Genomic DNA, 57671 nt, shown 5'->3' on the forward strand with positions numbered 1-57671 from the left:
TCATTGCGAATGCCGAAGGCGCCATGCATAAACAAGCGGAAGATTTGGCCGCCGTTTACTGCTTGATTCAAAACTTAAAGCTGCTCGGGATGGACAACGGCATAGGCATTGAGGTTTGCATCGAGGGCTGGATCTATGACGAGACGGTACGCCAAAGATTGGGGATACGGGATCATGAGCGAATAGCGGCAATTCTGAATATAGGGTACGCGGATATTGGAAGCCTATCCCAAAAAGATCAACCCACCCGTCTCCGTATTCGTGAATGTTAATGACGGAACCACGATCTTGACCTGAGCTCGGGACTAGATCGTGGTTCCATTCTTTAAAGAGACAATCGCTATTTTTAGCGACTTTGCATCGTCTGTTTCTTTGTCCACGATAATATGCATCAGCTGCTTCCTCAGCATACCGGAACTATTCACCTTGTTTTTTTCGACAAACACTGATGATGGAAGAAGACGAAGGCGTGAAGGGTGTTTTATCCCAGTCCGAATACTGGCTTTCGATATGAAAGCCGTGACGGGTCAACAGATGCTTAAGCGTATCATTATCCGTAAAACGACATGCAATTCGCGAAGTTGTTTTCCTGAATCCCCAATCGCGGAAAGTGACCCAGTGCATGATTTGGTTCCTTGCATCATAGGATTGCGTTCCGGATACCTTGACTTTAATTCCATCCTGATCCGTAAATTCTCCCCAGATTGTTTCCTCTTCATCAGAAAGATCGGTCCCCACGGGGTTCCGTGTTTCAAAAACGAATCTTCCGTTCGGCTCCAAGTGTTTGTAAACTGTTCGGAGCAAGGCTATTTGGTCCTCATTGCTCAAAAATGCTTGAAATGCATTTCCGGTTAAATAAATCAAAGAAAAGCGCTTATCGGAATCGAAGGTAAGAGCATCCGCTTCAATAAACTCCACAGGCAAGCCTTGAGCCTTAAACCGCGCATACTCAAGCATCGCTGCAGAAATATCAACGCCGGTTATATGAATCCCCGATTTTGCTAAATGAATGGTTGCCAATCCTGTACCGCACGCAAGCTCTAACACTTCGCCCGGGCTCGATCTGGCAGCTTCAAGATAGAAATTGTATTTTGTTGTATCCCCGCCGAATTCAAGATCATAATTGATCGGGTCTCGATACTCTTCAAGATTATTGTGGTTGATCAACATGAATCCGTATCCCTTCTCCCCTTTGATCCCTGTCATTACAGAGATCCAACTTATGCATAACGTCAGTTTTTTGCTGAATAATACAGATTCGCGCCGATCGAGGACAGACAATGAACGACGAATATACCCGTAATGATAAAGAACGATAGAGAGACTCCTTCCATAACCATGGCGACAATCCAAGCAACGGCAAGCGTGACTGTTGTAGCATTCCATGAAAAAGCCTTTGATTTGGTAATACAATACATGTACCTTTCATCGAGTTCGTACCGCTTTTTGAGCCTGCTCCGGGATACGATGACCGTGATTATGGCTGCAAGCATCCCTGCTATGATTCCTCCGACGCCTACAATCTGGTTCATGACTTCAGGATTCAATGTTTTCGTCCCCCTCGAAAATGAATAATTCCTCAATGCTGCACCTAAAGGTTTGGGCTATCTTGTGTGCCAACACAAGCGAAGGTTTATACTTCCCTGCTTCCAGGGAAACGACCGTTTGCCTGGACACTTTGAGCAGACGAGACAATTCTTCCTGTGTCAATGACGCATCCATGCGCTTAGTGCGGATATGGTTTTGCACGTTAGTCCTCCAAAAACCAAAATGTAAAGTCAGCTTTACATAGCCCACTATACTTTACGTGTAATAATATGTCAATTATGGTTTTTTAACTCTAACCTCCTGCTCTTCGCTGCAGACTCTGAATCAACTGTTTTTTCTGCATTTTTGCCTTGATTTATTATGAAACGGTTCGATGAAGCCAATAATAAGAAATTGATTCGAATGAAATACTTCGGGGAGTGATTGCATGCATGCTGAGTAATTTTATAATCGCTTTTGTAATTCCCGTGATCATTGGCGGATGGATTCTGCGCAGAAACCTCAGCATCCTAGTTGTTTTTTATCCGCTGGGAGTGGCCGCCTCCAGCTGCGTCAACAATGTGGGTTTTAATTTTTTTTGGAATATCCTCCCGAACACCAACAATCAATCGTATGCAGCCCTCCCTATGGATTTAGGTTTATATCCGATGTTCGGATGTCTTATGATGTATGCCATTCTTGAAAAAGGGATGAAGCCTTGGCCGACAATACTGGCATCATCCTTCATTTTAACGATTCTGGAGTGGATCGCTAAACAAATGGGCAAGGTGATCTATTTCAATGATTGGAACATTTACTGGACGTTTTTGTCCTACTTTCTGCCTTTCGTTTTAGCTTACGGGTATAGCCTTGTTTTCAGAAAAATGTTTAAAGATTCTAAGTAAAATCGCACATTATGAGGTGCCGCCAAGGGGGAATATAGAAAACCCCGTATAGCGACAAGGGCAAAATAGCTTTTTAGTCTCATACGGGTGGCTAACAACGGCTGCCCCCTCAAACCCTTGCTCAGGTTCAATTAAAGAACGACTCTGCATGGCTCACTTACCCTGCAGAGATTGTTAAACGGCATGGTCATGCCGTACAGGATCAGGATGTAATGATCCGTGCTTTTCAAAGAAAACGCTTTAATTTGGGTACTGCCTGTCATGCTATAATTTGGCTAAACGTGACCAACGAAGGAGGATATCCGTGGCTACCAACGAAAATGGGGCGTTCCATACGGGAGCATACAGGAATTTGTTCCTGGAACTGGGCTATGACGAGAACGAAATTGAGGCAAAACTGGAGCAGACATGGAACGAGCTGTTCTATGGAGACGAGAATACACGAATTTATTACCCGATGGGTGAGGACAAAGGGTACTTCCTCGACACCGGTAACCACGATGTACGCTCGGAAGGCATGTCTTACGGCATGATGATGGCCGTGCAAATGGATAAGAAAGAAGAATTTGATCGACTCTGGAATTTTTCCCGTACGTATATGCAGCATACCGAAGGCAGATACAAGGATTATTTTGCTTGGCATTGCAAGCCTGACGGTACCCGCCTGTCTCAAGGTCCTGCCCCTGACGGCGAGGAGTTTTTCGCCATGGCCCTGTTCTTTGCCTCCAACCGCTGGGGTGATGGTGCTGCGCCTTACGATTACAAGGAACAAGCCCGAAAAATCCTCCGCGCCTGCATCCATCAAGGTGAAAATGGCGAGGGAGATCCGATGTGGGACCCGGATACCCGGCTGATCAAGTTTGTTCCGGAATCACCATTCAGCGATCCATCCTACCATCTCCCCCACTTCTACGAACTGTTCGCAATATATGCGGATGAGGGGGATCAAGCCTTCTGGAAGGAAGCAGCAGCGGCAAGTCGGGCTTATCTGCATACCGCCTGTCATCCTGTAACCGGGCTTTCGCCTGAATATGCGAATTACGACGGCTCACCCGCTCCGGTTCAGCCGCATGGTGATTTTAGACATTTTTACAGCGATGCTTACCGGGTTGCGGCAAATATTGCTCTGGATTGGGAATGGTTCCGCAAAGATCCGTGGCAGGTCGAACAATCCAATCGGATTCAGTCCTTCTTCAGCGGCATTGACGTATCCGAATATCGTCGATATACCATCGAAGGTGAACCCTTCGACGAACCTTCCCTGCATCCTGTAGGCTTGCTCGCCACGAACGCGATGGCTTCGCTTGCTGCGGACGGTCCGGTTGTCGAACCATTCGTTCGCCGGTTCTGGAACACGCCGCTGCGACAAGGAGAACGCCGATACTACGACAATTGCCTATATTTCTTCAGTCTGCTGGCTTTAAGCGGCAGATATCGCATATATTGATTATCCGACAATGATCATCCAACCATGAATCATCGCAAATGGAAATCACACGCATCACATTGCACCACGCAGGCCGAAATTTCAACGAAAAGAGGGCCTTTCAGGCATTACGGCCGGAAAGGTCCTCTTTTACATGGATGTTAATTGCTGACGGCAACAAATTTCCATTGTTGATGGAGCCCGCCGGTATAATCGTTTTGCTGCAGCTTTGCTCCGTCTGACGACGAAGCATTCGCCACTTCGATCGCTTTGTTGCTGTTTACGTTGATGATACTCCAGTACCCATTGCCCAGATCGTTAATTTTGAAATGCTGCGCGGTCGTGTTCAGATTGCTCATAAGCTGCACCGCTTCGCCGTTTGTGAGGGTACCGTTGCGAATATCAATCACTTTATCGGGAGAGTTCACGCTGGTCAGCGTGTAGCTTCCGCCACCGATCGAAGTCAGAACCCATTTCTGCGGATTGCCGCCCAGATCGCTCCATTGCTGGAGCTGCAGATTGTTCTGGTTTTGCCCGCCGGGAACATCGATGACCTTATTCGAATGTCTGGCTACAATTTTGTACGTTGCGCCTGATACAAGCCCGGTTGTCGGTCCACCACCATTTCCGCCGCCGGGATACGTTTGTGCACGTTCATGATACCAGTTGAACAGGAAACGGCCCATCGCGCTCCGCGAAGCATCCCCATCCCATTTCAGTCCTGCCGTAGGGTCGGCAAAAGAACTGCGTTGACCCGGCTCCAGAATGAAGCCGTTCATATGGGCAGCGATGCTGACATTACCTGCCGCATTGAAGATCGTTTTCGTATTGGTGCCGAAACCTTCGTTGCTGCCATTAAACAAGTTCCAGTATGCTGAGTCGCCGGGTTTATTCTTAAACCAGGTTACTTCGGTAATGTTGATCGGATATTTGTCTGCGGCCGCCTTGACGTTCGTATTCCATTGATCCTGCAAGATCGAAAAGTTATCATATGCGCCGTAACCAGGATACCAGTGCACGGCATATCCGTAGTTGTTCAGCGGGTCGGTCAAAGGATGGCTTGCCGTCAGACTATAGAATTGGTTGTAGCCCAGACCTGCCGCCCAGATCACATTATCCGCGCCTTGGCTGCGAATCGTCGAGATGATGGAGTTCTGAAAGTTACGCAAGTCGTTCCAGTGATCGACAAAGTCGTTTTCCCCGTTGTAGCCGCCCCAATGTCCATTGGCGTATGACTTCACCGGCTCGTTAATCAGCTCGAAGTGAACGTTGTCCGCACTTTTAATCTCTGGACGGGAAGCGAGATAACCCCAGATTTGATTGAACTTTTGCAGATTGGCAGCGGTCGTTGCCTGATCATCCTTCAACGTGAAGTCAAGACCCAGGACAACGTATACACCTTTTGTCTTGGCATACTGAATATACGGAATAATGACGTTCTGCGTAACGGTCTGCACACCAGCAAAATTGTATGTACCCGCCGCCACATCACCCATGTCCTGACGATCAATGAACAGACGAACCTGATTCATATTCCAGCCATGATTGCTGCCGTATTTCGGACTTGTGTCCGCAAACGTATCGGTAATGTCCTTCAGGTAGGCCAGTGTAGCCGCATGACGGTTGTTGCCGTGCAGATTAAGATAGTAATTGCTGTCCTGATACGTCCAGTAGGCACCTGACGGTTGATGCCAGCCGTTCAGAAGCACAGGCTGATTGTTGCTGTTCACCAGATGTTTGCCGCTGACGTGAAGCTTGCCCATAGGCATGCCCACCCATGCCTCGGCACGGCCGCCTCCCCATGGAGCAATCGTGATCAGTAAAGCCATAACGAGTAAAAGTTTACAAGACATCCACATCTTCTTCACTTTGGATCCTCCTCTCATGATCGATGGCTTTCCCTTATTCGATATGTGTTGAATTCAAGCACAGCTTTCACGAGCCGTTCATATCCGTTGGTGCCCGCTCCCGCACCCCGTTCCATCCGTGCAGCTGCATGAATTTCCCTCCTTCCACGGTTTATTTTTAAGTCTCCGGTTTTACTGTACCGGCCAAACGTTAGCCAACGATCCCCGTACGTTCCACACTTTCCACGAAATAACGCTGCACGAACAGATAGATGACGATCAAAGGCAGAATGGCAAGCAATATCCCCGTATCCTGGATCATGCTGAGATAGAAAGGGTCTGCCTTGGAGGCGCCATCACTCACTTGCTGCGCCAGATTGTATGGAAGCGATGACAGTTGGGTCGACATGACTTTGCTTGATGTCAGATACGTGGTCGTGTAGAAACTGTCATTCCACTGCCATACAAAGGAAAACAGCATGACGGTCACCATGGACGGAATCGCATTCGGCAGCATGATTCGGGCAAAGGTTCTCCCGATGCCTGCACCGTCCACGTAGGCAGCCTCCTCCACTTCCTTCGGGATGCCGCGGAAGAACTGCCGGAAGATGAAAATATACAATCCGGCTTTAAGCGAATTGGCCGTAATGGCGGTCAGAATGAACGGCCAGTAGGTGTTCAGCAGATTCACCGGTTTGCCGGCAATAAGTGTCATCAGGCCCATCAGGTCAAAGCTTTTCAGATTCAGATACACCGGAATCAGGATGGTCGTTGGCGGAACGAGAATCGTGAGAATGACGCCCGCGAACAGCAAGTTGCTCCCCTTGAACTTCAATCGTGCGAAACCATATCCGGCAAGAGCACAGGACGCTGTCGTCAAGAGCGTTGTCGAGGCTGACAGCGCGAAGGTATTAAACAGCGTCGCCCAGTAATCCATCACCCGAATGGCCTGCTGGAAGTTATCCAGCGAGAAATTTTGGGGTATCCATACCACCACCGCGGAATACAGATCACCCTTGTCTTTGATGGACGTTGAGATTTTCTGGAATATCGGAAAGAGGATAACAAAGGAAAGTCCGGTAATCAGTACAAATCGAACGACAGACCAGAGCCAGCCTTTCCAATGTTCCAGCGATAATAATCGTGAAGTGGTCACGCTGAACGTCCTCCTTTCTAATCTTGATAGAAGACTCGTTTCGAGAAAATGATGGATACAATCACGAGAATGATCGCAATGGCCAGGAAATACACCCATGCCATGGCAGAGCTTAGGCCGAAGTCGAACTTCACGAATCCGGTATCCCGGATCAGTTCAGTCATGGCGTTATTGGCAAACGAGTCGATAATCGTATAGATGGCGTTGACAAAGATCAGCGGGCTGACCATCGGGAACGTAATTTTCCAGAAGGCTTCGTATCCGGTGGCCCCCTCCATTTTGGATGCCTCGTAGAGCTGAGGCGAGATCGTCTGAATGCCTGCCAAAAAGATCAAAATTTGCACGCCTGACTGGCTGACGATCTGATAGATCCGATCGACGGCACTGCTCAGATACGTCACGATCCATTCGCTCACCCCGGCATCCAGCATCAGATATTCCAGCTCAAATGTACCCAGTGCGCTTCCACCGGTGCTGTTTTGATTAACGGCATCAATCAAGCTGGTGCTCTCCAGCGACATGATGACTCCCGAAGCCAGAATAACGGGCAGGAAAAAGATGGAGCGTGCCACGGCCCGGCCTCTGAACTTCTGGTTCAAGATGACGGCGAGAAACAGGCTGAATATGACGATGAGAGGCACATTGACGAGCACATCGGTAACGGACTCGATCAGCGCGCGGTTAAAGCTTGTATTGACGGTGAGTGCCTGAATATAGTTGGCGACACCAGTGAATTGAATGGCAATGCCTTCCGCATTCGCCTGAATCGCACTCATGCTGTAACGCAGAGACGCCAGCAGCGGGATAAAGAAAAACAAAACAAATCCGACCAGCCACGGAAGCACGTAGATGACGCCCCACATGGCTTTCTGTTGAGCATACGTACGACTTCCCCATTTCCATTTCAGGAGCGTCTTCAGAGCTGCTCACCACCAGTCATATAGCTTTGAGCTTCCACGGTTTGGTTCTCAACCTTTACAGGAAAGTCATTATAATTCACGATCACGAAGCCACCGCCGTCATAAGTTGTTCGATACACACCTTCCGCCAATGATTCATGCGATTTCATGGAACGCCCGGCAAATGGCTGATTGATCTGATTGACCTCGTTGTACATCTCGGCAGCCAGATCTACCCATTGCTCGTAGTTTGCCGCGTACAGATCGTCATAGTCGGTCTGTTTGACCACATGGTTCGGCGCATTAAACCAGGCGAAGTACGGGCTCGCACCATATTCAATCAGCTTCAATACATACTGTCTCGGGTTCGTATAGGTCGAGAGATTGTATGGAGAGCCGGTGTAACTGATATTTCCGTGAACGACCAATTGGAAGAACGGAACCTCTTCATCCTCCAGTTTGAATTGGCTGCTGCTCATCGGAGCATCCGTCAACCCAGTAACATAAGGCAGTGCGTAGCCATTGCCACCTTCGGCTAAAACGGAGCCTGCCTGCTGTTTGATCCGTTCCAGCGCTTCGGTGACCACGCCCAACGCTTCCGTTCGATCCAGCAGCTTCTTCGGGTTCATGTCGCTATTCAGCTGCTCAGCCAGATCTTTCAGGCTCAGTGATTGCGAGTGCTCCTCTTTTTGAATAGACTTCATCTCTTCCAGCATCTCTTCCGTCAGCTGATTCAGCTTGTTGGGCGAGAGTACATAGGATGGAGATCGGTCCCGATCCCGTTGCTGCAAAGCCTGGTTCATCGGATATACCACAGCCGGTTCTTGGGTTAACGTTCGAGATGCCTCTCTGGACGGTTTGAACCCTTTCTTGGATTGCACATTCAGCAGAGCCACATCCGGATAAAACCCGATTCGCGCTTCCCTTGCATAATCGCTAAAATCACGCATGCCCTTCTTCCCGCCAATCGCGCCGTCCACCGAGATGGAATCCGGCAGACGGTGATGCAGCCCATCGTTGAACCATCCGGCGTAGCGAACCTGAATGTTCGACACGTTCTTCTCCTTCAGCGTGGACAGGATCTGCTTGGCTTCCTCAAAGGTCGTAAGTGCCTCTGTAGAATCGTAAGGAATCCCCAGCATATGCTGCCGGGTTGTCATGCCTCCAATCAATTTCAGATAAAATGGAATGCCCGGCTGCTCTTCGCCTGCTTGCTGTTCGGGAAGTCCGCCGGTTTGCAGCAGATAATTCCGATACAATGCGGCGAGTCCCGAGTACGAAGCCTTCTCCGCACCAACGAAAGCGTATCTGACAACAAAGTCCGAGGCTGTCGGCCTCTTCTGAAATTTCGGAAGCGTACGCACCATATCGCTGGCCTGAAGCGTCACATCGCTCTTGTTCACGACATAGAAGCTGGGATAAACGTTGTTGTAGCTGTTCAGCTTGCCGCTGATATCCGCATTCACCACGGCCACAGCGTCACCTTCCTCGATGATTCCCAAAAAAGCTCCCTCTTCCCGAATCAGTCCAAAGACCGGCAATCTCGCTTTGGTTTCATTCGAGCCGGCTTCCCGGAGCTTCATCGTCAAGTCCTGACCGTAAATATCTTGCTGATAACCGGGATACTGGATTTTGCCATTATTAAAATGGATCAAGGCTCCCGAGCCGTCCGGTACAAATATGGAGCCTTTTTCATTCGTCCCTCCGGCTCCGAAATATTCCAGTACGGATATGGTGTTGATCGGGTATTCCTCCGGAAAATGAATGCCGGATGCAGGTACACGCACCAGCAGATTCTCGCCATCCAGTTCATATTCCAAAGTCATCATGAAGAGCCGCGGTCCGCTGCGCTCCTGATCAATCCCATGTTCGGCATTGTCCTGTGCCAGGTCTTCTTCCGTATAACCGGCCGCGTCAAAAGCCTTAAGGGCACGGGACAGCTGAAGTCCCTGCAGTGCCTTGTCGATTCGAACGTAGACACCTTCGTCCTTATCCTCCGTATAACCGATCTTCAAGGCGCGTTCCCCGGCCTTGTCGAGCTGTGCCAACAGCTTCTGCTCAAATCGTTCCTTGCTGATTTTGACCGGCAAGTCTTCAATCGAGCGCTCGGTGCTCCCGAACTGATAGTGAACCCGAACCCCGTTTGGCATCGCCTCATAGCTAACCTGCTTATGTCCGATGCTATCTGTAAACGAGTTCACCGTGCTGCTCTGGCCCTGGCTGTTGAAGAAGCTGAGCCTTGCTTGTGACGACAGGAGGTCTTTGTTGATGCCTGCCGCAACTCCGTCCTGCTCCCGGTCTGCAGGATTGCTGCGCCAGATTTGTCCGCTCTCTCTGTGCAGGACAGCAATCTCTGCAGTCTCTTCATTTATAAACAACCGTAAGGCTTCATTCCCGGCAATGCCAATCATGCCTTGAAGACGAGCATCGCTAAAGGAAGATTTCAGTTTTTCTCCGGGAGGCAGGGAGGGAAGATCGGTCTGTTCTACAGCGGCCGCCTCGCGAGCTTGCGGTGATGGCGAGAACTGGCAACCGCTTAGAAGCAGACTGCCAATGAGCAGCATTCCGGTTATTTTTTTCGCTACAGCATATTTCACTGGATGTCCTCCTTCCTTAGCCCCGAAGCACGAATTCCTGATAGATGGTGAAGACAAACGATACGATCTGCTGCACGAGACTGAAAAATAGCAGGCACAGAAAGGCCATAAAAGCCATGGCAGCCAGTGTAAGCAGCATCGTAAGCGCCGTCTTCGCCGGCGTGTACTGGTGAACGGTCATGTTGCCCACGAATAACAGATACACCGTCCAGGCAACGGCAAGCGCATTGGAGAAATAATAAAAGGCTGCTTCCTGCGCGGAAATGACGAGACTCAGCCAGATCCACGGAAAATGAATCAGGAGCAGCGGCACCAATGCAAAACACGTCGACATAAAAATTTCCGAAAACTTGCCTTCTCCGTCCATCAGGGTGGTTAACGACCAGTTGGCCACACACCAGAACAGGATCGGGATCACGACATACAACACTTCAAGCAGACTATTCAAATACTTGGGATTGTTAAAATTAATGAGAAAGCCGCTGTACTGGGCATGCAAAATTTTGGTAACCACCAGCAGCAGCATGATCATGCAGGCTATCAGCAATGTCGTTCGTTGATTGCGTTCATATTTCAGTTCCCAATATCCGTCGAAAGGGTGAAAGATGAGATGCAGCGGATACTGGTAAAGCTGCTTACTTGGCGCTTGCATTCGTTATCCTCCTTTTATGCCTGCGAACGATGACGACGGTGACAAACGCAGCTGCAGCCAGGAATAAACCGGACATCATCCACGAGAAATGCTCGCGCATCAGTTCTTTGCGGAACAGAAGAAATGCTTTCGAATACCCCTGCCGCTCCATGCTCCGTTTAAAATATTGCGCTGATTCGGCATACTCCTTCTGGCGAAGCAGCGATTTGCCAATGCCCGCATAGGCATACTCCAGATTCGCATTCATTTCGGCAGCCTTGGCGAAGAGCATCGAGGATTGGTCCTCGTCGCCGTTGTAATAACTGCGTACCGCTTCATGCAACGTGCGACCGTACTCCGTTGTCTGGAATACCGTAATCTCACCGAGCGCCTTATCCAGCACAAGCATCCGGTCTCCTGCACGTTCCAATGCGACCGGCGTGTTAAACTGTCCCAACCGATTGCCAATGCCGCCAAAAATATGGAGCAGGTATCCGTCGCCGTTATAAGTGAAAATTCGTCCTCTGCTGGAGTCGAGCACGGAATACATGTCGCTGTCTCCTACATCTACATCAACCAGGCGCGAAGGCCCTGCTTCGTTCGTGTACATCAGATCGCCTTGGGGGTAATGATACCCTTGTCTGCGCAAAATATCGGTGCCCTGGGCGTTCAGCTTCTTGATCGGATCTTTGCCGCGGTCGCCGCTTGTGGCGTAGATGAACCCCTCTTCATCCAGATCCAGGTTGGTGAATTCCGTCGGCGTGAACATCACCATCTGACTGCGCTGCTCGCGCGTGGCCAACCGTTTCCACAAATACTCCACCGGATCAACCTGAACCCTGTTCGCTCCGATAAAGGAGGAAAATGTGCCGTCCGCACTGAACTCCATGAATCCGTCGAATACACCCGCCGCCATGACGTAAATCCGTTCTCCCTGATCCATGACAACCCGCACGGGTTTGAATTGAAAATCCGCTTGTAACAGATCCGATTTTGGTTCAGCCACAATTTTGACCAGATGGCCTTGTTCATCCAGATGAACGACCCGGTGATTGTCGGTGTCCGCAACGAGGAGATCTCCTTTTTTACTGACATAGATCCCTTGCGGATTGTTGAACTGCTCCTCCTTGCCCGCCCGTTCAAAGGAATCAATCGTCCGCACCAGCTTCAGATCGCGATCCAGCTCCACGATGCGGCCATTGCCGGAATCCAGTACGAACACACGCTGATCCGCTGTGACATGCATGTCGCTCGGTTCTTTGAACGCACCGGTGTCCAGTTTATTGCCCGTGATGATGGACGTGGCCTCATACGCCGCCGGCGCCGGAACGGAATCGCCCCAGTAGGAGTATTGGTAAGCATCCTGCTTGCCGTCTGCACTTGCCGGTGCAGCCGCTTGGCTGAACAACAGGAGGCAGACCATGCCCATCATGATCCAGCTGCGCTTGTTCCATGTGCTTTTCCGCACCTCGCTGCCTCCTCTCTACTCTTTCATGCCCGATGTAGCCATCGTCTGCATAACGCTGCTCTGGGAGATGATGAACAGGGTGATCGGCACGATCATGAGCAGCAGCGCAACCGCAGCACCCACCCCTGCTCTCGCAATCCCTCCCTGAACAATCTGGCTGAGCGCATAATGCAATGTTTTGAGGTTTTCACTGTAAATAAAACTTCCGCCGTCCGTTCCCCAGAGGGCCGGAAACTGCAAAATCATCAGTGTGAGCCAGGCCGGCTTTACATTAGGCATCACGATGCTCCAAAATATCCGGTATTCATTGGCCCCGTCGATTTTGGCTGCCTCCAGCAGCGCATCGGGAATTTGCTCCATGAACTGCTTCATCAGGAAGAGCCCCAGCGAGAACGCAAGCGACGGCACGATAATGGAGGCATGCGTATTGATCCAGCCGAGCCAGGACATGACCATGTAGTTCGGGATCGCTGTGACATGGGGCGAGAACATGAGCGACAAAATGATAATGGTGAACAACACTCTGGAGCCGGGAAAGCGATATTTCGCCAGCGGATAAGCGGCCGCTGAGGCCAGAAGAATATGCCCTGCCGTTCCCAATATCGTAATAAGTAATGTATTGGCAATATAGCGGGATAACGGTACCCACGAATTGCCCATCAGATTGATCAGATCCGCGAAATTCTCCGTTGTCGGATTGTTCACCCAGAAGCGCGGCGGAAAAATAAACAGCTCATCCAATGGCTTGAATGCATTGTTAACGGCATAGATGAGCGGCAGCACCATAAATGATCCAAACACGGCCAGCAGTGCAAACAGCATCAGGCTGACGGCAAATGACCGATTCAGTCTTTTTGGCATGCCTAACGCGGCACGTACTTTGCTGGTCATCGTCATTCACCTATCCTTCTCAGCATTTTTTGCGTCAGAACGTTCGTGCCAAGCATCAGTGCAAACAGCACCGTTGCGATGGCCGAGGCATAACCCATCTCGAAGCGAATGGTGCCGAAGTCCATCAAGTGGGTAACGATCGTATGCGCCGCATAGTTGACGCTTGGGAAGCCGGCCAGGGCGATCGAAATTTCGGCTACGGCGAACGAAGCCGTAATCTGCATCACGGCACCGAACATGAGCTGGGGTCTCATCGATGGCAGCGTAATGTACCAGAGCTCCTGCCAGCGGTTTTTGATCCCGTCTACCGTGCCGGCTTCCACCAGAGATCGGTCAATCGTCTGCAGACCTGCGATAAACGCCAGAAAGCTGGTTCCCAGACTAAGCCACAGCTGAACAATAATGACGATGGCCAGCACGTATTTCTCGTTTGCGAGCCATTGCACGGGTTCCAGGATGACGCCCAGGCGCATCAGGAAACCATTCATGTACCCGTAGCTGTCACCGGAGAAGATGATCAGCCAGATGAAGAACACGTTGCCTGATATGGACGGTGCGTAGAAAACCAGCGTCATGACCGCCCGGATTTTGGGCGACAATTCGTTGATGATCCATGCAAACAAAAAACAGGCAATATAACTGACAGGGCCAGTGATAACGGCGAACAGCAGCGTATTTTTCAGCGCAATCAAAAAGACGTCGTCGCCCAGAAAAAGACGTGAATAGTTCTGCCAGCCGATAAAACGCGGCACCTCCAGCATATTGAAGTGGAAAAAGCTGAGGCCTAGCGAAATGCCGACTGGAATGACAGTGAACAGGAAAAAGATCAACATAAACGGCGCCATCAATACGTAATAGTGCCTGCTGAGGTACAGATCCCGTTTCAAAAGGGACCACCAGCCCGCCGGACGCGTATGGACGGCAGGAGCGGCTGCTGTCTTGGTTGTTTTGGCTTGCAACCGTTACCCTCCCTTCCTTCTACTTCAGATTGAATTCCTTGCGCTTCAACTCAATTTCATCATCGATATACAGGACATAGTCCGATAGGGCCTCACGCGGATTTTCGTTGGCGTTGACGACCTTGCGGAACGCATTATCCAGATGCCTGCCTGTGAAATAACCTCCCGGAAGCTGCGGGATACCTTGTACCCATTCCCATTGCTTCTCCAAATTCCGATAATCTTTCACAGGCCAAGGCAGCTGCTCCAGCGCCTTGATATTGGCTGTCGGGTAGCGGGCCGCCGCGCCCATGAGACCTTCCATTTCTCTTCCGTATTCCATCTGGGTCTGCTCATCGGTCCACCATTTCATAAACTTCCAGGCGGCTTCCTTGTTGGCCGCGTTTTCGAGCATCATCACAGCGCTGGTCGCACTGGCTACCTCATGCCTTACAGAGCCGTCGGGGAGCTGAGTGCCTGGTACAATGGTAAAATCCCACAGGTTGCGAATTTCCGGAGCCATGACCGTAAGCATGTTGTACGTAGTGTAATCGGCGATGCCGATCGGCATCTCCCCGGTGCGGAAACGGTTTGGAAAGTCGGCCTTGAGCGGAAATTTGTAATTGGTATAGAACTGGGTCCAGCGTTTGAACGCATCCATCGAAATTTCCGAATCCAGCGCGCTCTTCTTCTGATCTTCCGTATAGAAGGTGCCGTCATTCTGATACAACAGCATCGCAAAAGTCGAGTTCGGAACCAGATTGGCATTGTTCAGCGTATCCTCGATGGGCAGATAGAACTCCATGTTGTGCTTTTGCAGGACAGCGATAGCGTTATAGACGTCCTCCCACGTCTTCGGCGGTTCGAGACCCAGCTCGTTCAGAATATCTTTGCGGTAAAAAAGCATCGGAAAATGCTGCTGCTCCGGCAGCGCATAGACTCCTCCGTTATAACGGTAGGGCGTCAGCCCGCTTTCGCGGAATCTGCCCGAGATTTCCTCAAAATCCGGGAATTTGCTCAGATCGGCTGCCGCATTCCTCATCGCATAGTTCACGGGGATATCTTCGCCCATTTGCATCGCTACGTCCGGACCTTCCCCAGCGAGCGTGGCAGGCAGCAAAATATTAGGTGGAACGAGCCGCAATTGCACGGACACATCCGTATCCGGGGTAAACGAATCGTCGATCAAACCCTTAAGCACCTGGGCCTGATCCCGTCCGGTCGTAATCCAGACGGTAATCGCGTCCTTCTTTTGCTCCACATTGCCGATGCTGTCGTAATCTTCGGTATAGGATGCGACATATGCACCCAGTTCGTGCTTCACCTGCTGGATCGCCGTCGCTTCCGCCTTCGGCAATGGCTCGCCCGGCGGGGATACGAGAAGGTAATCCAGCGTAATCGGCTGTTCGCGTACGGACAAAATCCAGGTACCGAGGCCGCCTACGTTAATCTTGAACGTATCGAGCCGTTTCGGAACCGTCTCCGGTCTGGCTGCCATATCTTTAAGCTGGACCACCATCGCATTCAGAACGGCGACTTTATCGCTCTGCTCTCCGGTTGCTTGTTCCAGATACGCGGCTACAGAGCTAAGCGTTGCCGCCTGCCGTTCAAAGACCTCCGTCATCTCCGGAATGCGGCGTTCCAGCTGGTAATCCCGGAGCGGATCGGGCTTATTGGAGGTGATCATCAATATTTTGCGATACATTCCATTCAGTTCCAGTACGCTGGATTCCACGGTGCGCAGAAGCGGAGCGATGTCGCCGAGCGTGACCGTCATCCGTATGCGATGTGTTCCTTTTTCGAGATGGAATTGATAGGGCTGGTCTTCTCCGGCTCCCAGTACTTGCGTTTGCCAGGATGGACTGTAATTAAAACGAATGCGTTTCATTTCCTTGAACGGCACTTTGCCGTCAATCGTCAGACTGCGGGTCGCATAGATGCCGCGAAGTTGATCCTGCTTTACTTTTAGCGCGATTTGATACAATCCGTCCTCCGGCACGTCGATCTCCCATTCGATCCATTCACCGGGCAGCTTCCAGTTGATGCCGCCGATGGCGTTGATGCGAATTTTGGATACGTCATACGGCTCCAGCGAAGGGCTGGAACGATCCGAGATCGGTGCAAGCGTAGGCGAAGATTTGCTTGCAGCCTGTTCTGCCTGGACCTTCAGCATGACCGGACCGGCCGGTTTCAAGCCGCGCGTTTCATAACTCGCCCGCAAGTCTGCATAGGACGGAACATCCTCCTCCTGATACAGCTCGATATAATCGATCGCCATGCTCTCCCGGAGCGAAGTGAGCGATAGCTGCTGTTTGCCCTTTTCAAAATAAAACTGGAACGGTTCCTCGAAGTAACCTGCGCTGTCCCTGAAGGAAGCGAGCTGCCACTCCGGCTGTTCCACTTGCCTCGGTCTGAGATCGTTGCCGCGATCGTCCCGGCGAACGTTATCTTCGCGATTGCCCCACACCCTGTCGAACAGCAGGACGTCAGCACCCCTGAACGGAACCTGTCCGTTTATCTCCAGTCTGCGTTCGATGCCAGAACTCTTGCCCTCCACCGGATAATAATGGATGCGAACGTGGTACAAACCACTCCATTGAACGGGAACATCCCAGCGAATGGTTCCGGTTTCGGGTGTAATGACGGCACTGCCGTCCAATCCGGCATATCCCTGCACCACTTCAAACGTTCCACCCTCCGCCCGAACATAAGACTCGCCTTCAATCCGCACCACGTTATCCGGTTTGGGAGTGTTCTGATGACCCGCCAGATAATGTTCATAGCTGCTTTCATCGTCCGTGTTGGAGATCGCTTCAAAATCTTCAAGCGCATGAGCCGTGCCCGGAGTACGATCCCGCGATGGATAGATGGTCCATATCGAGAACACCAAGGCCAGGACAAGCACCAGGATTAGTCCCTTTTTCTTACGTGACCGCATGTCTGAATGTATCCCCTTTCCTCTAGGCGTAGCGACAATGGGACGATGGACTGATCCGGACAGACCGCGCCATGACTGGTGCGTTCTGCCCGTGATTTAGTAAAATGGTTTATTTATATACCTCATCAATCGCGGCCTGGAAAGGAGCCTTGTATTTCTCGATCAGAGTGGATACGGATACCCCTTCTTTGAGCTCCGCATCAAAATCCCAGTAAGGCAAGGACGGGAAGGTGTTATGGTCGAGAACAAGCATGCCCTCAGCGACCTTTCTGGCGTTGTTGATGTCTGCTTCGTTGGTCAGATGCGTCTCCAGCGTGGACTGACCCGGATACTCGTAGATCGAATCGATCTCGTTGATTTTTTCCCAGATGTACATCAGTTGTTCCGGATTCTCCACCGCTTTAGGGATGGTGATCGCTTGGTAACGCGATTCGCCGGAGTGATACGCCGATGCGCTTGGTCCTTTTGGAAACGGCACAAAACCGATATCATAATCCTTCATGTCTGTCATAATGCCTTCGACTTCGTACATCGCACCTGCATACATCAAGGTATTGCCTTGACGGAAGAAGGTGGAAGGTTCTGTCCAGTCGCCACCCTCAGTTGGTCTGCCAACCTTTTCTGTTGCCAGCTTGGACAGGAAGTTCAGTGCTTCTTTCGTCTTGGGATCCTCCAGGTTCTGCTTATCCTCTTTGGTCAGAGAAGCTTCGTTGGAGTACAGAATGGGTTCAAGCAGACCCGTTTGAGCGAGTCCCCACGTGTCCAGCTTGCCATCATTGTTACGATCCTTGTTCGCTTGTTTCGCAACGCTGAGGAACGTATCCCAGTTCCATTCATCGGCATCCACATATTCCTGCAGCGGCTTCAAACCAAGTTCCTGCATAAGCGTTCGGTTATAGAAAATCCCGTTGATAAAGGAGGATTGATCTTCGGTAAAACCGTAGCCTCTGCCTTCATATTGCATATACTCGTTGGTCGTTTTTTGATTGAACACCTTATCGTTCTTGGTATACTCATCCACCGGCCATAACAGATCCTGTTTGGTCAATGCCGGAATGGCATAGTTTTTGCCCAGCCTCACCAAATCGCCCAGCGGTTCCCCTGCCATCAGCGAAGCAACCACTTTTTCCTGGTATTCTCCGAAATCGATGGAGATGTATTCAATATTGAAGTTATGTTTTTTCTTCAGTGCTTCAAGGTTCTCCAGGCGCTGAATGTTATCCGGGTTGTTACCCTGGATCTCCATATCCCACCAAGCAACAACCTTGATGGTTCTGCCACCCATGTCAAAGTCCATCTCCGGCGTTGAATTTTCATTTTTGGGCTCGGTTTCCGCGGTGTTTTGTTCCTCCTGCGGTGCCGGCTTTTCCGGCTCCGGTTGTGCGGTCGGAGCAGAACTGCATGCAGCAATCATCAGCATGACCGCAAATACAAGGCTCAGCAGCATAAACTTGTTGTTTCTCATCGTCTTCCCCCCTGATTGTCGTTTGCTCCCACAGTGTATCCCTCATATGAAAACGCAAACAACCGGCCGAAATGCAGGTATTCACCCGGTCAAATTATAGAAAGGCATGCTATTGAAGGATTACGAACTCATTTCAATAGAAATTGGTAAAGAAATGCATTGTCTGCAAAAAAATGCACATTGTATGCGCTTTCTTTTATTCTCATAATGAAAGTAAGCCTTATGGATTGGAATCCGGACCGGAAATTCAGAAGAAGGTGAGGTTATGCTTTATGTACAACATATTACTTGTTGATTACAGCCGGCGTTTGTGCAAAGAACTTGGACCGTTGCTGAGTCGTTCTACCTCTCCATTTACAATTGGGGAATCGGCCTTCTCTTCCTCCGATGCACTGATCGCCCTGTCGAAACAGGAATTCGCGGTAGTGCTCATCCATACTGAGCGATGTGATACGGCCGGTTTATGGTTATGCCATCGCATTCGCCAAATAAGCGACATTCCGATTCTGCTGGTGGGTGGAAGAGACCATTTCAGACTTGTGCGCAAAGCGTTAACTTATCAAGTGAATGATTATCTGCCCTCTCCTGTCAGCGCTTCAGCTTTACTGCAAAGTTTGCAGGCACTTCAGACGCGACTGGGACCGGAACCTGTTAAAGAAAGATTGCCTGTGAAACCACTCGTTCAGCTCAATGGCAAAGCGATGGAGTCCAGTCATGTCATCCGAATTGTCAAAGCTTACGTGAGAGATCATCTAAGCGACGAAATTACGCTCCGGAAAATTTCCGACATGCTCCATTTTAACTGTGCATATCTTGGACAAAAATTTAAACTGGAGGAGAAAGTATCCTTCAACGATTACATGCTGCAGCAGCGAATGGAAAAAGCGAAGCATCTGCTGTTAACTACCGATATGAGGATATATGAAATCGCTTTGGAGGTAGGTTATAAAGACATCGATTGGTTTTACAAAAAATTCAAGGCCTATGCAGGCTCAAGTCCTAACGCCTATCGCAGACAAAAGAATCACTCTGCCTAGGCATGACTGATCAGCTGCCTCCTCGGCAGCCTTTCTGGCGGGTGATCAAACCATAAAACGCAGGCCAGCAGCGCCTGCGTTTTTACGTGTTATCCTTTTCCATTTACTTCTGATGAAGGTGTCCATAACAACGGTTCTAACGCACGAGCACAGATTCCCGATATTCCTGGGGCGTCATGCCCGTCAGCTTCTTGAACAGGCGGGTAAACGAATGTGCCGACTCATATCCGACTTGAAGCGCTACTTCTCGCACCATCAGATCGCTGTTGCTCAGCAGCTCCTTGGCTCTTCGGATACGGGTGTCGTCGATAAACTCCGACAAGTTGATCCCCGTCTCCTGCTTGAAGAAGCGGGATAGATAGGACGGGTTGAAATGATTCAACTCGGCGAGTCTGACCAGCGAAAGGTCCTTTTCCAGATTGTCCCTGATATAGCCGCATAGAGTATGGATGACCTGGTTCACACGTTCCTCTTCATTGGAACGCTTGAAATGAACCAGTTCATCCGCAGCGCGGTACAGGTGGTGCACTGCTTCCTTCATGCATGTAAAGTCACTCAGTTGAAGCAAACTTGGCTGATCAGGGACGTTCTGCCGGAGCCCCCAGCGATTACATGTGGAATACAGCATCAGAGCCAGATAATAGTAGGTTTCCATAGCCCGCTCCATGGTCAGGTCCTGCTGCTGCAGTTCCGTTACAAGCTCTTCAAAAACATCGTAAAAGGGCTGAAAGCGTCCGGTTTCCAAGAAACCAGACATCACGTCAATCCGGCTTGAGATCCGAACGGATTCCTTGGATGTTCCTCCTGCAGTGCCTTCGGTTTTATCCGTCAATACCATGGAGACCCCATCGCCAATTTTCATCCACTGTAACAACCGCAGCCGTTCATACTGCCTTGGAATTCGGGACCAAGGGCAACCGCGTCCGCTCAATGTAAAGGCAATGGACACGTCCAACGACGCCATGCAGGCTTCCTGAACCAGCTCCAATGTGCCTTCGATATAAGTGGAAAAGTGCTCTTCTGCATTGTTTTTCCCTGTTTTAGGCTGAAGCAGCCAGACCACATCGCCATAGTGATCTGTGACACTGATATATATCGCATGTTCACTCAATAGTGAAGATCCGATAATCCGGACCGACTCCTGCAAACGATTCGGTCCTTCTTCGATTCCAGGCGGCGTATTGAATCGTCCAAGGACCAGATACACCGGGGAGTCCGCTTGCAAGCCTATGTTTCTTGACACCAGTTCGGCTTGAAGCTCCATCGAAGAGGAGTGAGCGGACGGGCTATCCTGAAGAAGCTTGCGCACATATTCCTCCTGGTGCAGCGCAGCCAGCCGGGAAGTCATTTGGCGGGACTTTTCCAACACTTCATGCATGCTGTGACTTTGCCGAATCTCTTCCATGACCTGCTCAATGACCGTCATCACCTTGTCGTAACCTTCCGTTTTGAGCAAATAACGCACATTGGGCATCTGGAGGGCTCGGTATGCATAATCAAAATCACTGTGTCCCGTGAGAAAAATAACGCGGCATTGAGGCCAGCGTGTCTGGATCTCCTCGGTCAGTTCGAGACCACTTATGCCAGGCATGCGAATATCCGTCAGAACGATGTCAATTCTGGATCGCCGCATCCAGTCCAGGGCCTCTGCAGCGGAATAGGCTTTGCAAACATCAAGCCGGTCCGGCATATGTCCGGCAAACGTCTCATACAGGCTGTCCGTTATAATTTCCTCGTCATCCACAATCAGAAGTCGGTACATGCGCTCTCCCCTCTCTTCCATCGGATTCGAATCGCGACTTTCAATCCCTGCAGATCGCTCCGAGAGAGAGAAAGCCCGCTTCCTTCCCCATAGGTCAACACCAGACGTCGATGAATATTCATTAAACCGGTCACTTCATCCGTATCGGCATCATTGTGCAGACGTGCCTGAAGCATATCGATCTCCTCCGTCTGCAACCCCTCCCCATTGTCCTCCACCGTAATTTCAAGGTAGGCTGACTTCATATGGAATTGAACCCGCAGGAGTCCCGTACCCGTGTTCTTCTCCAGACTATGCTCATAAGCATTCTCTATGATCGGCTGAATGATCAATCTGGGGACCTGAAGCTGCTCCATTCCGGATGGCAGCTGCCCGAAGTCTACTTTGATCCGCCGTGAAAAGCGTAATTGCTGAATCTCCATATAGATTCGCGAATGCTCCACTTCGTCTTTCAAAGGCACATGATCCGTCCCGTTTCGGGTGATAAAACGAAAATATTCGCCGAGCATGTTCGTAAACTGTTCAATGCGCTCCGTTTCTCCAGTTCTGGCAAGCGAGTTCAGAATGAAAAAGCTATTATACAAAAAATGTGGATTAATCTGGGACTGAAGCTGCTTCAATTCAGCCCGCTGCATCATCATCGTCTGTTTGAAATCCCGATCGATCAGTTGCTGCAGATTTTCAATCATATGATTGAAGCGTGCATATAGAAAACCGAACTCGTCCTTGCGATGGTGTACGATCGGAATATCGAGCACGCCTCCCTCCATTTTTTTAAACCTTTTGACAAGCAGCAGCAGCGGAATATGGATCAGCTTGTAGCTGGAATAGAGATAGGCCGTAATGGCAATGAAAGACGTGATGGCAAATATCCAGGCCCATGTATAAAATTTGCTGAGCGGTTTGGTTACCATTTTCTCCGGCAGATACGTTGCAGCCGATAAGCCCAGAGCATCCATGTGCAGCTGATTGACGTGATAATTAACGCCCTCAATCTTGACCTGAAAGCTGTCATGCGGATTTTTCCGACGATGCTCGCGGTAACTGGACAGAATGACATCTCGCTGCTGGTGATCCGAGATTACATTCCCGGTCTTCTCTTCGATCAGGAGTGTGGCACTTTCAGGGTACAGGTTTAGCTGCGATAATTCATTCTGAAACTGAGCGTTATCCAGTTCTACCTGTACAACAAACAGAGGACCTTCCCCTTTTTTTCCCGTGAGCCGGACAGCGCTCAGGTTCAGCGTGTCTCCTTTTACAGTAAAACGGATATCCTTTCCTTCCATAGCTGAACTGAAATAGTCAAAGGACGCCTGATCATAATCATCGATGCCTTGCATTGCCGATATGCTCTTGTTGACTGCAGGGATATGTACATAAACGTTCTTGATATAAGCACTGCTGTTCTTAAAGGCGGCCAGTCGCTCAGATAAATAATTCAGCGTTTCACGCCTTTCCACCTGGTCCATGATGTTCCAGAGGATCGCAAGCCGATTCAGTTTGCGGTCCTCGGCAATATCAAACTGCTGCAGCTCCATCCATTCAATCTCCCTGTTCAGTTCCATCGCAAATTGGTTCAATCGCCTTTCCGTCGACAGGGAAATTTCCTGGCTTGCCGTGTCGTAACTCCAGTGATATAAATACACACCCAGAAGAATCAGAGGAATCACAAAGATCAGATAGGTCATGATTAGCCGTGCAAATATGCTGTTAAGCCAGGACTGCGCAGGAATCTTCAACAATGCATTCACCTCCCGTCTCCCTGGTTGAATCGGGACACCTGTGTTAATAGGATAAGGCGAACGATTGGTGACCCCGTGCGGCATTGGTTCTGAACCACGCATTCACCTCCGATGTGATCTCATCTCCACCCAATTTGCGCCAATTCTCGACGAACTGATCGAACTCTTCTATCGGCGATCCAAGAATGATATTCATGTATGCCTCGAGCTGAAGATCCCGAAGAATGATCTGCCGATCGATCATCGTTTCGGTGATGCCGCCGGTGAATTCGTCATATAGAAGCTGGCCGTTCCGCTCATAGGCATCCGCAATGCTGAAGGCTCCTGTCGGTCCATAGGTTTGTTTCCAACCCCATCCGCTCTTCAAGCCTTCTGTTTCATACGCAGCAATCCGCTTGTGAATCGCAAGCGCCTCGTTCTCCAGGGTAGAGAAATCCCCTGTCTTTCTGGCGTCGCGGATGTCTCTGTAGGCATCCATGTTTTTCATGCCGGGAAAAGGCGTTACCGGCGAGAGCATCCATACGGCACGCGAATCGTCATTGTAGTACGTTTCATACTCGGCTTGTTCTCCCCAGTTTTTGTCCAGATGCAGGTTCATGAGCTTTACGACAACCTCCGGACTCGCAAATCCCTTCCTTACTGCAAAATAATGTCCTGTATTGGAACGAAGAGGGACAAACACGCTTCGGCCAGATTCAGCTACCAAGGGGTACGCTTGCCATTCCGCATCCGGATCCGTGTCCCGGGTAGTCTGAATCATGAAAGGAGTCCACTGTTCACCATAGAGCATGCCTATTTTACCGTCCTGAATCAGGCGGTACTCCTTGCTTCCGTTTTTGTAGGCGAACTCGGGATCAAGCTGGCCTTCAAGGTACAAGGTCTGCAACGCTTCCAGCGCTTTTCGCACCTCGGGTTGTATGCCGCCGTATGCAAGATTGCCCTCCTTGTCCTTGATCCATATATTCGGGAAAGCTCCGTAACCGGCCATGAATCCTGACGCGCTCATGACGGGGTCCCACAGATAACTCGTTAACGCAAGTCCATAGGTGTCTTGTTTTCCGTTTCCATCGGGGTCTTCTTCTGTAAACGCTTTCGATGCTTGAAGCACGTCTTCCATCGTTTCAGGCGGATGCAGGCCCAGGTTATTCAGCCAATCGCTTCTGATCCACAGATACTGCGCCGTTTCGATGGAAGAGGATGATTCGGGGATCGCCATGAGTTTACCGTCAATCGTGGCGGCGTCGAACGCTCCTTTTCCCTCGGCCTCCAATATATTTTTCGTAAGTGGAGAGGCATGGGTCTGGTATACTTTGGTCAGATCTTCAATCCATCCGGCATTGCTTAATTGCCTGAGTTGATATGGATTGACTTTGACCACGTCCGGGAAACGGCCTGCTGCAAGAGACACTCCCAGTTTCTGATTATATACGTCACCGTTCGCGATCCAGTCATAGTGTATCCGAATGCCCAATTCTTCTTCATACAAACGGGTCCAGCGATTATCTACCAAACTCTCGCCCGGCAACTGATCAAGCATTCGCTGCAGGTCTTCACCAGTCTCTCGGACAAAGGTAACCCGTATAGGAGGATCGTATCTCCCTGCACTTCCGGAAGGTTGTACCTGCTGCCCGGCAGACGTCGAAGGCGGCTGCCCTGAATTTCCTTGCGTATGGCCGGCAGGTATGCTCACCGCAAGGAGGATAATGAAGGCCCATCTTGATCTGTACATCCATCTCTTGTGCATGGCGACATGCCCCCCGGTTCAATTGGAATGAATATAGTCGTAAGATCATATTGCTCTGACGCGTTTACGATATTGTAAAGATAGGTTTAGATAGTAAGCGTTTGCAAAATAAACCACTTCATGGTAGGATGATTACATTTTAAGGTAATCTGAACACAATTTCATTGCGTTATTTGTTCCATTTATTGCGCGAAATGACGGGAGGTGCTGTATGAGCGGATCCTCTGACTTTTTCTATGACCCCATTCAGCCGGAGCTTTTGTACCTGCATCGAATCACGACTTACAAGCTGGAAACGAGCTATCATCGGCATAATGCCTACGAGATCTATCTGTTCCTTCGCGGTCATGTGCACTTTTATGTAGAAAATCGGTGTTATCATATGCAGCGGGGCGATTTGCTCGTGATGTCCCCCAAAGAAATGCATCGTGCGTTTATATTGGATGAAACGGAGTATGAACGGATTACGATCAATCTCAAAAAAACATACCTGTACCAATTGTCCACGGCCTCAACGAACCTATCTTCCTGTTTTGATTGCCGCCGCAAAGGCGAAGGCAACATGATACACCTGGACGACGATCGTTTGGACCAGATCACATATTGGACGAACCGGATCGAAGAATCGCTCTCTTCGGATGCTTATGGGGCAGACGTCAAAACCAATGCTGCAATCGCGCAATTATTGGTGTTGATCAACGTATGGTTTCGCAACAATTCTTTTGAGCCTCATGATATCATGCCCGATCTGGTGCGAAAGACAATGGATTACATCGACGAACATATCACGCAAGATATTACGCTTGGCAAACTTGCCGAAGCGTTCTACATGAACAGCACTTCGATCAGCCGCCAGTTCAAAAAGCATACCGGGCTGACCCTTCGTTCCTATATTCTCAGTCGTCGTATCGAACTTGCCAAATTTCTTCTGTCTGACGGGATGAGCATCACCGATGCTTGCTTTCAATCGGGCTTTGGCGATTACGCCAATTTTATACGAAGCTTCACCAAGATGGTTGGCATTTCTCCAGGAAAGTATATTAAACAGCGACGTGAAGCCATTGAGTGATCACTGATTGTGTGTTCTTTACACACTCCCTACACCCATACCTTTTTATTCTTCCGTCATATGATAATCCATATATTAAAAGTATAGAGATGAGCAAAGTAATTATCCGAGGGATGTTGTCATATGAAACCTTATCACGTCGTTTGGAAGGGCCCTGTACACAAAGCAAGCGGGCTTGGCCGTGCCAGCAGAGCGTATGCCCAGTCACTAAAGCGGCAAGGCGTAGCCGTTAGTATAGGACCGGCAAAACAGCGCAAAAACGGCAGCCGATACACACGGGTGCTGATTTATCACCACCTCCCCAATAGCATTCAATGGAAAAAAGAGCGCCGTCTGTATGATCTTATTATTTTGAATACAGTTTGGGAAACAAGCAAGCTCCCCAAGGCTTGGCTTCCCCATATGAATCAGTTTGATGCCGTTTGTGTGCCCTCCCAGCATAATAAAAGAACACTAAGGAACAGCGGCGTGAATGTCCCGATTTTTGTCGTTCCTCATGGTGTAAATGCAAAGGAGTTTCATCCGAATAACAAGAAAATGTCCGTGCCGGGTGCGGCCGGCAAGTTTACGTTCGTGTCCGTCTTCGGCTTCCAGCACCGTAAAAATCCGGAGGGCCTGCTGCGGGCATATTGGGAAGAGTTTTCCTCTAAAGATAACGTCGTGCTTGTGATCAAAACAAACGGATATGCGCCGCATGAGAACGAAAAATGGATCCAGGCCAAAATAACGCAATACAAAAAAAAGCTGGGTATCCAAAAAGATACGGCACCCGTTGTCGTGATCGGCCGTCATCTTCGTGAAAGCAGATTAAAAGGTTTGTATACGCTCGGCGATGCTTTCGTCCTCCCGACTCGCGGCGAGGGGGTTGGACTGCCCTTTCTAGAATCGCTTGCGAGCGGCGTACCGGTCATCACTACAAGTTGGGGCGGGCAAATGGATTTTCTGACGCACAGCAACTCGTTCCTGATTCCGTACCAGCTGCGCAGCCCGTCAAGCAGTATGAACAGAGCCATTTCTAAAAAATTCAGCAACCTGTTTGCGCAAAAGGGACAACGATGGGCGGAACCGAATCTGGGCTATTTAAAAAAACGGATGAGGGAAGCGTACCAAAACCCCGGACTATGCAAACAAAAAGGACAACAAGGCAGAAAGGATATACTTCGCTTATCCTGGGACCGGTCCGGGGTATTCATGAAGCATGCGATTGAAGAAATCATTCGATCGAAGAAATAAGAATGGAGGGCGATATCCCCAAGAAAGGAGGAATCGGCTTGCGTATCATCCTGTTATGCGGGGGATCCGGAAAAAGGCTGTGGCCTTTGTCCAATGAGATTCGCTCCAAGGTGTTCCTTAAGCTTTTGAAATCCGATGCCGGGGCCAGAGAATCGATGATTGAGCGAATATGCCGGCAATTAAATGAGGCGGGGCTGCTTCAATCCACATGCATCGTTACCCATCACAGTCAAGTGGAAATTACCCGTTCCTATGTTGGCGAGCATATCCCGATCCTGGCCGAACCCTTTAAAAGAGGAACCTTCACAGCCATTGCTTATGCGGTAAGTTATCTTCATGAAAAGCTGCAAATGGATCCAAATGAAACCATCTGCGTTCTTCCAGTCGACACATACGCAGATACCGCTTTTTTTCGACTGCTCCTTCGCGTTCCTGATGTTCTGATGCATTCTAAAGCAGATCTCGCTCTCCTCGGAACCAAACCTACCCATCCTTCCGATCAGTTCGGCTATATCGTTCCTGCTCAGCCCAATGGAAATGACGACTTTTCTTTCATTCACCAATTCATCGAAAAGCCCGATGAGCCGACAGCCTGTCGCCTCATCGAACATCAAGCGATGTGGAATTGCGGCGTATTCGCATTCTCCTTGAAGTTCATGCTGACATTTTTGAAAGACAAGGGGCATCCGATCCAAGTTGAGCATTGGCTGGAAAATTACGAACAGCTTGCAAACACCAGTTTCGACCGGGAAGTCGCGGAACACGCATTGTCTGCTGTTGTCATGAGATATGACGGCTATTGGAATGATCTCGGGAGTTGGATGGCGTTAAGCGATCATTTCGAGAGCCATGTCATCGGGTCAGGGCGAATATCGGACGACTCCTCTAACAGCCATATCATTAACGAGCTTTCCTATCCGATCGAAATGATCGGCGTTTCTGATCTCATCGTAGCGGCCAGTTCCGATGGCATCCTCATTGCTAACAAGGGCAAAGCAAATCAAATCAAGGATAAGCTCGAACATATGCCGCGATTTGCGAAGTATGAAGAGAAAAGATGGGGCTCCTACCGGGTTCTGAACGATTGGAACGATGAAACGGGAAATGGAGTGATGATCAGGCAGGTGAAGCTGATCCACGGAAAATATACGAGCTACCATCAGCATCTCGAGCGGCAAGAAATCGTGACGATTGTGACGGGCAGCGCGGAAATCCTTATGGAGGGTAAACGACGCCAGCTAAAGGCGGGCGATGTTCTGCAAATTCCGGCTGGAACCAGGCATGGAATTAAGGCACTTACCGATCTTGAACTAATGGAAGTTGTGCTGGGTAAGGACCTGGCGAAAGAAGATGTTATTCGTATTGAGATGGTGTGGTAAACGTTGCGGGCTATCTATATAGGCTGAACCAATCATTTTTACACAGAGTCACTACGTGGTCAGAACCATCTTCCGATCGCTATTATCCCCAGATTTTTTTTGGTCCCCTTTTTCAAAGGGAAAATCCGGTGATAAACACGAAGCGTATGCTTTCGATGGAGCTTTCTTACAGAAAGCTTTTAGCTCCGCTTCTGCAGATTCTTTCTGCCCCCTCCGTTTTCGTGTAAATTTCTTGTTCAACCTATATAGAGGTTTTTTAACATAAGAATGAAAGGAACCAGGCCGCGAAGGACTTGGTTCCTTACGTTCTATTGGACTGGTCCCATGTTGATGAGCCTCACATCGGACAACGTAATGCTTGTATTCCCGTCTTCGGCACCGCTGATGCTGCCCATATCAAATACAATACGGCTGTTCGCATAGCTGTGCTCGGTTGTGTCGAACGTGAAGGTGTATTCTTGCTCATCGGTGGACAAGTCCACTCGCTCACCGAAAAATCCATGCCATGCGTATCCTGCGGGAACGTCAACCCAGCCGACGCCAAGGCCCATTTTGCGTGCTTTATCCGCTTTGGCCTTGAACGTTAGTTTGTATTTGTAACCCTGCTGCATCGCGAAACCTTCATTAATCACTTGCCGATCCCACGGATTATTCCCCGCCTGACCAATACGAGCCTGCAGCTTCCGATTCTCGACGGTAAATACCAGTTCCGAGTTATTCCCGTCAGAATGACTAAACCAGCCGTCGCTTCCTTTGGCAAAGTCACCGTTCGATATCAGATTGACGTGTACCGGCTGTCCGCCCTGATCCGCATCGGGATTCACTTCGAACAGCATCACATTGTGAATGGATACGCTGTGCTCACCCGCTGGAGCAGTACCAAAACCAAAGTTCAACAAGGCAGCCGCACCCGCAGTGTCCCCCGTTGTAAATGTATAAGTGTATCGCTGTTTGGTTTCAGTCAGGTTTACCGTTTCATCCATATACCTGTCTCCGCTTCCCTCCTGCGAGACTACCGCTTGCACGGATGTTGGAGCGGATGCAGAGGCATCAAAACTCAAGCGATACGTCTTGCCCGACTCCAAGGAAAGCTGACCTTGCTGCAATAACGCTTCCCGTCCATTTTCACTTGCACCCGACAAAGTAATGCGAATGCCCTCATCTTCCCTATGTGAAGCCACGAGATCATCAGGAATCAGTTCCCAACCGCTTCGATCATGCGTCAACTCGCCGTTCTGCAGCTTATTCTGAGAAACGTCCAGCCAGCGTGTATTATATTCGTTCCCTTCAAAATTAACATAATACGAGTTTCCCGCTTTCAGGGAAACCGCTGGCAGATACACGGTTTTGTAGGTTTGCCACCCGCCCGTATCTCCAAGCAGAAGCTCCGAGCTTGCAACCCTATTGCCTTGTTCATCTTTGACGCTGAATCGGATTTTTGAATCCGCTTTGGCACTCGCCATCCGGGTGGAAAAGGCATATGCCCCATCGTTTGCTGCATCGATTTTAAATTGCAGCAGATCGCCTTCGTCCATGTAGCTGACATGTTGGCCGCCTTCATCGGAATTTTCGAGCTGCAAACCTTGCATCATCCATGCCTCAGTTGCAGGAATATGGGCATAGCCCTGAACCGAAACCGGTTTTCCGCGCTTGGTCAGCCTTACATTATCGACGTAGGCCTTGCCTGAAGTACTGCCGAATAAAAGCTTCAATTCGGCTGTTGCTGTTGTTGCTGTCGTTCCGCTCTGTCCGATCACGATTTCACCGGTGTAGTTTCTCATCTCTTGCCCGAGCTGGATCTGCTGTCCTTGATGGATTTGCACGTCATGTCCCTCTGCGGTTGACAAGCCGATGTCCATCGTACGAGGCGCATCCGCCTTTGCATCAAAAGAGAATCCATAGGTGGTGCCAGCTTCCAGCTTCATATCCGGCTGTACCACAGCTACTTGATCAGGCTGACCATCGGTTTGCTTCACATCAACCACGAGCTGCCGTTCCATGATCGGGAACTTCAGGAAGTTATTCACGGAAATATGGGCTTCGGCACCGGATTCAATCCGATTGGACCAAAAACCAAGCCGCCCCTTGCCTTGATCAAATGTACCGTTATACACCAAATTTCCATCCGGCAGTGCTTTTCTTTCCACAGGTACAGCGTCAGCCTCACCGATATCGATCAGTCTGACATTGGATACCATGACTGCAGCGTCATCCAGCCCCAGATTGAATTCAAATCGGGCATTATTGTCTGAGCCATTCCGCATGTTAAAGGTGTATTCATAGGGCTGCCAATCCGTAGTCAACGAAAAGCTGTGTTCCTCCGAGTAATTCGTCCAGCTTTTCTCGAATTGCGTCACTTTCGAACGAATGACACGGTCGGCAGATGCTTTGGCATCAAACTGCACTCTGTATTTTCTGTTTTTCTTCACGTACATCGGCATTTGTGTCAGCTGTATGGAATAACCCTCGGTTCCGGGCTGTGAGACGGTCACCTTCGCCGCTTTGCCCTTCTGTTCATCGTCAACAACCTCCACTTTACCAGCTCCGCCTGCATTCGTAATGAACTTCCATTCATTCGGTACACCGGCTGCATCGACGCCTTCGGTAAAGCGTTCATTATATATCTGGTTGCCATCTGCTCGCGGATCCCGCTTCCGTTCAGGCTCGATTGGATTCGAAGTGACGTCGGGCCATTCGTTCATTTTTTTATAGGAATATACCCGAACAAAATCCACATTCATCTTCTCGGACACAAATCCGTTTTCAGGTGATCCCGGCCAGTCTCCGCCTACCGCAAGGTTAAGAATCAGATAGAACGGCCGGTCGAACGGTGCAGGGAAAGTGTAGCTCTCCGGCTGTCCTGCCGCGGTTGTTTGCCAGTTATTCACTTGATGATGCAGCTTGCCATCCACGTAGAAACGAATCATGCCAGGCAGCCATTCCACCTGAAAATCATGATATTCATCTGCAAAGGACTCTCCGGCGGGCAATGTAAACTTGCCTTGGTCATGCCCGTGCGAGCCATCAGGCTTCACGGCATCATAGTGGATCGTGCTGTACACTTCGTGGTCTTTGTTTTTGCCGCCGATCAGCTCCATAATATCGATTTCGCCGGAAGCCGGCCATCCACCGTAATGCGATTCATCCGTAGGCATCATCCAGATGGCCGGCCACATGCCCTGCTGCACCGGAAGCTTCGCCCGAACGACAACTTTGCCGTAGGTCCAGTCTCCTTTCCCCATCGTGATCAGTTTGCCTGAAGTATAGGGTTTGCCACTTTTTTGCTCCCGCTTCGCCTCAATTTGAAGTACACTCCGAGCGCCATCTTTGACGATGCGTGTATTGTCCGGACTGTAATATTGCAATTCATTGTTATAGACAAATCCGGTATCCTGAACCGTCCATTTGGAATCATCCACGGCAGCACCGTCGAATTCGTCATTCCAGATCATTTCCCAATCCTCGTCCGGGATCGTTGTTGCCGGAATCGGCTTCTCCCCCGCCGGATTACCTGGAACGGAAGGTGTCTCTCCAGCCGGAGAGGACGGTGATGAAACGGTTGAACCGCTGCCAGGCGTGGAAGGTTTCGGTTGTGCAGACTGCTCGTTGTCTGACGTCATATTAACGCTGTGCCGCCCCTTTGTAACCGTTTTCCCGTTGACAAGCACGCTGCCAGCCTCCACATCGAGCAGCTTGATCTTGCCTTTGGCATCAATACGGGTATGTCGAGCTTTGCTGTTCACGCTCAACGTATCAATCACGCTCTCGTCAGACAGTTCAACCGTTGCTTTGCGTATGACGGTCATTGCTTCCACCAAGCTGTTTCCAGCGATGTTCACATGCACCAAGCCGGAACCGGAAGCTTTATCGACGACAACCTGCTTCAGTTTGGAGCTGCGAATGTCGATGGAGTGGCTTCCTCCACCTTTTATAATGACACTTCCCGTAACCGTCACACCATCCAGCGTCACTCTGCCTTCGCCAATACCTTCGGTGAGCAGCAAATTGCCGCTAACGGTCATATCCTTGAGCGTGACGTCAGATGATCGGATAACCAGATTGCCATCAACACTTGATTCATACGTACCGGGAGCACTTTTCACATCCGTGATCATGTCGGACATCAACGTTGCTGCCTGTGCTCTTGTAATATCCGACTGTGGAGCCAGTTTTCCATTGTATCCGTTTACAATTTTCTCCTGAATCAAATAACTGAACGCTTTTTTGGCGTAGTCTGCCACTTCTTTCTCATCTTTGAAACCGGTTAGCGCTTGCTCGTCCTCTTTGCCTGTCGATAGTTGGAACGCCCGATCTGCCATGACTGCGGCATCCTGCCTTGTGATAGGCAGGTCTGGTGACAGATGTGCAGCATCGGTTCCCTGAATGATTCCCGATCCATTCGCTCGAACCAGGGCATCATAGTACCACTCCTTTTCGCTCATGTCTGAAAATGCTGCTGACGCTGATTGCTGCCCGCCGGCAAAACCAAATATCCGGTCCAGCATCACAACAAACTCGGCGCGGCTGATGCGTTCATTCGGTTTGAACGTGCCGTCGGTATACCCTTTGATCAAAGCCAGATTCTGCATCCGCGTCACGGCATTTTCTGCCCAGTGTCCCGTCATATCCCGATATGGGGCGGAATGCAGGCTGCCCGCCTGCACCTGTCCCGCCTCCGCTTGCTTCGATGTGCTTTCTGCTCCGGCAACCGCCGGACAGACCAGGGAAACCATCATGCTTCCTGCCACGAGACAAGCCAATCCTTTTTTCACTCGTATTCCTCCCCTAATGTATGTTGACATGCAGGGCAGTGCTATTCCTTCACTGCCCCGATGACGATGCCTTTTACGAAAAAGCGTTGCAAAAATGGATAGATCACCAGGATGGGCAGTGCCCCGATAAAGATCTGAGCGGCCCGAACCGTACGCTGGGAAACGTTCTCCAGCATGGACGGATCTACATTGATTTTGCTGAGATCCTGCTGCACAATGATCGTCTGAAGCAGCGAGGCAAGCGGATAATTTTTAACGTCCGACATATAGATCATGCCGTCAAACCAGGAGTTCCATTGACCTACCATGGTGAAAAGTGACAGCGTGGCAATGGCCGGAAGAGACAGCGGCACGTAGACCAGCGCCAGCGTTTTGATATGACCTGCACCATCCAGATAGGCAGCTTCCTCCAGTTCCTTGGGCAGGCCCCGGAAGAAGTTCATCATCAGGATGACATTCCACACAGACAGTGCTCCCGGCAGAACCAGCGCCCAAATGGTATCCATCAGACCAAGTTTTTGAATCAGGATATAACTTGGAATCAGGCCGCCGCTGAACAAAATGGTAAATACGAAGAACCATGTGTAGATCGAACGGCCCCTAAAGTTGATATCCTCCTTCGATAACGGAAATGCCGTAATCAGCATGATCACCATACCGAGGATGGTAGCGATGACGGTCCGTTTCACCGAGACCCAGAGGGAGTCAATAAAGTTCGAATTGCCAAACGTCTTTACGTAGGCGTCCGTCGTAAAGCCGACCGGCCAGAAGCTGACCAGATTCGAAGAGGCTGGAGCCATGCTGCTGAACGAAACGGCCAAAATATGAATGATAGGCAATATGCAGAGCAGCGATAATACGCCGAGAAAAATATAATTGGCAACGCTGAATATTCGATATCCTTTTGTTTTGTAATACAAGCCCTATTCTCCTCTCTAGAACACGCGATAGTTAGCCAGTTTGTAAGCGAGTCGGTATGAGATAACGATCAGAATGGTCGCAACCACGGATTTGAACAAACCTACCGCTGTGGCAAAACTCATCTTGCCGTTCAAGATACCGAGTCGATATACGAAAGTATCGATAATGTCTCCTTTGTCGTAAACGAGCGGATTGTACAGGTTGAATACCTGATCGAATCCTGCATTCAGAATGTTTCCGATGGAGAGTGTCATAAGTACGATCGTAATTGGCATCAGCGCAGGGATGGTGATGTGCAGCGTCTGCTTGAATCGGTTGGCTCCATCCACTTCGGCCGCTTCGTACAACGCCGGATTGATGCCCGAGAGAGAAGCCAGAAATACGATCGTGCCGAAACCAAATTCCTTCCAGACATCACTGACAATCAGTGTTATACGAAACCAAGTTCCATCCCCCAGGAAAAATATGGGGTCCCCGCCCAGCGCAACGATAAGTTTGTTCACCATGCCTCCTTGCGGAGACAGGATATCCAGCAAAATTCCGCCGAGAATGACCCATGAGAGAAAGTGCGGCAGATATACGAGCGTTTGGCTGACCCTTTTAAAAGCGACCAAGCGAACCTCGTTTAACAAGATGGCGAACAAAAATGGAGCGATCAGCCCTGCAATGATTTTGAAAAAAGCAATCACCAGGGTGTTCCAGATCACTTGCCCAACATCCGGATACAAGAACAAATATTTGAAATTATCCCAACCAACCCATTTGGATTCAGTAAATCCCAAGTAAGGCTTGAAATCCTGAAAAGCGATGACGATGCCGCCCATTGGTATGTACTGAAAAATGATCGCCAGCAAAACAGCCGGTACAAGCATCATATGCAAGGACCAGTTTCGCCGCATATTCCAGCGTTTTTTCGTCTTGGCGGCACGCCGTTTATGCGGCGTTTCCAACGTATGTTCCTTCACCCCAACATCCCCCATGTTCTAAATTTTGTATTTTACAAGTCCGCATGAACTTGTATATTAAAATTATAGCAACGGCCATTTGCGATCTATATCCTAATATTGCAACAACGATAACAATATTTAAATGAGTTGAGGAGGTTGAACGTTGTTCGCCCGTCTGAATGTCTTTACCAAAATCACCCTGCTGTTCATCGTATTGCTGGTACTGGTGCTGTTTCTGTACACGTACTCGAACAGGGAGAGCGTACGCGTGATCGAACATGAAATCCAGAATAATTCGATGAATCATCTATCGACTTTTGCCGATTCGGTAGAATCCAATATTTACCAATTGTCTCTTTACGGCATGTCCATTGGCCAGGATTCCAGCATTCAGGAATACCAGCGTCCGGACTATAAAGATAACCCTTATGAACGTGTCAAGGTAGGCAGCGCCATTCTTGAAAAGTTGAACCTGTACAATGCGGCCAGCAAATGGCATTCAACGATTACGTTGTATTTTCCGCGTTTGCAAAAAGTCATCTCGACGGATTATTACGCTTCTATTCCGTACCGGGAAGACGAATTCACGAAACCGCTCTCGAAATCATGGACGTATACGCTTAACCAGTTTGAATGGTACACCACGGACCCGACCACAGCGAGCATCAAACCGGACAAAGCCAGATTAATCACAAAGATCAGCTTCCCTGTTCGTCATTTGACGGCGATGCTGGATCAGAACAAGTTAAATAACAAGGGCGATCCCTTCATGTTTCATCCAGAACTCGGCCTGATCAGCAACAGCAGCGGTAATGACACCTTGAAAGCGGTTCAAAGCAAACTGCGGGAGATGGACTTGCAAGGCAAAGGCGGCTTTACTACCAACCTGGATCATACCGAATACTATGTTTCCTATATTCAATCCGGCAGCCTGGGATGGTATTATGTCGATTATGTTCCCATGCAGCAAATTCTGAGACCGATTACGAGCAGCCGCAATCTCTTTTTTGCTTCCATCACGGTACTGATCGCCATGAGCGTTGTTGTGTTGTATGTCTTGTACCGGAGCGTTCAACTCCCGCTTCTTCAACTGGTGAAAGGTACGAATCGCTTGTCGACCGGGGACTTTTCCGTTCGTTTGCAGCATTCGTCACGGAACGAGTTCAGTCTGCTGTTTGCACGATTTAACATCATGGCCCAGCGCATTCAGGAATTGATCGAGAATGTGTACGAGGAGCAGCTGAGAAGACGCGAAGCTACGCTGAAGCAATTGCAGTCGCAGATTAATCCGCATTTTCTTTATAACTGCCTCTTCTACATCAAAAACATGGCCAGGATGAAAAACGAAAAAGCCGTGGTCGCCATGGCTCTGAATCTGGGTGAGTATTATCGATACATAACAAGGTCGGAGAAGGATCAAGCCACGGTCAAGGAAGAACTGACAATGGTCAAAAATTATTTGGAAATCCAGTCGTTGAGACTGGAACGGATGCATTTTACGATCGACGTACCTGATGATATTTTGGACAAAACCGTTCCAAGACTCACGCTTCAGCCTATCGTAGAGAACGCTATCATTCATGGCATTGAGCCTCGATCCGAGGACGGCCATATTACCATTTTTGCAGATTGCAAGGATGACAATTACAAGATTACCGTTGAAGACAGCGGACTTGGCATGACGGATGAACAGCTGAATCAATTGAAGAGCAATCTGTTGAAACCACTGGATGAACATATGGGTTGCGGCACCTGGAACGTTCATCAACGTTTGTACTTTTTGTATGGTGACGGGGCCGGACTACATTATGAACATTCGCCAACCGGCGGCGTTAAAGTAAGCATCACATGGCACGACAATATCAAGGAGTAGGTGATACGCATGTTACAGATTTTATTGGTTGACGATGAAAAATCGGTCGTGGAAACGTTAGCCGAAACGATTCCATGGGAGAGTTGCGGAATCGGCACGGTTCACGAAGCCTTGTCCGGCGCGGTGGCGCTTGAAATCATGGAAAATCACGATATTGATATCGTTATTACAGACATTCGCATGCCGGAGATGTCCGGCATTGCGCTGATTTCAGCCATTCACGAACGCTGGCCGCATGTGCAGACCGTTCTTTTATCGGGATATGCCGATTTTGAATATGCCAAACAGGCGATGGCGCTGGAAAGTTTCGACTATTTGCTCAAGCCTGTTAGTGATGAAGACCTGATCGAGACCGTGCAGCGACTCGTGGACCGGATCAAGCAAAAATGGGAAACTGCTGCGTCATATCAACGTGCCTTGCATGCTTTTCAGGAGAACCTGCCTCTATTGCAATCGACCATGCTTCATGAACTCCTCACAGGCAAAACCTATTCTCCGCAAGCCCTGTCAGACAAGCTTGAATTGCTGGAGCTGCCCTACTCGATCGGTGAAGAACTGGGCATGCTGGTGATCCGTATGGAGGAGCATTTATCCGAGATGGGCCAGCATGATCTTTCTCTAATGGAATACGCGATATGCAATATCATCAGTGAAGTGATGCAGCATCATTTTCATATCTGGCACACACGGGATGTCCACGATTATCTCGTTGTACTGGCCAGCGTTAAACACGGCGCATCAACAGGGTTGACCAAGGATGAGAAACCGCAAGCCCTGCTGGAGCAGTATGCAGCCCAGATTCAAACGAATGTACAGCTCTACTTGAAAGGCGCCATCTCCATCTCGGTCTCCCATTGGGGCAAGTTTCCTTACGAGATCGGTGAAATTTACGAGGGAGCCGTACGTTCCATGCGCAAGCGGATGGGTCAGGTACGAGGCCTGTTCGTTACGGCTTCAGATGATCCGGATGTGCATCCGGTGCCGGCGATCCGTTCCTTGTACAAACCACCTACGCTGATCAGTTTGCTGGAAGCCGGACGTTTTGACGAAGTGGAGCAGAAAATCGAGGTAATCTTTGATGAACTGCTGCATTCAGGCGAGCATCATGACATTGCGGAAACGACCATCGAAGTGTATCATGCCTTGGCGGGGGCGTTTGCTTACATCATTCACAAGAACGGCAAACAGATCTCTTCTGTGCTTCCTGCCGAAACGTATCGATACTTTCATGCACCGAGTTATGCCACCGCGCAGCAGCTGAAAGACTGGTCCATCCGGACGCTTCATTCGATCAGTGAGGATGCGGAACAAGAGCTGAAGGACAATCACAGCACGATCGTGCGCAGTGTCAAAAGCTTTGTAGACCATCACCTCGCTGGTGACGTTTCCTTGCCCGCTATAGCAGAGCATGTTCACCTTCATCCGGTGTATTTGTCCAAGGTATACAAGGCAGAGACAGGAGAAGCTCTTACCGCCTATGTGTATCGGTTGCGTATGGAAAAAGCAGCGTATTACCTGCGTTCATCCAGTGCAAAAGTATTTGAGATTGCCGAGCTTGTCGGGTACAACAATACCGCCTATTTTATCCGGGTGTTCAAAAAATTCTATGACGTGACCCCGCAAGAGTACAGGGAGAATCTGCCCGTGTGATACAACGCGGAATCCAAAGGCTGGCTGTTCGATTGCCCGAACCTAGAGATGTGAGACGCGCTTGTTCCAACGCCCGTACAGCCAAAAGGCATTGCCGGAATGATCTCCGACAATGCCTTTTCAATTTCGTTTGCTTCTTGGTCCAGTTGTTCACACGACTTAGTCTATTCATACGAACAAGACTGCTCATGCAGCTGTTGTAATTAATCTTTCGCTTTATTTTCCGCTTGTTACGGATTGATACCACTCGTTTACTTCCTGCGTAATCTGATCCCCGCCGGAAGATTTCCACTTCTCGACAAAGCCGTCGAACGCGTCTACCGGAGCTTTGCCATAAACGATCTGCGAGAACAAATCCTTCTCCATCTTCGACAGAATATCGTTGTTCATTTGCATCGTCATGGTTGGAGCGCCTGTGAACATTTGGTTATAGACGATATCTTTTTGATCCATAACAATTTTGGCTGCTGCAAGCATCGGTTCCGGCACGCCGGATTTCATTTTTTTCTCGAAAGGCGTTGTTGCTTCTTCCCCGCTTGCAAGCTTCGCGAGTGTGGTCATGCTCAGACTTGGAATCCGTGCACCGTCAAATGTCAACGTGTACTTCTCAGGCAAATAACCACCGGTCGCACCGGCATCTGTAGAAGGTTTGCCGTCAACCATAGCCCAGTCATATCCTTCAGCGAAGCCGTGTTCGAATTCATCGCCTTCTGTTGGATTCGCATAGTGGTCAAAGAGATAGTTCTGGTAGGTGAAGAAGGCTTCCGGGTTCTTCATGTCCTTGTTAATCAGGATCACGCCATTACCGTTCGATGTACCACGTCTGCCTGCTTTGCCATCTGGTCCGGCCGGAATGGGATAAGCTTTGTATTCAGCTTCCGGATTATTTTTCTTCACATCCTCCAGCGGCCATGACGGCATCCAGTGAGGTCCTACAACAATGCCTGCTTTACCTGCCGTAAATTCTTCCGCAGCTTTGGTCTCGTCATAAACGCCCGCTTCTTCCGGGATATACCCTTTGCTCATCCAGTCCTGCAATGTGGCAAGAGCCTGTTTTGCACCAGGTGTGACGGAGCCATATTCAAGCTTGCCATCTGCATTCAGGTTCCATTGATTCGGCATCGTGCCATACGCTCCGAAAATCCAGCCTGCATCAGACATCCAGGTGTTCAACCAATTTTTGAATCCGATCGTCAGACCATACGTATCTTTTTTGCCGTTTCCATCCGGATCTTTGTTTGTAAACGTTTCCATGATTACTTCAAGATCACTTAATGTTTCCGGTGCTTTCAGATTGAATTTTTTCATCCAGTCTTCCCGAATCCACATCACCGGATCTCCGTTATAGGCATAGTCGAGAATCGGAATGCCGATTCGTTTGCCGTCCTGCATGTACGGGTACCATACGGAAGGATCTTCATTAACGGCTGCTTTCCACGTATCACTCGCATATTGATCAAACAATTCGCCAGCATCTGCAAATTTGCCAGTTTCGATCAACTCGCGCACCAGATTGAACTCCCCGCGATACGAGATAATGTCTGGCATCTCTGCATTGGAAGCAAGCGAGAGGCGCAGCTTGGTTTCGAATGCATTATTGGTGGATGGTGAAACCCACTGATTTTTCAATTCAATGCCGAGCTTGTCTTTTGCCCATTTGGTGTGTACGTTGTTGTCCTGGTCCTCACCTGATTTGAACTTCACATCCGGACCCCATGGCCGCAAATACGTGATGCTGACAGGCGGATCATATTTACCATCCTTCATCTCCAGTGCAGCACTTGGTGTACTCGACGCAGCTTCTTTACTCTGTCCACTGCTGCCGCACCCGCTGAGTACAGCGGAAAGCGCGAACACTCCGGCGAGTGCCAAACTGCCTATTTTTCTTTTTTTGCTCATGTCCAACCTTTGTTCCCCCTGTCTATGTAATAATGTTGTTTACAGAGTCCATCATAATGAATGATCCGTATGTATGCCCATACTAATATTACAACATTTATTGCATTAATTTAGGATATTGGAAAATGGATATGAATGTTGTATTAGTGCAATGTTCCTTGTAAAAATGCAAAAAAACAGCCTTTTTTTCGTTTAATCATCTGTATTTTTCGCTTCCGGACTCCCTTTTTCATGCAATTAAAAAGAGGGAAAGCGGAGAGCATGCCTCTCCACTTTCCCTTTCATGATTTTACTTTATTGTGCTTTGGCCATTTTAGTTGCTTGTATACTTCACCCAGTCGTATTCGGCATACAGCGGATTGGCTCCATTGTACGGTCCAAGCCAGTGATCCACGCCAGTTCCGTTCCACAGGTTCATCATAATTTTACCCGGCGTCTTCGGAATGTTCGTTGTGGCCGTATGTTTCAGAACACCGTCGACATACCACTTGATATAACCGGGCTGCCAGTCGAATGCATACGTATGAAAGCCTTGGGACGCATCAAAGCCCAGATTGATGATTTTTTCATGACCGCCGACGCCGTTCGTGTAATAATTGAATTGCACTTTCGTCGTGTCTTTTCCCAAAAATTCAATATCAATCTCATCCCACTGCGTCCCGTCCGCAGGCCCTGTATAGGTGAAGAAGGAAGACACGACTCCCGTATTTTTGGCAGGCTTCATGCTCACCTCGTACAGACCATACCCATGTTTGTTGGTTGTTCGGTATTCCCCGCAATCGAATTTGTTGTATGCAGAACTTGTCAAACCCAGCCTCAGTTTGCCGTCACTCGTAAAATTAACATTATTCGCCCTCCAGGTGCAGTTAAACATCGAACCATTGGAATAACCATCAGCCTTTTGCCATGTGCTCGGGTTGTGGTACGTTAGCGGCTCCCAAAATACATACCCCGCGAAAGCGCTTACCGAAAATAATAATGAAACCACTCCCGAAACCATTAACGCAACCCATGTCTTTCTTTTCATCATACACCTCCATTCAAATTCACCCATTTAATTTAAAGCGCTTACATGGGTGTTGTCCCCATTTTATACACTTCTCCTTATTGGAACTATAACAAACTTGAAAGAACAGATATTCATTTTTAAAGATGATTGGTTCAAAATGATCTTTTTAGTTTCAAAGGAAAGAGCCCTTCTCTATTGAAGGGGCCCCCTTTATTTTCCTCGTACAACCCTCAAACCCTGATCGGGCCCTAAGCCATTAGCATCGAATTTGCCTGGAAAAGAGATCTCCAAATTGTTCATCCCGCTGACCCAGCCTCCGCCCTTGGTTACTCGCCAAGTATTCTCCGGGCTTTCCGGGTGGCTGTGCCATTCCCAGCACCATTCTCTTACATTGCCGGACATATCATGAATGCCCAACTCATTGGCCTTCTGTGTACCGACAGGTTTCGTTTGTGTGCGGTTGTTCTCAATGACCGGCCAGCTCCATTCTCCGGTTAACGGCTTGTCCCCCGCATTCATCCAGTACCAGGCCACTTCATCAGCATTGTTGCTGCCGCTATACGTATAATTCTTGCTTTTCTGCCCTCCGCTTGCAGCATATTCCCACTCCGCCGCTGTAGGCAGGCGATAACCGTTTGATTCTTCGTTGATGGTAACGGTCCATTTCAGGTTATCATATTCATTTTTATTATTTGGATCGGTTGTATTCTTATCAATTGTATAATAAGGTTTCAAACCTTCTTTGATGCTGCGCTTGTTGCAATATTCCACCGCGTCATACCAGCTTACCCTCTCAACCGGCCGGTCTTCTCCTTTGAAGCCGGACGGGTTATTGTCCATGACCTCCATCCATTGCTTCTGAGTCACTTCGGTTTTCCCGATATAGAAATCAGACAGGGTAACGTCCTTGCCGCTATATGCGGACTTACTGCTCTTAAACGTACCACCCTCAACCAGAATAAGATCATCACTCACCGTGGAGTCGGCGGTTGAACAAGCACTCAAAGCAGCAACAGCTAGAATTGAAAGCAATATCATCCACTTTCCCATTCAACGACCTCCTTCGAAACTGAAGCTGAGAGCAAGACAGATCGTGGACCTGTCCTGCCTAGGTTCAGGAATTCAGGATACGCCTGCTTCCGACTGCCTTCACAAGGAAAACGATTACCAGACGGTTACGTTTGAGCTTCCGCTACTTTGATATCCTTCGGTTGCCATAACCTGATAAGACCAGCTGCTGCCCAAGTACATGCCTTTGCTTGCCCATGCATTCACGTGATTGCTGAACGTGATCGTGGAGTTGACTCCGATGGGACGTTTGGACTGTCTGACACTCCAGTATTGCGGGAACGTTTGATAGCCGTCAATCGAAGGAGCATTGTATCTCATCGTGGTATAGATGTCGTACGTGCCGCCATCGCTGTTTACGGTGCCTTTATACGTACCTGTCGGACGGTATGTTCCCCAGTTATCTACCACGTAGTACTCGATCAGCGAATTTCGGGTCCAGCCATAAAAAGTCAGGTATCCGTTACCCGAAGGTGAGAATACACCAGCGTTATAATTTACTACACGATTAGGCGTCCCGTACGTCCAGCCTTTACCCACAACGAAATTCCCCGTATTCTGCCAGGTTACGCTGTAGTTTCCACCTGAACCGTTCACGGCATTGACCGTACCTCCACCATCTGTCCAGTTTTGCCAATAATCCGTCGCGGCTCCGGAAGTTGCGGCGAAGACACCAAAGCTCATGGAAGCTGCAAGAACAACGGTCATCAATTTTTTCCCAAATTTAAACATATCGGAATACCTCCAGATATTTTGATGGATTCTGATTTAACATCGTCACAGCAACCTTTACGGACTTCTTTGAACGAGTGATTGAATGCGGGCAATCATTTGAAAAGGCGTTTCGAAAACAGATACAGATCGTTCTTCCACACCGGCCAGTCATGCCCTCCGCTCTCTTCATACCAAATGTGAGGTACTTCTTGCTGCTCCAGGTATTGATGTACGCCGATGCTGATCTGGATGAGATTGTCCTGATCGCCGCAGGAAAGCCATAACAACGAGAGCAGCGAAGACGCTTTGGCCGGATCTGGCACGAGCAGCTCCGGGGCTTTGGTATTCGGAGCTGCCGAAAAGGCGCCGACCCAAGCAAAATGGTCAAGATGGCTGAGTCCGATGTTCAAGGACTGTCCTCCCCCCATGGACAAGCCGGCGATTGCCCTGTTTTCCCTGGCTGTGCTTGTAGGATAACTGGACTCGATATAAGGGATAAGGTCATGAAGCAGATCGGATTCAAACCGTTCGAAAGCTCTTATTTTCTCGGGATCAAAAAGGTCTCCCTCCGCGCGATCATTAGGCATGGCGCGGCCGTTGGGAAATACCACAATCATCGGTTCAAGCAGACTGTCGTTGTAGAGATTGTCGAGAATGGTCTGTGGAGCGCCATGGTTGTGCCACTCCGTTTCGTCCCCGCCAATCCCGTGCAGAAGATAAAGGACAGGGTACGTAAGTGCCGAAGAAAATCCTGGCGGCTTGTACACCAATGCTTTACGTACATTGCCGACCGTTGCGGAGTCATACTCCACCGTCTCGACCACGCCGCGCGGTATGTTATCGCGGTATTGGTCAAATCCTTCAGGTGCCGAAGTTATCATGTACAGTGCTCCCTTCAAGGTTTGCGTTCTTCGATCGAACAGCTTTACAATGACAACATTATTCCTTCTCCCTCTGAATTTCGCTTGCAGCAGATCCCCGGTTTCCAGTTACTCCCCTGCATCGCCAAGCATGTTACGACACCACCTTCCTTTCTGCGTGAATTTACATTCCAAGAAAAGCAGACTAAAGGAGCATGAAACTCGAATGGCCTTGGTTTCGATTCGCTCCTTCTCTCCGAGTGTAGCGCTTACATATTTTAACAGCAACCGGATAAAGTATAGGACTTGGCTGTATCGTTGCAAAACCGGTATGATGATGCCGAGTCCCTGCAACTTGACCCATGATTATAAACCATGTTAAGTTTTCTCTATTGAAATACAGAACTTTTAAAGGGGGGACCAGAGGATGACCGAATTAGAGGTTGTAGATGTTTATGTGGGCCTGTCGCTGAGGATGAACATTGACATGGTCCACCATACGGTTAAATCGGAACTCTGATTAGAAAGCTTATTCAGATTATCAAAAAAGGGATCCATGTCATGGTCATTTCCTCTATCATTTAGCCATCTAAATTAAATGAAAAGGATGATCCCTTGTGTCATTAATAAACGTCTCTAACCTGACTTTTGCCTATGAAGGCAGTTACGATAACATATTCGAGAATGTAAGCTTTCAATTGGATACGGATTGGAAATTGGGCTTTACGGGAAGGAACGGCAGAGGAAAAACGACGTTTCTTAACCTGCTGCTCGGCAAATACGAATATAGTGGTACGATATCTGCGAACGTTAGTTTCGAATATTTTCCTTTCCACGTCGAAAATAAAGATGCGATGACGATCGAGGTCGTCGAGGACGTTTATCCAGAGTACCTGCATTGGAAACTTGTACGAGAACTGAACCTGCTAAAGGTTTCGGAAGATGTATTGTATCGGCCTTTCAGTTCACTGTCGAACGGGGAGCAAACGAAAATATTGCTGGCTGCCTTGTTTATGAAGGAAAATCGGTTTTTGCTCATTGACGAGCCTACCAATCATTTGGACATTCATGCCAGAAAACTCGTCAGCAATTACATCAGCAGCAAAAGCGGTTTTATTTTGGTATCCCACGATCGCTCCTTCCTGGATCATTGCGTAGACCATATCCTTTCCATCAACAAAACCAATATCGAGATTCAGAAAGGGAATTTTTCCGCTTGGTGGGAAAACAAACAAAGACAAGATCAATTCGAGCTCGCAAGCAACGATAAATTAAGAAAAGACATTAAACGTTTATCCGATTCCGCCAAACGCACGGGAGGCTGGTCGCATGAAGTCGAACGGACGAAAAACGGCACCCGAAATTCAGGTTCCAAGGTGGACAAAGGATATATCGGACATAAGGCTGCCAAAATGATGAAACGCTCCAAAAACTTGGAGCAAAGACAGCAAGCAGCCATCCGCGAAAAATCCAAACTCCTCAAAAATATCGAGAGTGCGGAACGTCTGCAGATCCATCCATTGGATTTTCACAAAGATGAACTTGTGCAGTTGGAACATGTATCGATATCGTATGGCTCCAAGACGGTTTGTAAAGATGTGAATTTCACGGTCAAACAGGGGGATCGCATCGCTCTTTTCGGCAAAAACGGATCTGGAAAATCAAGCATCCTGAAACTGATCTGTGATGAACGGATCACGTATACAGGCCATCTCCGAAAAGATCCCCAAGTTAAAATTTCGTACGTATCCCAGGACACGTCAGGCCTTGAAGGAAGCTTATCCGAATTTGCCGCCGCCCGGCACATTGATGAAAGTCTGTTCAAATCCATATTAAGAAAGCTTGATTTTTCAAGGCTGCAATTGGAGAAGGACATTTCGACGTTTAGCGCAGGCCAAAAAAAGAAAGTGCTGATCGCCAAAAGCCTCAGTGAGCAGGCTCATTTGTACGTTTGGGATGAACCGCTCAATTTTGTGGATGTCATTTCCCGAATGCAAATCGAAGAATTGCTGCTCGAGCACGCCCCTACCCTTCTTTTTGTGGAGCATGACAGCGAATTTTGCGAAAATATCGCCACGGATATCGTTGAGCTGTGAGCGCGCAAGACACTTGACATACAGGAAAAAGTCGCTAATTTAGCGGCTTTTTTTGCTTTTGAAATTCCAAGTCATAACACACGTACTGATTTTCCAGCTCATCACATATTGTATAATCGGACATTTTTCAAACCGAATTTTTTGACTTCAATGTCCGGTAACTCTTGGCGATTCAGCATCGCAGCTTTCTTATACATCAGCTTATACAAACTTTAACCATTTACGTGGAGAGGATGAATGAAATGAGTCAAGAGGTATTCAACATCGAAGCCGCAGGAGGCAACAATGTTCTGGCTTTCGTGGATTTGACGATTCTGAACTGTAGTCTCAAAGGCGTCTATCAGTATGAGGTGACCAAGGACGAAAAGAAAACGAAAATCCTCGTCATGCCTACCGATCCTGAAGCCCAGAGCATGACGCTGACGGAGCTGGTCACCGAAATCAATAACATTATCCAGTCGTTCGGCGGCGGTCAGAAGGTCAACGAAGAGAGCATGAAGTCTACGTTGGAATCGCTGGGCCTGAAAAACCTCGCGGATATTCAAGTGCAAATCCGCCAGCTCTTCGTTTACGTCGATTCGTCCAGCATCCAGGCCAATTCCAAGCCTTGCGAGTATGCATTTAACTTTGTCATCTTAAATCCGGTTCATCCCGATGAAAGCTTGAAGCTCTTTAATATCAAATCTCTCGGCATTGCCGTTTATAACACCAACCGCCAAAAAATTATAGAGCGCATGCAGCTTGAAGATATTAACCAGCTCTTAACTTAGACTAAGGAGCCGTCAATAAAATGAAAGCTTACGATGCTGAATCCGTCAAATCACTGACCGCCGTGCTTCACAGCGAGTTTTACATCGGGGAAGCCCTCTTTCAAATTGTTTTTCTCAAGAAAAAAGAAGGCCTTGTCGTTGCAGGGAAATGGGTCAACCCGGACATCTCTTTTGAAATGAGTGAGGTGGCCGATAATTTTGGCATCCTGCTTCCGGAGTTTTTGAACTTCGAATTGGTTATCGAATCCATCGGAATCGATTATTTATCCGACGAAAACAAAATCGTCTTCGATGGTGGCATACGTCATTTTGGCCATTTGTTGCTGGAAGCATGGAAAAGTCCGAATAAACCGGCAGATAGTTATAAGCTGGCTTTGGACTTTGACCGGAAACTGGAGCTCACCAGCATCCCGATCATCGGCCGGTTCTGTAATCCCGGAGACGGCTTTATCTTTAAAGGGTTGAATTTGAGTTACACGGAAAATGTGGAATTTAAATTTACTTTTCTTGCCCGGCTAGTCATTAAACAGCTGGCCGTTAACCTCGATATAGATTATATCCAATCCTTGAAAAACAAGCTTGCACTTCCTCAGCTACCGGGGAATGCTTCGGAGCTTCCGACAAACACCATCCATTGGCTTGACATCCATAAAGGCTTCGGCGTCCTGTACTTCTCCAAAATCGGAGTCAGTCTGATCGAATCCGAGCTTACGTTATATCTCGACGCAAGCTTTACGATCTCGTTCATCCGGCTGGACTTTTTTGAACTTAACGTGTCGACTTCTTTAAAAGACCTGAGCGACTTCGATTTTGGACTGAGCGGTTTGATGGTCACGCTGGAGAAGCCCGGGTTCAGCCTGACGGGCGGATTATATAAATCACCCGAAGAAAAGACGCTTTACAATGGGGTTTTAGGCTTAAAAATCGGCCAATACAGCCTGCAGGCCCTTGGCTCCTACGGCGAGATGCCCGGCAGCGGAGAAATGACCTTTTTTGCTTACCTGATGCTTGGCTTGCCGCTCGGCGGACCGCCCTTCTTCTTTGTTAACGGCCTGGCATTTGGGCTCGGGGTGAATCGGTCCTTAAAGCTGCCCGACTTGACCCAGGTCCGGTCCTTCCCTTTGGTGGAAGCGGCTATGGGAGACAACACGGGACTTCGGCCGGACACACCGCCGATGGTGGCCTTAAGCGCTTTGAGCAAGTCGATCGTTCCCGCCTCGGGCCAATATTTCATATCGGCAGGGGTTCGATTTACGACGTATGGCGTGTTGGAAAGCTTTGCGCTGCTCAATATCGAAATGGGTAATCGACTGGTCATTTCCCTGCTCGGTTTATCCAATGCATCGATGCCGCCAAAATTAACCGGAGTAAGCCCGATTATGCGGGCTGAACTTGCGCTGAAAGCCGTATTCGATCCGGGAAATGGCCAACTGCTGGTCATGGCAGCTTTGACAGACCGTTCTTTCCTGTTTGACCCGGCTTGTAAGCTCCAGGGAGGCTTTGCGATCGGGTTTTGGTTCAGCGGAACCTATCAAGGAGACTTCATCATCACCCTGGGCGGATGCCACCATCCGGCATTCCATAACATCCATTATCCATTCATCCCGGCGCTCGGTGTTTCCTGGATCATCAATCGCAATATTTCAATTAAAGGGAACGCCTATTTTGCCGTAACCCCTTCCTGTATGATGGCCGGCGTCAGCCTGCAGCTGCTGTTTGAGTCGGGAAATCTGAAAGCCTGGTTCTATGCTGCAGCCGATTTTATTTTGAAATGGAAGCCGTTCTTTTATCAAGCCAGAGTTCGGGTATCCGTCGGCGTATCCTACCGCATCAAAATATTCGGCATCGGCAAAACGTTCAAGGTAGAGATGGGAGCAGATTTGTCGCTTTGGGGGCCCAAATTTTCAGGAAAAGTTAGAATCAATTGGACCATTATCTCCTTTACCATCGGTTTCGGGGATGACAATCCGCATGAGACCCGAACCATCGGCTGGGATGAATTCGCGGACAGTTTTATTCCCGGATCCTTCGGAGACGGTAAAGCCAGGCTTGCAGCGTCGGCTTCTGCGGCAGCCGGAGCAGCCAGACTGGGCAGCATCTCCATTACCAGCGGACTTCTCACCCAATATCAAAAAGCGGATGGCAGCGTCGTTTATATCGTCGACGGTTTTAGAGCCGGAATTATGATCGAGCAGAAAACGCCCTGCTCCGATTTGTACTTTAACGGACAAAGGCTGCTGCAGAACAAAACGAAATTCGGGATCGTGCCCATGGGTCTGAGCGATGTTCGAATGGAACAGCACGTCACCATCAAAAGACTGGAAGATGATCAAGCTGTTCCGTTTCTGCAAGCCGTTCCCGAAGTAAGAAACATGCCGTCCGCCTTATGGGGAAACCAGGCGCCGGGACCGGATGCTTCTTTGATGAGGGATATGCCCGTAGGCATGTCCATTACCGTTCAAAATCCGGTTTCGTTAATTCATATCCTTCCCCGGGAAGGCAGCTATGCAGAATCGGTTCTAAGCTCATCAGAGCTGATCATCAGAACTGCCGTTTATCACCCTCCCGTATATGAACCGGCAAAGGTGTATCCCGCCGAGCCTGAAACCGTATTGAATATCGTAAAAACCACGATTGGCAGCAATCCCAGACGAGACCGTCTTCTAATGGATACAGCGGAAGCCTTTGGAACTTGGAATCAGGTACAGACGCGAGCTTTGGCCGATAATCCGCAGGCCGTGCTTTTCGCGGTTCCCGTTCTTCGTACCACAGGCAGCCAGGGAAGCTAGATCATACCAAGAAACAAAGAAAGGAGCCTGTCCATGGGAGAATCCATCCGCTTCGCGCAAAGAAGTGAACCGCCGCTGAAGGCCGGAACCTACCGGGTTCAGGTTGAGCAGGTTACCAATATCAACTGCCGGCTCTCTAGTGAAACGACCGACTTCAAGGTTTCATCCGAAAGATTTTACTTGTCTCCGGATCAAATCTACTCCGTCTATCCCCCTAGGGAAGCTGTGGGCAACTATGCGGAATGTCTTCCCCATATCGTGCTGAACCGCAGAACCCTTCCCTGGGAAAGGGCTTTGCTGAAGGGCCAGTCCCATATGCCCTGGCTCGCCCTCCTTGTGTTCGATGAGACGGAAAGCATCCAGCTCCACGAAAGCACGGTGGGAAACGCGCTGCAGCCGGAAGCCGGCGTTTTTGTTCCTTCTCTCCCGCTGGAAGACCATGAGAAGCCGGAAGATCCGTGCACCTATGTACATATTCCGGCGAATCTTCTAGCAGAAATATTACCTTACCCTGAAGCATTATCGCTGCTGGCTCACGGAAAAGGCGTAAGCCTGGATCGGAAGGTGACCGACGCTTCCGTCAATGACGACTGGTTTGCAACGGTCGTCTCAAACCGGTTCTGCCTGGCCCCCGGCGACGACAGCCGAGCCATTCGGCACACCGCCTGCCTCGTATCTTTGGAAGGATACGAGGTCTGTCTCAGCAGCCAGCAAAGCCGCCGTGACGCATTGGCACATGTCCAAATGGCCAGAATGATCGTGCTGGCGAGCTGGAGCTTCTCCATGGCAAAAGCCGCCTTTGATTTCGGATCGGCATTCGCATCCCTGGATGCCGACATGCTGTCTACCCCTTACCAGGGAAGCAGCGAGCAAATTCAGAAGCTGTGCAAGCTCGGGTACTTTCCGATGAATCATGTTGTACGGGACGGAAGTCAGGTTGTTTCCTGGTACCAGTCTCCGCTGATTCCTTATGAGGATCCGAGGACCCCAGTCAAGTGCGCGCGCTTCGCCGACCAGCTGCTGGCTTATGATCCCGATACAGGAATGATGGATATTCGCTATTCCAGCGCATGGCAGATCGGCAAATCGATGGCGCTGGCGGATCAGTCTTTTGCCCAAAAGCTGTATTCGTGGCGCCAGAGCAATGAAGCACTGGCCAGGACTTCGGTCTATCAAGGGCTCTTAAGCCTTCACCTTTCTTCACCGTCCAATGAAAAACGGGTTCATGATTGGAACGATGAGAGCTCCATCGGATATTCTTTTGTCAAAACAGCCCGGTCACCAGAAGGAACTGACCCTCAACCCGGATCCAGCGGAAAACAAATCCTGCTGGAACAGTTGAACGATCGATACAAAACTTTGCTGAATGAGGTGATTTCGGATGCAAGCCCGGATGGATTGGGATAATTCGCCTCAGGTCGTCCGCACGCATATTCGCCGTGTGTTTGGCGAGCTTGCTGCGCTCACGAAAAATCAGCCTGTAAGCCTAGAACATCAGGACGACGAATTGATCGGCTGGCTGAGTCAATTAGGTCTGCTGGTGAACCTGCCTTTTCATTACCTGATCCCTACGGAATCGATGCTGCCGTCAGACTCTATCCGTCTGTTTTATGTGAATCCCAACTGGCTTCAAGCGTTGATTGACGGAGCTTGCAGCCTGGGAAGAAACGCTTCCCTGGATCTGACCCATGATCAGGAATTAATCGATGCGGTCATATCCCAAATCGGCAAACGAATGAAGGCTGTCCGCCCCCTGCTTCAAAACAAGTCCGTTACGGCAAAGGAATTGGACGATGAGGTACAAGCCATCGGGGGATTTCTCCTTCGTTCGCCTTTGGTCCGCGGCTGGCGAGGACTGGAGTTTAGAGCACTTTCCTCTCAGGGCACCCCCCTGCGGGCACTCCGGATTGAAACTTTGTCCGATGATGTGTTAATCGGTTTGTTTGAGGGGGTCCCGTATACGCTTGAAATGGCTCAACCGCCGGAAGGATTTTTTTTCGGGTTTAATCAGATCAGCGGCAGGTACATGAAACGGATGAGAAATTTGGACAGCGGCGAGCTGCTCCCTGAATCGGATTCGATTGAAGTCGCCGTGCAGAACGAGAATTTGCGAACCATTGATGTATATCAAACAGCAAAGCATATGGAGGCTTATTTTCAAAAGGAGATCACATCCGCCGAGTTTGCACTTCAGATGATCAAAACTCCATATATCGGAAGAGTTATAAGAACCGACGAATAAAACGAATAACTTTCGCGGTGTTGAACATGGAATGAGGGCGAGGTGTCAGGGAATGGAAATCCCACGTTTACCTAAAAATAAAACATTGTGCGTTCCAATCCAGGTCCAGGCGATGATGGTCGGAACAACTCCGTCGCCCACCGTTTTTGCCGATATCACCGATAATTTCTCCAAAATCGGCAGAGATCCGCTGGGCGATCAGGTTCCCGCTCCGATAATGAGTGAAAAGAATCAGGAAAAACCGGGAATCCATCTGAGCTGGATTTTGCCTGAGGGCCTCAGACAGGGATATCAAACCCACGAAGAGCTTGAGCCCGAATATCCAAGGGCGCCTAACCGGTGGATCGTCTCCCGGCTGTGGTCATCGAAAAAGCAACCCGATCGGGTATCCTGCAAACACTGGATTGTGGAAAGCGATGCGATGGAAAAAGAAAAAGGCCCGGTTTTCTGGAATGAAGACAGCTTGACGTTTCCCAAGCTTGATGATCCCGATTTCCCATACCGGATCTTGGGCCGGTCCTTCCCGATCGACACGAACGTGAATGAGCCTTTGGAGAGACTTCAACATCTTCACGCGCTTGGGCCCGGTAATCCCGCTTTCTCTGTCATGTATCCGTATCATGTCAATGTATTCGGCTTTTATGATGATTTATTGGCGGGCGACAAATTCGGGAATCGTCTTAAAGATGTCAGAGTCAGCTACGTGATACGGGGTTATTATCAAAATCAGCCGGCTTTGATCGAATCGGAGGAAATTTGCAGGTACCGGTTCGGATGGAAGCCTCCGGAAGGCTTGGCCTACCCCGCCTATCCGGTGCTGCACGGAGTTGTAACCGGCCTTCATTGGGGGGATGACGAACAGGATTACAACGGCCACTTCATCAGCAATCTTCCGATGCCCAAACTGGCCGTTGGCAATTCATCCGTTGAAGCGGTTGCCGCTTTAAATGCGGCAAATCATATGTCGAACGAGCGCTTAATGCGGGTGTTACTAAATGATCAAAGTCATAAACTGATGAACCTGGACGGGATTTATCAGGCAGACTATACGGACCATAAAAAACGGTTTCAAATCGTTGCGGAACAGAACAGTTATTCACTTCAGAGCAAAATCAGCAACAGCGACAGTGATCATCAGGAGCTGCCGGAACTCACCCCGGACGAGGAGCGTTTGTTCAGGAGCTTGCAGCAGGGGCTTGAAGAACTTTATAAGCAGCGATTTGAAGCCGATGCCAAACGATCGTTAATCTATGATCTTTGGTGCAAATATATCATTACAGGCTACACCGTCGAACCGTTAGGAAATGACCAGGCAAGAATAAATATGAGGGAATATGAGGAGGCTCTGGCAAAGGAAATCCAGGCGCTGGACCTTACGGAGTCCGGCTTGGAGCAGCTCGCCGAACACCTCAAGATCCTTGAACAACAACTGCTCGGTTCTATTCACAGCTTCTATGATCTGGAGCAAACGGCGGACCACCGGTTCTACGAGCCGAATTCGCCGGTTCTTCTTCTCTCGGGCGCAAGCCGGGGAAATCTCTTTGATTCAAACGGATCCCCGGGAGAGCTTTTAAAATGCAGACTGCTTGGAGAGACGATCCGCTCCTTTACGATTGACTTTAAATTCAGAGAAAACGCCTATTCGGTATCCTGTCACACCGATCAGCTGCTTGCCCAGAAGCAGGTTAAAGGAAATTATCCTGAACTGCTGCTTGAGGCGGTACTGTTTACATCGAACTGCGCGGATCTCTTGGTTAACGTCATTGCGCAGCAGCTGGATCTCTTGCCGTTGTCGGAAAATGAATATGACGATTTGCTAAAAGTCTTTAATCAGGCACTGGAGGACATTACGAAAAAAGGCATATTGGATAAAGGGCAGCAGCTGCCCGACTCGCTGTTTTTAAATGTATGGAGTGAACCTTGGAATCCTGTGCTCCTTAGCTGGCGGGCCCTCTACTATCCGGACAAAAAACTTGTCAGCAGTCATCCGCAGCTGGATCACTGGAATTTTCAAGGCACGGACTATGTATATCACAATTCGGAACCGGATACCCATGAGTCTGTGGTGATCGAGGGCAGCATTTTTTTGACCCCCCATATCGCGGAGCAGCTTTATGCGATGACGCTCAAGCAATTGGGCGCAGAGGAAACGAAGAAATTTGGGGACCTGACCCAGCTGGACTATCTCTCTCAGATCCTGGAAGGCTTTAATGAACGATTTTTAATGAGTCAGCTTGCGCTGCGTTTCCCTGTCATGGTGTTTAATATTGGAAGTGCGGAACTGGCAGCGCGGGTCAGGGAGGCATTAGGAGAGTTTGCCGTAGAAAAGCCGCTGTTCAATACGTTCTTTTCTCCTTTAAGGGGAGGTTGGTGTAAACTGGATAAACTCAGATTGATCGATACCTTCGGTCAATTCCAGGAGGTTCAATGCAGCCAATATGCCATCGCTGAAGATATGAGAATGCTGCCTTTCCCGATTGGACAGTACATGATGCTTCCTCCGCGCTTTATGCAGCCCACCCGGCTGGATTTTAACTGGATTCAGGGTCGCACCGGGGAAAACTGCGACTTTAATCTTCCGGATTCCCCCATTTGCGGCTGGATGATTCCGAATTATATGGATCAAAGCTTGTTGATTTACGATGAGGACGGCTATATGCTTGGAAGCCTGATCGTGACAGCCTACGACGGAGATCGGGTCCATTGGAGAAATGCGCCGGGCACACCGGAGAGAGAGCCGTCGGGAGGAGGATCTGCAGAACTACCTGATGGAATAAATCCGGATTTGAAGGCTTTCTTAAATGAGTTTCTGCGCCGAAGCCGTGAACATAAGGAGGATGTGCTCACCCCGTTTCTTGACCTGGTCGACTCGGCCATGTGGGAGATTCATCAGCCCGAGTCCACAGGCTCAACCGGTTTAAGCCAATATGCCGGAAAACCGCTGGCATTGGTGAAAGCACATGTCAAGCTGGTGCAGGCCGGGCCGCCTGCGGCTTATAAATTTTTTGAAACCTTCAAGGGCCCGGATTCCCCTCCGGATATCTCCATTAGCCAGTTTAAGATGCCGTTATGGATTGGCGAAACCCATCATACGGGGGATGGTATGATCGGCTTTTTTGTTCTTGACGACCAGACTGGTTATAAGCAGTTCAACAGCGCTTTTGCCGATACAGGGTACACCTCCGATTATTTCAGGCATAATCATCGGGTCGATGTTCCCGCTGGCGACCGTACGGACGGGACGGCCTTGTCCCTGATTATGGACCCTTATGCAACGATACATCTCATAAGCGGCATGCTGCCTGTCGCTGAACACCGCCTCCCGCCGGATCGAATTGAAGCTGCATTAAACAGGCTCTATCTGACCTTTTATTTAGGCCCACTGCTGGCAGGAGGAGAAAGCTATGTTCTACCGCTCACGCAGCTGCCTAACCGGGAATGGGAATTTATCACGCCCGGAGAGGATGGGGCATGGGTCGAAACTTCGAATCTCCATCCATCCAATGGAAATGCCTTTCTGGTTCCACCTCCATTTCGTGCAGTAGAAGGCTGGCTGAAATTAAAATTGGGAGAATCGCCTGACTCAGAATCTCAATAAAGAAACCGTTTGGTATCAAGAACTCCCTCCTCCGATAACCATCTATCGGAGGAGGGGGTTCTTGGTAACACTAACCGTTTGCTGCTTTTACCGTTTCGATTTGTAAAGCGATTTATTGAAATGAGCGCTACTTCTCCTTTGGAATTTTTTAAGAAGTTATGCAAAAAAATATCAAATAAATCCCGTCACAACAGGCAACAGTAAACACGCAACCCAATTCCGCTAATTCCGAGGAGGAAAAATTCATAAAAAAATCAAGCATCACAGCGATTGCTGCTTGTATGTTGTTTGCTGCCACTGCACAAGACAGAGCACAAAATGAAAACAAAAGCGCACGAAAAAGCACACAAGCTGCATCAGAAATCGGCTGGCGGACAGCATAAGCTGCATTCGAAAAGCGTTAAAGAGGAACACAAACTGCGTGCAAAAAGCGTTAAGCCACATGCACTTCCGAAATCCGGTTACGGCGGAGTAGCGAGAAACAGCCGACGAAAGGACCAAGGGAATCCATTTTGCCTTTGTCCTTTCAAACATTGAGGATGGGAACAATGACAAAACGATATCTTTTATGGTTTCTGTTTCTCGTGATTTGTCTTAGCCCTAGCATTGGGTTATGGTCAACAAGCCAGGGCCAATTTCAGGCTCACCATGAAGCATTTCAGGCAAAGCCTGATCCCATCATGAGCAAGAAAACATGGATTCTACATCATGGTCTGCACTTAAACCTGTACGATTGTGTATCCCCTCGGTTAACCTTAGTGCACCAGTCGTTCCTGTCGACGTTCAAAAAGACGGCCGGCTCGGTGTTCCCAAATCAAGCGAGATTGCCGGATATTTTGCGGGAGGCGTGCTGCCAGGAGAAGCAGGCAATGCGTTAATTTCCGGACATGTGGATGATTATAAAGGTCCAGGCGTCTTCTATCCGCTCAAAAAACTGAAACCCGGCGCTTTTGTGCTTTTGTTTGATGAAAGCAATCGTTCTCTGGTATATCAAGTGGAATCCGTTGAATCCTATTTTACGGATGAAGCTCCCTTGGATCGGATTTTTGGTGAAACGTCCGACTTTCGTTTAAACCTGATTACTTGTACCGGGATATACAACCGTGCCAAAAAAGAGCATGAACAGCGCTTGATTGTTTATACGCGGCTGATCCAATAATTTATGGAAAAGGGAGCAGGCAAATGCAGTTACGTCACATCATTGGTTGGATTGCCATGTTGTTGATCTCAACATCTTTTTCATTTGCAGACTACCCGTCGTCCGCAAATGCCCAAGATGCATCCGACATGGAGACAAAAGAAGTAGAAGTGTTCCTGAACGATCTTTTTCACACGCGTTCCAAGCATCTGGCCGGAACAAGCGTCAATCTGGAGAAGGATTACGACCTCGATTCCAGTTCTGGACGGCACGCCCTCAACATTCAGAAAATCAGAGCCACCTATTTGCATGCTTGGGCCGACCACCGCAGCATGGCCGTCGTCGATGCGCAATCGAAGGTTCGGATTGGCAGGATGAAATTTACGGGCAACCAGGTCAAATTAACTTTGGGACATTCACAACAAATCGCATATACGTATCATGATACTCCTTCCAAGATGAATTGGTTTGGTCTGGGGACTTGGCATGTAATGACACTGACCAAAAAAGACAACCGCTGGGTTGTGGCCAAGGAATGGTTTCTTGATCCATTGGAGGAAAACCCCAAGAAAATTCCTGCAGGCGTGTTACCACCCTCTCCATCCGACCGGAGCATCCCTTCAGGCAAACAGTATAATCGCCAACGTGCAGTCGACTATGCGAATAAGTAT

Annotated in this window: 41 protein-coding genes (2 of these 41 running past the window's edge); 17 read left to right on the plus strand and 24 right to left on the minus strand. The window is 49.2% G+C overall.

Features of this window, described 5'->3' with window-relative positions; translation table 11 throughout:
• Positions 1 to 272: the 3' portion of a nitroreductase family protein gene (locus RSX24_RS10680; protein WP_343260557.1), read on the plus strand. 214 nt of this gene lie to the left of the window's left edge; 272 of the gene's 486 nt are visible here — the last part of the coding sequence; its start codon lies beyond the left edge, outside the window; it ends in the stop codon at positions 270 to 272.
• A gap of 145 nt (positions 273 to 417) precedes the next feature.
• On the opposite strand, the gene RSX24_RS10685 is transcribed toward RSX24_RS10680, so the two are convergent.
• From RSX24_RS10685 to RSX24_RS10695, 3 genes are all read right to left on the minus strand, one after another.
• Entirely contained in the window at positions 418 to 1170 is a 753-nt protein-coding gene (locus tag RSX24_RS10685) for a class I SAM-dependent methyltransferase (RefSeq protein WP_343260558.1), read from the minus strand.
• Between the two features lie 62 nt (positions 1171 to 1232).
• A complete protein-coding gene (locus RSX24_RS10690; protein WP_343260559.1) occupies positions 1233 to 1547 on the minus strand; it encodes a hypothetical protein in 315 nt (104 codons plus the stop codon).
• The gene (locus RSX24_RS10695; RefSeq protein ID WP_343260560.1) at positions 1537 to 1749 is read right to left on the minus strand and encodes a helix-turn-helix transcriptional regulator; all 213 of its coding nucleotides are present in this window, start codon (positions 1747 to 1749) and stop codon (positions 1537 to 1539) included. The genes RSX24_RS10690 and RSX24_RS10695 overlap by 11 nt, the downstream gene beginning before the upstream one ends.
• Positions 1750 to 1979: 230 nt before the next feature.
• On the opposite strand from RSX24_RS10695, the gene RSX24_RS10700 reads away from it, so the two are divergent.
• Both RSX24_RS10700 and RSX24_RS10705 read left to right on the plus strand, forming a co-directional pair.
• Positions 1980 to 2432, plus strand: coding sequence for a CBO0543 family protein (locus tag RSX24_RS10700; RefSeq protein WP_343260561.1), 453 nt, complete (start codon positions 1980 to 1982; stop codon positions 2430 to 2432).
• Positions 2433 to 2736: 304 nt separating this feature from the next.
• A complete protein-coding gene (locus RSX24_RS10705; protein ID WP_343260562.1) occupies positions 2737 to 3879 on the plus strand; it encodes a family 8 glycosyl hydrolase in 1143 nt (380 codons plus the stop codon).
• Between the two features lie 140 nt (positions 3880 to 4019).
• On the opposite strand, the gene RSX24_RS10710 is transcribed toward RSX24_RS10705, so the two are convergent.
• From RSX24_RS10710 to RSX24_RS10755, 10 genes are all read right to left on the minus strand, one after another.
• Complete coding sequence (locus RSX24_RS10710; protein ID WP_343260880.1) at positions 4020 to 5717, minus strand: RICIN domain-containing protein; 1698 nt, start codon at positions 5715 to 5717, stop codon at positions 4020 to 4022.
• A 199-nt stretch (positions 5718 to 5916) separates the two neighbouring features.
• Positions 5917 to 6861, minus strand: coding sequence for a carbohydrate ABC transporter permease (locus RSX24_RS10715; RefSeq protein WP_339278245.1), 945 nt, complete (start codon positions 6859 to 6861; stop codon positions 5917 to 5919).
• Between the two features lie 17 nt (positions 6862 to 6878).
• On the minus strand, positions 6879 to 7781 hold the full coding sequence (locus tag RSX24_RS10720) for a carbohydrate ABC transporter permease (protein ID WP_438286820.1): 903 nt from the start codon (positions 7779 to 7781) through the stop codon (positions 6879 to 6881).
• On the minus strand, positions 7778 to 10357 hold the full coding sequence (locus RSX24_RS10725; RefSeq protein ID WP_343260563.1) for a DUF5696 domain-containing protein: 2580 nt from the start codon (positions 10355 to 10357) through the stop codon (positions 7778 to 7780). The genes RSX24_RS10720 and RSX24_RS10725 overlap by 4 nt, the downstream gene beginning before the upstream one ends.
• A 16-nt stretch (positions 10358 to 10373) precedes the next feature.
• Positions 10374 to 11009, minus strand: a complete 636-nt coding sequence (locus tag RSX24_RS10730; RefSeq protein ID WP_343260564.1) for a Yip1 family protein — start codon at positions 11007 to 11009, stop codon at positions 10374 to 10376.
• Positions 10993 to 12456 (minus strand): NHL repeat-containing protein, encoded by a 1464-nt coding sequence (locus RSX24_RS10735; RefSeq protein ID WP_343260565.1) that lies wholly within the window; start codon positions 12454 to 12456, stop codon positions 10993 to 10995. Before RSX24_RS10735 ends, RSX24_RS10730 begins: the two co-directional genes overlap by 17 nt.
• Positions 12457 to 12471: 15 nt before the next feature.
• Positions 12472 to 13353, minus strand: coding sequence for a carbohydrate ABC transporter permease (locus RSX24_RS10740; RefSeq protein ID WP_438286804.1), 882 nt, complete (start codon positions 13351 to 13353; stop codon positions 12472 to 12474).
• Entirely contained in the window at positions 13350 to 14306 is a 957-nt protein-coding gene (locus RSX24_RS10745) for a carbohydrate ABC transporter permease (protein ID WP_343260566.1), read from the minus strand. The genes RSX24_RS10740 and RSX24_RS10745 overlap by 4 nt, the downstream gene beginning before the upstream one ends.
• Before the next feature lie 19 nt (positions 14307 to 14325).
• Positions 14326 to 17223 carry an extracellular solute-binding protein gene (locus RSX24_RS10750; protein ID WP_343260567.1) on the minus strand — a complete coding sequence of 966 codons (2898 nt, stop codon included), beginning with the start codon at positions 17221 to 17223 and terminating at the stop codon, positions 14326 to 14328.
• A 109-nt stretch (positions 17224 to 17332) separates the two neighbouring features.
• A complete protein-coding gene (locus tag RSX24_RS10755; protein ID WP_343260568.1) occupies positions 17333 to 18688 on the minus strand; it encodes an extracellular solute-binding protein in 1356 nt (451 codons plus the stop codon).
• A 272-nt stretch (positions 18689 to 18960) separates the two neighbouring features.
• Here RSX24_RS10755 and RSX24_RS10760 point away from each other — a divergent pair, with 272 nt between their 5' ends.
• Positions 18961 to 19725 (plus strand): helix-turn-helix transcriptional regulator, encoded by a 765-nt coding sequence (locus RSX24_RS10760; protein WP_236414128.1) that lies wholly within the window; start codon positions 18961 to 18963, stop codon positions 19723 to 19725.
• A gap of 136 nt (positions 19726 to 19861) precedes the next feature.
• Here RSX24_RS10760 and RSX24_RS10765 read toward each other — a convergent pair whose 3' ends face one another.
• The 3 genes from RSX24_RS10765 to RSX24_RS10775 are packed head-to-tail and all read right to left on the minus strand — an operon-like array spanning position 19862 to position 24973.
• Complete coding sequence (locus RSX24_RS10765) at positions 19862 to 21487, minus strand: response regulator (protein ID WP_343260569.1); 1626 nt, start codon at positions 21485 to 21487, stop codon at positions 19862 to 19864.
• A complete protein-coding gene (locus RSX24_RS10770) occupies positions 21472 to 23229 on the minus strand; it encodes a sensor histidine kinase (RefSeq protein WP_343260570.1) in 1758 nt (585 codons plus the stop codon). The genes RSX24_RS10765 and RSX24_RS10770 overlap by 16 nt, the downstream gene beginning before the upstream one ends.
• A gap of 43 nt (positions 23230 to 23272) precedes the next feature.
• Entirely contained in the window at positions 23273 to 24973 is a 1701-nt protein-coding gene (locus RSX24_RS10775; protein ID WP_343260571.1) for an extracellular solute-binding protein, read from the minus strand.
• 211 nt (positions 24974 to 25184) lie between these two features.
• Here RSX24_RS10775 and RSX24_RS10780 point away from each other — a divergent pair, with 211 nt between their 5' ends.
• The 3 genes from RSX24_RS10780 (at position 25185) to RSX24_RS10790 (ending at position 28654) form a co-directional block, all read left to right on the plus strand.
• On the plus strand, positions 25185 to 26042 hold the full coding sequence (locus RSX24_RS10780; protein WP_236414120.1) for an AraC family transcriptional regulator: 858 nt from the start codon (positions 25185 to 25187) through the stop codon (positions 26040 to 26042).
• Between the two features lie 123 nt (positions 26043 to 26165).
• Positions 26166 to 27275 carry a glycosyltransferase family 4 protein gene (locus tag RSX24_RS10785; RefSeq protein ID WP_236414118.1) on the plus strand — a complete coding sequence of 370 codons (1110 nt, stop codon included), beginning with the start codon at positions 26166 to 26168 and terminating at the stop codon, positions 27273 to 27275.
• Positions 27276 to 27313: 38 nt separating this feature from the next.
• Positions 27314 to 28654 carry a sugar phosphate nucleotidyltransferase gene (locus RSX24_RS10790; protein ID WP_236414115.1) on the plus strand — a complete coding sequence of 447 codons (1341 nt, stop codon included), beginning with the start codon at positions 27314 to 27316 and terminating at the stop codon, positions 28652 to 28654.
• Between the two features lie 308 nt (positions 28655 to 28962).
• Here RSX24_RS10790 and RSX24_RS10795 read toward each other — a convergent pair whose 3' ends face one another.
• From RSX24_RS10795 to RSX24_RS10805, 3 genes are read right to left on the minus strand one after another with little or no spacing between them, the layout of a single operon-like run.
• The gene (locus tag RSX24_RS10795) at positions 28963 to 33426 is read right to left on the minus strand and encodes a carbohydrate binding domain-containing protein (protein WP_343260572.1); all 4464 of its coding nucleotides are present in this window, start codon (positions 33424 to 33426) and stop codon (positions 28963 to 28965) included.
• A gap of 41 nt (positions 33427 to 33467) precedes the next feature.
• Positions 33468 to 34346, minus strand: a complete 879-nt coding sequence (locus RSX24_RS10800; RefSeq protein ID WP_236414113.1) for a carbohydrate ABC transporter permease — start codon at positions 34344 to 34346, stop codon at positions 33468 to 33470.
• A gap of 15 nt (positions 34347 to 34361) precedes the next feature.
• On the minus strand, positions 34362 to 35312 hold the full coding sequence (locus RSX24_RS10805; protein WP_438286805.1) for an ABC transporter permease: 951 nt from the start codon (positions 35310 to 35312) through the stop codon (positions 34362 to 34364).
• Between the two features lie 145 nt (positions 35313 to 35457).
• On the opposite strand from RSX24_RS10805, the gene RSX24_RS10810 reads away from it, so the two are divergent.
• Positions 35458 to 37167 (plus strand): sensor histidine kinase, encoded by a 1710-nt coding sequence (locus tag RSX24_RS10810; protein ID WP_343260573.1) that lies wholly within the window; start codon positions 35458 to 35460, stop codon positions 37165 to 37167.
• A gap of 9 nt (positions 37168 to 37176) precedes the next feature.
• Positions 37177 to 38817, plus strand: coding sequence for a response regulator (locus RSX24_RS10815; protein ID WP_236414111.1), 1641 nt, complete (start codon positions 37177 to 37179; stop codon positions 38815 to 38817).
• A gap of 216 nt (positions 38818 to 39033) precedes the next feature.
• On the opposite strand, the gene RSX24_RS10820 is transcribed toward RSX24_RS10815, so the two are convergent.
• The 5 genes from RSX24_RS10820 to RSX24_RS10840 form a co-directional block, all read right to left on the minus strand.
• Entirely contained in the window at positions 39034 to 40716 is a 1683-nt protein-coding gene (locus tag RSX24_RS10820) for an extracellular solute-binding protein (RefSeq protein ID WP_438286806.1), read from the minus strand.
• A 313-nt stretch (positions 40717 to 41029) separates the two neighbouring features.
• A complete protein-coding gene (bglS, locus tag RSX24_RS10825) occupies positions 41030 to 41743 on the minus strand; it encodes a beta-glucanase (RefSeq protein ID WP_236414109.1) in 714 nt (237 codons plus the stop codon).
• A 192-nt stretch (positions 41744 to 41935) separates the two neighbouring features.
• Positions 41936 to 42775, minus strand: a complete 840-nt coding sequence (locus tag RSX24_RS10830) for a formylglycine-generating enzyme family protein (protein ID WP_343260574.1) — start codon at positions 42773 to 42775, stop codon at positions 41936 to 41938.
• A gap of 114 nt (positions 42776 to 42889) precedes the next feature.
• Entirely contained in the window at positions 42890 to 43525 is a 636-nt protein-coding gene (gene xynA / locus RSX24_RS10835) for an endo-1,4-beta-xylanase XynA (protein WP_236414105.1), read from the minus strand.
• A 95-nt stretch (positions 43526 to 43620) separates the two neighbouring features.
• On the minus strand, positions 43621 to 44388 hold the full coding sequence (locus RSX24_RS10840; RefSeq protein WP_343260575.1) for an alpha/beta hydrolase: 768 nt from the start codon (positions 44386 to 44388) through the stop codon (positions 43621 to 43623).
• 596 nt (positions 44389 to 44984) lie between these two features.
• Between RSX24_RS10840 and RSX24_RS10845 the strand changes: the two genes are divergently transcribed.
• The 8 genes from RSX24_RS10845 to RSX24_RS10880 all read left to right on the plus strand — a co-directional run.
• The gene (locus tag RSX24_RS10845) at positions 44985 to 46463 is read left to right on the plus strand and encodes an Lsa family ABC-F type ribosomal protection protein (RefSeq protein ID WP_339278225.1); all 1479 of its coding nucleotides are present in this window, start codon (positions 44985 to 44987) and stop codon (positions 46461 to 46463) included.
• 242 nt (positions 46464 to 46705) lie between these two features.
• A complete protein-coding gene (locus RSX24_RS10850; protein WP_236414102.1) occupies positions 46706 to 47233 on the plus strand; it encodes a hypothetical protein in 528 nt (175 codons plus the stop codon).
• A 20-nt stretch (positions 47234 to 47253) separates the two neighbouring features.
• On the plus strand, positions 47254 to 50022 hold the full coding sequence (locus tag RSX24_RS10855) for a DUF6603 domain-containing protein (RefSeq protein ID WP_343260576.1): 2769 nt from the start codon (positions 47254 to 47256) through the stop codon (positions 50020 to 50022).
• 33 nt (positions 50023 to 50055) lie between these two features.
• Complete coding sequence (locus tag RSX24_RS10860; RefSeq protein WP_343260577.1) at positions 50056 to 51429, plus strand: hypothetical protein; 1374 nt, start codon at positions 50056 to 50058, stop codon at positions 51427 to 51429.
• Positions 51404 to 52264 (plus strand): hypothetical protein, encoded by an 861-nt coding sequence (locus tag RSX24_RS10865; RefSeq protein ID WP_343260578.1) that lies wholly within the window; start codon positions 51404 to 51406, stop codon positions 52262 to 52264. Before RSX24_RS10860 ends, RSX24_RS10865 begins: the two co-directional genes overlap by 26 nt.
• 52 nt (positions 52265 to 52316) lie before the next feature.
• A complete protein-coding gene (locus RSX24_RS10870) occupies positions 52317 to 55862 on the plus strand; it encodes a hypothetical protein (RefSeq protein ID WP_343260579.1) in 3546 nt (1181 codons plus the stop codon).
• 694 nt (positions 55863 to 56556) lie between these two features.
• Entirely contained in the window at positions 56557 to 57021 is a 465-nt protein-coding gene (locus RSX24_RS10875) for a class F sortase (RefSeq protein WP_236414093.1), read from the plus strand.
• Between the two features lie 23 nt (positions 57022 to 57044).
• A protein-coding gene (locus RSX24_RS10880; RefSeq protein WP_343260580.1) for an amidase domain-containing protein crosses the window boundary here: on the plus strand, positions 57045 to 57671 show its 5' portion. It continues 495 nt past the right edge of the window; 627 of the gene's 1122 nt are visible here — the first part of the coding sequence; it begins with the start codon at positions 57045 to 57047; the stop codon falls past the right edge of the window.

Source organism: Paenibacillus hubeiensis, assembly GCF_032334105.1.
Taxonomy (GTDB): Bacteria; Bacillota; Bacilli; order Paenibacillales; family Paenibacillaceae; genus Paenibacillus; species Paenibacillus hubeiensis.

Coding starts and splice junctions, on each gene's coding strand:
- RSX24_RS10840 (WP_343260575.1), bottom strand. CDS start 44,388: ATGATAACTTCGGCACCTGAAGGATTTGACCAATACCGCGATAACATA.
- RSX24_RS10865 (WP_343260578.1), top strand. CDS start 51,404: ATGCAAGCCCGGATGGATTGGGATAATTCGCCTCAGGTCGTCCGCACG.
- RSX24_RS10730 (WP_343260564.1), bottom strand. CDS start 11,009: ATGCAAGCGCCAAGTAAGCAGCTTTACCAGTATCCGCTGCATCTCATC.
- RSX24_RS10760 (WP_236414128.1), top strand. CDS start 18,961: ATGTACAACATATTACTTGTTGATTACAGCCGGCGTTTGTGCAAAGAA.
- RSX24_RS10780 (WP_236414120.1), top strand. CDS start 25,185: ATGAGCGGATCCTCTGACTTTTTCTATGACCCCATTCAGCCGGAGCTT.
- RSX24_RS10775 (WP_343260571.1), bottom strand. CDS start 24,973: ATGCACAAGAGATGGATGTACAGATCAAGATGGGCCTTCATTATCCTC.
- RSX24_RS10785 (WP_236414118.1), top strand. CDS start 26,166: ATGAAACCTTATCACGTCGTTTGGAAGGGCCCTGTACACAAAGCAAGC.
- RSX24_RS10740 (WP_438286804.1), bottom strand. CDS start 13,353: ATGACGATGACCAGCAAAGTACGTGCCGCGTTAGGCATGCCAAAAAGA.
- RSX24_RS10685 (WP_343260558.1), bottom strand. CDS start 1,170: ATGTTGATCAACCACAATAATCTTGAAGAGTATCGAGACCCGATCAAT.
- RSX24_RS10830 (WP_343260574.1), bottom strand. CDS start 42,775: ATGGGAAAGTGGATGATATTGCTTTCAATTCTAGCTGTTGCTGCTTTG.
- RSX24_RS10755 (WP_343260568.1), bottom strand. CDS start 18,688: ATGAGAAACAACAAGTTTATGCTGCTGAGCCTTGTATTTGCGGTCATG.
- RSX24_RS10850 (WP_236414102.1), top strand. CDS start 46,706: ATGAGTCAAGAGGTATTCAACATCGAAGCCGCAGGAGGCAACAATGTT.
- RSX24_RS10855 (WP_343260576.1), top strand. CDS start 47,254: ATGAAAGCTTACGATGCTGAATCCGTCAAATCACTGACCGCCGTGCTT.
- bglS (WP_236414109.1), bottom strand. CDS start 41,743: ATGAAAAGAAAGACATGGGTTGCGTTAATGGTTTCGGGAGTGGTTTCA.
- RSX24_RS10875 (WP_236414093.1), top strand. CDS start 56,557: ATGGATTCTACATCATGGTCTGCACTTAAACCTGTACGATTGTGTATC.
- RSX24_RS10820 (WP_438286806.1), bottom strand. CDS start 40,716: ATGAGCAAAAAAAGAAAAATAGGCAGTTTGGCACTCGCCGGAGTGTTC.
- RSX24_RS10815 (WP_236414111.1), top strand. CDS start 37,177: ATGTTACAGATTTTATTGGTTGACGATGAAAAATCGGTCGTGGAAACG.
- RSX24_RS10870 (WP_343260579.1), top strand. CDS start 52,317: ATGGAAATCCCACGTTTACCTAAAAATAAAACATTGTGCGTTCCAATC.
- RSX24_RS10710 (WP_343260880.1), bottom strand. CDS start 5,717: ATGTGGATGTCTTGTAAACTTTTACTCGTTATGGCTTTACTGATCACG.
- RSX24_RS10765 (WP_343260569.1), bottom strand. CDS start 21,487: ATGTACCGACTTCTGATTGTGGATGACGAGGAAATTATAACGGACAGC.
- RSX24_RS10700 (WP_343260561.1), top strand. CDS start 1,980: ATGCTGAGTAATTTTATAATCGCTTTTGTAATTCCCGTGATCATTGGC.
- xynA (WP_236414105.1), bottom strand. CDS start 43,525: ATGTTTAAATTTGGGAAAAAATTGATGACCGTTGTTCTTGCAGCTTCC.
- RSX24_RS10860 (WP_343260577.1), top strand. CDS start 50,056: ATGGGAGAATCCATCCGCTTCGCGCAAAGAAGTGAACCGCCGCTGAAG.
- RSX24_RS10750 (WP_343260567.1), bottom strand. CDS start 17,223: ATGCGGTCACGTAAGAAAAAGGGACTAATCCTGGTGCTTGTCCTGGCC.